This is a genomic window from Leifsonia sp. 115AMFTsu3.1 (assembly GCF_004362795.1).
GTDB lineage: Bacteria > Actinomycetota > Actinomycetes > Actinomycetales > Microbacteriaceae > Leifsonia.
On the sequence record NZ_SNYB01000002.1, the window covers coordinates 665,483 to 719,863 of the forward strand.

Annotated in this window: 58 protein-coding genes and 4 tRNA genes (2 of these 62 only partly in view); 43 read left to right on the forward strand and 19 right to left on the reverse strand. The window is 69.6% G+C overall.

All coding sequences use genetic code 11. The features are described from left to right. Together AXZ95_RS14130 and AXZ95_RS14135 are read left to right on the forward strand one after the other, a co-directional pair. Positions 1-788: the 3' portion of a universal stress protein gene (locus tag AXZ95_RS14130; protein WP_018192152.1), read on the forward strand. 112 nt of this gene lie to the left of the window's left edge; the window shows 788 of its 900 coding nt (coding positions 113-900); its start codon lies beyond the left edge, outside the window; it ends in the stop codon at positions 786-788. 26 nt (positions 789-814) lie between these two features. Then, positions 815-1,279 (forward strand): universal stress protein, encoded by a 465-nt coding sequence (locus AXZ95_RS14135; protein WP_018192151.1) that lies wholly within the window; start codon positions 815-817, stop codon positions 1,277-1,279. Between the two features lie 37 nt (positions 1,280-1,316). On the opposite strand, the gene AXZ95_RS14140 is transcribed toward AXZ95_RS14135, so the two are convergent. Both AXZ95_RS14140 and AXZ95_RS14145 read right to left on the reverse strand, forming a co-directional pair. Then, positions 1,317-1,964 carry a response regulator transcription factor gene (locus tag AXZ95_RS14140; RefSeq protein ID WP_018192150.1) on the reverse strand — a complete coding sequence of 216 codons (648 nt, stop codon included), beginning with the start codon at positions 1,962-1,964 and terminating at the stop codon, positions 1,317-1,319. Continuing rightward, positions 1,961-3,643 (reverse strand): GAF domain-containing protein, encoded by a 1,683-nt coding sequence (locus AXZ95_RS14145; RefSeq protein WP_018192149.1) that lies wholly within the window; start codon positions 3,641-3,643, stop codon positions 1,961-1,963. The genes AXZ95_RS14140 and AXZ95_RS14145 overlap by 4 nt, the downstream gene beginning before the upstream one ends. A 155-nt stretch (positions 3,644-3,798) precedes the next feature. Here AXZ95_RS14145 and AXZ95_RS14150 point away from each other — a divergent pair, with 155 nt between their 5' ends. Genes AXZ95_RS14150 through AXZ95_RS14160 form a run of 3 tightly spaced genes read left to right on the forward strand, consistent with a single transcriptional unit; the run spans position 3,799 to position 5,613 of the window. Further along, positions 3,799-4,698 (forward strand): universal stress protein, encoded by a 900-nt coding sequence (locus tag AXZ95_RS14150; protein WP_018192148.1) that lies wholly within the window; start codon positions 3,799-3,801, stop codon positions 4,696-4,698. Next, positions 4,685-5,104, forward strand: coding sequence for a pyridoxamine 5'-phosphate oxidase family protein (locus tag AXZ95_RS14155; protein ID WP_018192147.1), 420 nt, complete (start codon positions 4,685-4,687; stop codon positions 5,102-5,104). The genes AXZ95_RS14150 and AXZ95_RS14155 overlap by 14 nt, the downstream gene beginning before the upstream one ends. 23 nt (positions 5,105-5,127) lie before the next feature. Further along, positions 5,128-5,613 (forward strand): universal stress protein, encoded by a 486-nt coding sequence (locus AXZ95_RS14160; protein WP_231374468.1) that lies wholly within the window; start codon positions 5,128-5,130, stop codon positions 5,611-5,613. Between the two features lie 15 nt (positions 5,614-5,628). On the opposite strand, the gene AXZ95_RS14165 is transcribed toward AXZ95_RS14160, so the two are convergent. Beyond that, the gene (locus AXZ95_RS14165) at positions 5,629-6,183 is read right to left on the reverse strand and encodes a flavodoxin family protein (protein ID WP_018192145.1); all 555 of its coding nucleotides are present in this window, start codon (positions 6,181-6,183) and stop codon (positions 5,629-5,631) included. Between the two features lie 153 nt (positions 6,184-6,336). On the opposite strand from AXZ95_RS14165, the gene AXZ95_RS14170 reads away from it, so the two are divergent. Further along, on the forward strand, positions 6,337-7,266 hold the full coding sequence (locus AXZ95_RS14170) for a universal stress protein (RefSeq protein ID WP_018192144.1): 930 nt from the start codon (positions 6,337-6,339) through the stop codon (positions 7,264-7,266). Beyond that, positions 7,263-7,430 (forward strand): hypothetical protein, encoded by a 168-nt coding sequence (locus AXZ95_RS19645; RefSeq protein WP_155825392.1) that lies wholly within the window; start codon positions 7,263-7,265, stop codon positions 7,428-7,430. The genes AXZ95_RS14170 and AXZ95_RS19645 overlap by 4 nt, the downstream gene beginning before the upstream one ends. An 18-nt stretch (positions 7,431-7,448) precedes the next feature. On the opposite strand, the gene AXZ95_RS14175 is transcribed toward AXZ95_RS19645, so the two are convergent. Further along, positions 7,449-7,874, reverse strand: a complete 426-nt coding sequence (locus tag AXZ95_RS14175; RefSeq protein WP_018192143.1) for a hypothetical protein — start codon at positions 7,872-7,874, stop codon at positions 7,449-7,451. A 147-nt stretch (positions 7,875-8,021) separates the two neighbouring features. Between AXZ95_RS14175 and AXZ95_RS14180 the strand changes: the two genes are divergently transcribed. Next, positions 8,022-9,092, forward strand: coding sequence for a zinc-dependent alcohol dehydrogenase (locus AXZ95_RS14180; RefSeq protein ID WP_018192142.1), 1,071 nt, complete (start codon positions 8,022-8,024; stop codon positions 9,090-9,092). Further along, the gene (locus AXZ95_RS14185; protein WP_026307289.1) at positions 9,089-10,999 is read left to right on the forward strand and encodes a heavy metal translocating P-type ATPase; all 1,911 of its coding nucleotides are present in this window, start codon (positions 9,089-9,091) and stop codon (positions 10,997-10,999) included. The genes AXZ95_RS14180 and AXZ95_RS14185 overlap by 4 nt, the downstream gene beginning before the upstream one ends. A gap of 27 nt (positions 11,000-11,026) precedes the next feature. On the opposite strand, the gene AXZ95_RS14190 is transcribed toward AXZ95_RS14185, so the two are convergent. Continuing rightward, positions 11,027-11,365, reverse strand: coding sequence for a hypothetical protein (locus tag AXZ95_RS14190; protein WP_018192140.1), 339 nt, complete (start codon positions 11,363-11,365; stop codon positions 11,027-11,029). 172 nt (positions 11,366-11,537) lie between these two features. On the opposite strand from AXZ95_RS14190, the gene AXZ95_RS14195 reads away from it, so the two are divergent. Then, positions 11,538-12,683: a peptidoglycan-binding protein gene (locus AXZ95_RS14195; protein ID WP_018192139.1), complete on the forward strand. Its 1,146-nt coding sequence runs from the start codon at positions 11,538-11,540 to the stop codon at positions 12,681-12,683. Between the two features lie 175 nt (positions 12,684-12,858). After that, positions 12,859-13,701: a CPBP family intramembrane glutamic endopeptidase gene (locus AXZ95_RS14200; RefSeq protein WP_231374467.1), complete on the forward strand. Its 843-nt coding sequence runs from the start codon at positions 12,859-12,861 to the stop codon at positions 13,699-13,701. Here AXZ95_RS14200 and AXZ95_RS14205 read toward each other — a convergent pair. After that, positions 13,626-14,936 carry an MFS transporter gene (locus AXZ95_RS14205; RefSeq protein ID WP_018192137.1) on the reverse strand — a complete coding sequence of 437 codons (1,311 nt, stop codon included), beginning with the start codon at positions 14,934-14,936 and terminating at the stop codon, positions 13,626-13,628. The two genes, AXZ95_RS14200 and AXZ95_RS14205, sit on opposite strands and share 76 nt — an antisense overlap. 185 nt (positions 14,937-15,121) lie before the next feature. Between AXZ95_RS14205 and AXZ95_RS14210 the strand changes: the two genes are divergently transcribed. Then, a complete protein-coding gene (locus AXZ95_RS14210; protein WP_018192136.1) occupies positions 15,122-15,970 on the forward strand; it encodes a ribokinase in 849 nt (282 codons plus the stop codon). Positions 15,971-16,062: 92 nt separating this feature from the next. On the opposite strand, the gene AXZ95_RS14215 is transcribed toward AXZ95_RS14210, so the two are convergent. The 3 genes from AXZ95_RS14215 to AXZ95_RS14225 all read right to left on the reverse strand — a co-directional run bounded on the left by AXZ95_RS14215 (position 16,063) and on the right by AXZ95_RS14225 (position 16,408). Beyond that, positions 16,063-16,138: transfer RNA gene (locus AXZ95_RS14215), tRNA-Phe, on the reverse strand. A gap of 60 nt (positions 16,139-16,198) precedes the next feature. Next, positions 16,199-16,275, reverse strand: a tRNA-Asp gene (locus AXZ95_RS14220). A 60-nt stretch (positions 16,276-16,335) separates the two neighbouring features. Then, a tRNA-Glu gene (locus AXZ95_RS14225) sits at positions 16,336-16,408 on the reverse strand. 351 nt (positions 16,409-16,759) lie between these two features. Between AXZ95_RS14225 and AXZ95_RS14230 the strand changes: the two genes are divergently transcribed. Beyond that, positions 16,760-18,046 (forward strand): peptidoglycan DD-metalloendopeptidase family protein, encoded by a 1,287-nt coding sequence (locus AXZ95_RS14230; protein ID WP_018192135.1) that lies wholly within the window; start codon positions 16,760-16,762, stop codon positions 18,044-18,046. Then, positions 18,039-19,328 (forward strand): C40 family peptidase, encoded by a 1,290-nt coding sequence (locus tag AXZ95_RS14235; RefSeq protein ID WP_018192134.1) that lies wholly within the window; start codon positions 18,039-18,041, stop codon positions 19,326-19,328. Before AXZ95_RS14230 ends, AXZ95_RS14235 begins: the two co-directional genes overlap by 8 nt. Positions 19,329-19,418: 90 nt before the next feature. Here the strand turns inward: AXZ95_RS14235 and AXZ95_RS14240 are convergent, their stop codons facing one another. Further along, positions 19,419-19,910 (reverse strand): inorganic diphosphatase, encoded by a 492-nt coding sequence (locus AXZ95_RS14240; protein WP_018192133.1) that lies wholly within the window; start codon positions 19,908-19,910, stop codon positions 19,419-19,421. A 45-nt stretch (positions 19,911-19,955) separates the two neighbouring features. Here AXZ95_RS14240 and tilS point away from each other — a divergent pair, with 45 nt between their 5' ends. The 15 genes from tilS to cls all read left to right on the forward strand — a co-directional run bounded on the left by tilS (position 19,956) and on the right by cls (position 33,755). Beyond that, entirely contained in the window at positions 19,956-21,047 is a 1,092-nt protein-coding gene (gene tilS, locus AXZ95_RS14245; protein WP_018192132.1) for a tRNA lysidine(34) synthetase TilS, read from the forward strand. A gap of 16 nt (positions 21,048-21,063) precedes the next feature. Further along, positions 21,064-21,615: a hypoxanthine phosphoribosyltransferase gene (gene hpt, locus AXZ95_RS14250; protein WP_018192131.1), complete on the forward strand. Its 552-nt coding sequence runs from the start codon at positions 21,064-21,066 to the stop codon at positions 21,613-21,615. Positions 21,616-21,694: 79 nt separating this feature from the next. Then, positions 21,695-23,698 carry an ATP-dependent zinc metalloprotease FtsH gene (ftsH, locus tag AXZ95_RS14255; protein ID WP_018192130.1) on the forward strand — a complete coding sequence of 668 codons (2,004 nt, stop codon included), beginning with the start codon at positions 21,695-21,697 and terminating at the stop codon, positions 23,696-23,698. Between the two features lie 13 nt (positions 23,699-23,711). Further along, on the forward strand, positions 23,712-24,290 hold the full coding sequence (gene folE / locus AXZ95_RS14260; RefSeq protein WP_018192129.1) for a GTP cyclohydrolase I: 579 nt from the start codon (positions 23,712-23,714) through the stop codon (positions 24,288-24,290). After that, a complete protein-coding gene (folP, locus tag AXZ95_RS14265; protein WP_018192128.1) occupies positions 24,287-25,090 on the forward strand; it encodes a dihydropteroate synthase in 804 nt (267 codons plus the stop codon). The genes folE and folP overlap by 4 nt, the downstream gene beginning before the upstream one ends. Continuing rightward, entirely contained in the window at positions 25,083-25,466 is a 384-nt protein-coding gene (folB, locus tag AXZ95_RS14270; RefSeq protein WP_018192127.1) for a dihydroneopterin aldolase, read from the forward strand. The genes folP and folB overlap by 8 nt, the downstream gene beginning before the upstream one ends. After that, positions 25,463-26,005 carry a 2-amino-4-hydroxy-6-hydroxymethyldihydropteridine diphosphokinase gene (gene folK, locus AXZ95_RS14275; protein ID WP_018192126.1) on the forward strand — a complete coding sequence of 181 codons (543 nt, stop codon included), beginning with the start codon at positions 25,463-25,465 and terminating at the stop codon, positions 26,003-26,005. Before folB ends, folK begins: the two co-directional genes overlap by 4 nt. Further along, positions 26,002-26,481: a DUF3180 domain-containing protein gene (locus AXZ95_RS14280; protein ID WP_018192125.1), complete on the forward strand. Its 480-nt coding sequence runs from the start codon at positions 26,002-26,004 to the stop codon at positions 26,479-26,481. Before folK ends, AXZ95_RS14280 begins: the two co-directional genes overlap by 4 nt. Beyond that, on the forward strand, positions 26,465-26,950 hold the full coding sequence (locus AXZ95_RS14285) for a PH domain-containing protein (RefSeq protein WP_018192124.1): 486 nt from the start codon (positions 26,465-26,467) through the stop codon (positions 26,948-26,950). Before AXZ95_RS14280 ends, AXZ95_RS14285 begins: the two co-directional genes overlap by 17 nt. Then, on the forward strand, positions 26,947-28,626 hold the full coding sequence (locus AXZ95_RS14290) for a PH domain-containing protein (protein WP_018192123.1): 1,680 nt from the start codon (positions 26,947-26,949) through the stop codon (positions 28,624-28,626). The genes AXZ95_RS14285 and AXZ95_RS14290 overlap by 4 nt, the downstream gene beginning before the upstream one ends. After that, positions 28,626-29,459: a Rossmann-like and DUF2520 domain-containing protein gene (locus tag AXZ95_RS14295; protein ID WP_018192122.1), complete on the forward strand. Its 834-nt coding sequence runs from the start codon at positions 28,626-28,628 to the stop codon at positions 29,457-29,459. Before AXZ95_RS14290 ends, AXZ95_RS14295 begins: the two co-directional genes overlap by 1 nt. 34 nt (positions 29,460-29,493) lie before the next feature. Continuing rightward, a complete protein-coding gene (gene panC / locus AXZ95_RS14300; RefSeq protein ID WP_018192121.1) occupies positions 29,494-30,372 on the forward strand; it encodes a pantoate--beta-alanine ligase in 879 nt (292 codons plus the stop codon). Between the two features lie 41 nt (positions 30,373-30,413). Then, the gene (lysS, locus tag AXZ95_RS14305) at positions 30,414-31,943 is read left to right on the forward strand and encodes a lysine--tRNA ligase (protein ID WP_018192120.1); all 1,530 of its coding nucleotides are present in this window, start codon (positions 30,414-30,416) and stop codon (positions 31,941-31,943) included. Between the two features lie 33 nt (positions 31,944-31,976). Then, a complete protein-coding gene (locus AXZ95_RS19650) occupies positions 31,977-32,150 on the forward strand; it encodes a hypothetical protein (protein ID WP_018192119.1) in 174 nt (57 codons plus the stop codon). Positions 32,151-32,291: 141 nt separating this feature from the next. Next, positions 32,292-33,755: a cardiolipin synthase gene (cls, locus tag AXZ95_RS14310; protein ID WP_018192118.1), complete on the forward strand. Its 1,464-nt coding sequence runs from the start codon at positions 32,292-32,294 to the stop codon at positions 33,753-33,755. Between the two features lie 34 nt (positions 33,756-33,789). Here the strand turns inward: cls and AXZ95_RS14315 are convergent, their stop codons facing one another. The 3 genes from AXZ95_RS14315 to AXZ95_RS14325 form a co-directional block, all read right to left on the reverse strand. Next, a complete protein-coding gene (locus AXZ95_RS14315; RefSeq protein ID WP_231374532.1) occupies positions 33,790-34,188 on the reverse strand; it encodes a type II toxin-antitoxin system VapC family toxin in 399 nt (132 codons plus the stop codon). A gap of 11 nt (positions 34,189-34,199) precedes the next feature. Next, positions 34,200-34,478, reverse strand: a complete 279-nt coding sequence (locus AXZ95_RS14320; protein ID WP_018192116.1) for a hypothetical protein — start codon at positions 34,476-34,478, stop codon at positions 34,200-34,202. A 144-nt stretch (positions 34,479-34,622) separates the two neighbouring features. Beyond that, on the reverse strand, positions 34,623-35,597 hold the full coding sequence (locus AXZ95_RS14325; RefSeq protein WP_018192115.1) for a pirin family protein: 975 nt from the start codon (positions 35,595-35,597) through the stop codon (positions 34,623-34,625). 57 nt (positions 35,598-35,654) lie between these two features. On the opposite strand from AXZ95_RS14325, the gene AXZ95_RS14330 reads away from it, so the two are divergent. From AXZ95_RS14330 to AXZ95_RS14345, 4 genes are all read left to right on the forward strand, one after another. Further along, the gene (locus tag AXZ95_RS14330; protein ID WP_018192114.1) at positions 35,655-36,077 is read left to right on the forward strand and encodes a hypothetical protein; all 423 of its coding nucleotides are present in this window, start codon (positions 35,655-35,657) and stop codon (positions 36,075-36,077) included. Between the two features lie 131 nt (positions 36,078-36,208). Further along, positions 36,209-38,731 (forward strand): ATP-dependent Clp protease ATP-binding subunit, encoded by a 2,523-nt coding sequence (locus tag AXZ95_RS14335; RefSeq protein WP_018192113.1) that lies wholly within the window; start codon positions 36,209-36,211, stop codon positions 38,729-38,731. 106 nt (positions 38,732-38,837) lie between these two features. Continuing rightward, positions 38,838-39,356 carry an amino-acid N-acetyltransferase gene (locus tag AXZ95_RS14340; RefSeq protein WP_018192112.1) on the forward strand — a complete coding sequence of 173 codons (519 nt, stop codon included), beginning with the start codon at positions 38,838-38,840 and terminating at the stop codon, positions 39,354-39,356. Positions 39,357-39,452: 96 nt separating this feature from the next. Beyond that, on the forward strand, positions 39,453-40,088 hold the full coding sequence (locus AXZ95_RS14345; RefSeq protein ID WP_018192111.1) for a hypothetical protein: 636 nt from the start codon (positions 39,453-39,455) through the stop codon (positions 40,086-40,088). A gap of 10 nt (positions 40,089-40,098) precedes the next feature. Here AXZ95_RS14345 and AXZ95_RS14350 read toward each other — a convergent pair whose 3' ends face one another. Continuing rightward, entirely contained in the window at positions 40,099-40,449 is a 351-nt protein-coding gene (locus AXZ95_RS14350; protein ID WP_018192110.1) for a YciI family protein, read from the reverse strand. Positions 40,450-40,519: 70 nt separating this feature from the next. Then, on the reverse strand, positions 40,520-41,884 hold the full coding sequence (gene radA / locus AXZ95_RS14355; RefSeq protein WP_018192109.1) for a DNA repair protein RadA: 1,365 nt from the start codon (positions 41,882-41,884) through the stop codon (positions 40,520-40,522). Between the two features lie 171 nt (positions 41,885-42,055). Here radA and AXZ95_RS14360 point away from each other — a divergent pair, with 171 nt between their 5' ends. Then, positions 42,056-42,982: an alpha/beta hydrolase gene (locus AXZ95_RS14360; RefSeq protein ID WP_018192108.1), complete on the forward strand. Its 927-nt coding sequence runs from the start codon at positions 42,056-42,058 to the stop codon at positions 42,980-42,982. A gap of 36 nt (positions 42,983-43,018) precedes the next feature. On the opposite strand, the gene AXZ95_RS14365 is transcribed toward AXZ95_RS14360, so the two are convergent. Beyond that, complete coding sequence (locus AXZ95_RS14365; protein WP_018192107.1) at positions 43,019-43,810, reverse strand: SGNH/GDSL hydrolase family protein; 792 nt, start codon at positions 43,808-43,810, stop codon at positions 43,019-43,021. A gap of 88 nt (positions 43,811-43,898) precedes the next feature. On the opposite strand from AXZ95_RS14365, the gene AXZ95_RS14370 reads away from it, so the two are divergent. Beyond that, a tRNA-Ser gene (locus AXZ95_RS14370) sits at positions 43,899-43,988 on the forward strand. Positions 43,989-44,047: 59 nt separating this feature from the next. Here the strand turns inward: AXZ95_RS14370 and AXZ95_RS14375 are convergent. Beyond that, positions 44,048-44,515, reverse strand: a complete 468-nt coding sequence (locus tag AXZ95_RS14375; RefSeq protein WP_026307287.1) for a hemerythrin domain-containing protein — start codon at positions 44,513-44,515, stop codon at positions 44,048-44,050. 309 nt (positions 44,516-44,824) lie between these two features. Here AXZ95_RS14375 and AXZ95_RS14380 point away from each other — a divergent pair, with 309 nt between their 5' ends. Both AXZ95_RS14380 and AXZ95_RS14385 read left to right on the forward strand, forming a co-directional pair. Further along, the gene (locus tag AXZ95_RS14380; RefSeq protein ID WP_018192104.1) at positions 44,825-45,223 is read left to right on the forward strand and encodes a hypothetical protein; all 399 of its coding nucleotides are present in this window, start codon (positions 44,825-44,827) and stop codon (positions 45,221-45,223) included. A 72-nt stretch (positions 45,224-45,295) separates the two neighbouring features. After that, positions 45,296-45,637 (forward strand): hypothetical protein, encoded by a 342-nt coding sequence (locus tag AXZ95_RS14385; RefSeq protein ID WP_018192103.1) that lies wholly within the window; start codon positions 45,296-45,298, stop codon positions 45,635-45,637. A 24-nt stretch (positions 45,638-45,661) separates the two neighbouring features. On the opposite strand, the gene AXZ95_RS14390 is transcribed toward AXZ95_RS14385, so the two are convergent. Then, the gene (locus tag AXZ95_RS14390; protein WP_026307286.1) at positions 45,662-45,883 is read right to left on the reverse strand and encodes a CsbD family protein; all 222 of its coding nucleotides are present in this window, start codon (positions 45,881-45,883) and stop codon (positions 45,662-45,664) included. Positions 45,884-45,964: 81 nt separating this feature from the next. Between AXZ95_RS14390 and AXZ95_RS14395 the strand changes: the two genes are divergently transcribed. Then, positions 45,965-48,628: a hypothetical protein gene (locus tag AXZ95_RS14395; RefSeq protein WP_018192101.1), complete on the forward strand. Its 2,664-nt coding sequence runs from the start codon at positions 45,965-45,967 to the stop codon at positions 48,626-48,628. Between the two features lies 1 nt (position 48,629). Here AXZ95_RS14395 and AXZ95_RS14400 read toward each other — a convergent pair whose 3' ends face one another. Beyond that, entirely contained in the window at positions 48,630-50,309 is a 1,680-nt protein-coding gene (locus AXZ95_RS14400; protein ID WP_018192100.1) for a PucR family transcriptional regulator, read from the reverse strand. Positions 50,310-50,486: 177 nt separating this feature from the next. Here AXZ95_RS14400 and dnaK point away from each other — a divergent pair, with 177 nt between their 5' ends. The 5 genes in view from dnaK to clpB are tightly spaced (at most 14 nt apart) and all read left to right on the forward strand, a layout consistent with a single transcriptional unit that may run on beyond the window. Beyond that, on the forward strand, positions 50,487-52,367 hold the full coding sequence (gene dnaK, locus AXZ95_RS14405; RefSeq protein WP_018192099.1) for a molecular chaperone DnaK: 1,881 nt from the start codon (positions 50,487-50,489) through the stop codon (positions 52,365-52,367). A gap of 14 nt (positions 52,368-52,381) precedes the next feature. Further along, positions 52,382-52,918, forward strand: a complete 537-nt coding sequence (locus AXZ95_RS14410) for a nucleotide exchange factor GrpE (protein WP_018192098.1) — start codon at positions 52,382-52,384, stop codon at positions 52,916-52,918. Positions 52,919-52,922: 4 nt separating this feature from the next. After that, entirely contained in the window at positions 52,923-53,861 is a 939-nt protein-coding gene (locus tag AXZ95_RS14415) for a DnaJ C-terminal domain-containing protein (RefSeq protein ID WP_018192097.1), read from the forward strand. After that, positions 53,858-54,175 carry a chaperone modulator CbpM gene (locus tag AXZ95_RS14420; RefSeq protein ID WP_018192096.1) on the forward strand — a complete coding sequence of 106 codons (318 nt, stop codon included), beginning with the start codon at positions 53,858-53,860 and terminating at the stop codon, positions 54,173-54,175. Before AXZ95_RS14415 ends, AXZ95_RS14420 begins: the two co-directional genes overlap by 4 nt. Beyond that, on the forward strand, positions 54,166-54,381 hold the start of the coding sequence (gene clpB / locus AXZ95_RS14425; RefSeq protein WP_018192095.1) for an ATP-dependent chaperone ClpB. 2,436 nt of this gene lie beyond the right edge of the window; 216 of the gene's 2,652 nt are visible here — the first part of the coding sequence; it begins with the start codon at positions 54,166-54,168; its stop codon lies off the right edge, out of view. Before AXZ95_RS14420 ends, clpB begins: the two co-directional genes overlap by 10 nt.

A 54,381-nucleotide genomic window follows, 5' to 3' on the forward strand; every position in this document is an offset into this window, starting at 1 on the left:
CCGCCCTCGACACGCGCCTGGGCGCCGCGGTCTTCGGCCCGCACACCGATCTCTCGGAGACTGTCGAAGTCGGGCTCCGAGAGGCCGAGGCCCACGCGACCGCCCTCGCACCCGGCGTGCCGGTGCGCGCCCGCTGGGTGGACGGGCCGCCGTCCGGCGCTCTGATCCGTGCAGCGCGCAACGCCGCATTGCTCGTCGTCGGCACCGACCGGCACACGGACGGTTCCGGCGCGAGGATCGGCTCGCTCCCGCTGCGCCTGGCGGCCAAGGCGGACTGCGCGGTCGCGGTCATCCCGGACCCCGGTCCTCTCGGCGCCGGCCCATCGAAGGGGAACGCCGTGGTGGTCGGGGTCGACCGGTCGCCGTTCGCCCGCTCGGCGCTCGCCCTGGCGGTCGCCGAGGCGAGCTGGCTGGACGGCGAGGTCATCGCGGTCCACGCCTGGGATGTGCCCGAGTCGTTCGAGCGCGCACTCGACGAGGGCCGGGAGGTCGATCCGGAGTTCGCCGCCGCGGAGTCGCGCGTCGTCCCCGACGTCGTCGCCGATGTCCCGATCGCCCACGCAGCTCGGATCCGCCCCGTCCTGGTGCGTCGGAACCCGGCCGCCGCGCTGATCGAGCAGGCGCGGGATGCGGAGCTTCTCGTCGTCGGCACCCGCGGCCGCGGGGCGGTCGCCGCAGCGATGCTCGGGTCCGTCAGCCACGACGTGCTGCTGAATTTGCCGTGCCCGGTCATCGTCACACCCGTCAAGTACACGTACGTGGTGCCCGGCACGGACGACGTGATCTGAACCGGCGACAGCAACGAAGGAGCATCATGCAGGCAGGCACGACCACGACGCCGCCCATCGTCTGCGGCGTGGACGGATCGGACGAGTCACGTCGCGCCCTCCACGAAGCGGCGACGCTCGCCCGGGCGCTCGACACCGGGCTCGACGTCGTCATGGCCTGGCAGCACTCCACCTCCATGTACGACGCCTACTTCCCCGCTCCCGAGCAGTCGCCGAAGGTGGTGGCGTACTCGACGCTGCAGGAATTGGTGGCGGCGGAGTTCGGGCCGACGATCCCGGATTGGGTCCGGCTGCGTGCCGAGTCCGGTCACCCGGGCAGCGTGCTCGTGAAGGCGGCTCGTGATGCCGCGATGCTCGTCGTCGGCAGCCGGGGCCTGAGCGGACTCGCCTCGCCGTTCCTCGGATCGGTGAGCCTCTATTGCGCGACCCAGGCGCCCTGCCCGGTGCTCGTCGTCCGTCCGCCGATGGGGGAGGCCCACGCCCGTCACTGATCGGCGACCGGGACCCGTCGGCGAGGTCGACGGCCGGTCAGTGCCCGGAATGGCGGTGCTCGAGCTGCAGGACGGCCGCTTGCGTCCGCCGTTCGAGCCCCAGTTTCGCCAGCAGAGAGCTGACGTAGTTCTTCACCGTCTTCTCCGCCAGGCCCAGCCGTTCGCCGATCTGCCGGTTGGTGAACCCGTCGGCGATGAGCGCGAGCACCTGGCGCTCGCGCAGGCCGAGGGACGCGAAACGCGGGTCGTCGGCCGGCTCCCGCAGCTGTGAGGCCACGCGGGAGGCGATCCGCGGGTCGATGAGCTTCTTGCCCCGGGCGGCCGCGCGGATGTCGTCGAGGAGCGAGCTGCCACGGATGTCCTTGATGACGTATCCGTCGGCTCCAGCGATCAGCGCGGCGCGCAGGGCGTCCTCGTCGTCGTACGCCGTGAGCATGAGGCAGCGGATGCCGGGGTCCTCCTGCTTGACCCGTCGGCAGACGTCGATGCCGCTCCCGTCGGGGAGTCGCACGTCGAGCACCGCGACATCGGGCCGGACGGCGAGGATGCGCGAGCGCGCCTGCGCAGCAGTCGCCGCCTCACCGACCACCTCCAGGTCGTCCTGGGCGTCGATGAGCGCCGCGAGCCCACGGCGCACGATCTCGTGGTCGTCGGCGAGGAAGACGCGGATCGGCTGAGACGTCATAGGGCTTCCTCCGAGACGGGGAGGCGGAGCCGCAGACGCGTTCCGCGATCGTTCGAGTCGATGTCGAACTCACCGCCGCGCAGGCGAGCTCGTTCGGCGAGATTGCCGAGCCCGCTCCGCCTGGTCGTGTCGCCCAGCCCGGTGCCGTCATCGGCGACGATCGCCGTGATCTCATCCGCCGAGGCCGTCACGGCGACCGACGCGGTCCGGGCGCTCGCGTGACGCACCACATTGGTCAGCCCTTCGCGGACGAACGCGGCGAGGTCGTCGGCCAGCTGCGGCTCGGACACGACATCCACCGGCCCGCTGAAGGAGACGGTGGCCGGCACAGGGAGACCCCCGCCCACCTCGTGGACGATGTCGAGCAGCCGATGACGGAGGCTCCCCGTCGAACCCTGGTTGTGCGAGAGCGCGAAGATCGCGGTGCGGATCTCGGCGATGGCCTGATCGATGGAGGTCACGGCTCCTTCGATCCGGTCGGCGACGGCTCCGGGACCGAGCAGCGACTCGACGCTCTGCAATTCGATTCCGGCGCCGAACAGCTGCTGGATGACGTGGTCGTGGAGGTCGCGCGCGATGCGTGCCCGTTCTTCGAGCAGCAGGGCCCGTTGACGGTCCGCGCGGCCGGCGGCCAGCTCGATCGCCAAGCCCGCTTGGCGGGCGAAGGCGGTGGCGCGCTCGAGGTCGAACGCACTGAAACCGGCGACGCCGGCCTCCCGCACGGCGACCAGCGCCGCCGTCCGGCCGTCCAGGAGCGCGAAGGGCGCCACCAGCACCGGGCCCGCATCCGGAACACCGTCGGAATCGGCGGCGGCGAGGCCTCCGAGACGCGTGGGCTGCATGCCCTCCAGGGCGCTCCGCACCTGCTCCGCACCCGCCACGACCTGGGCGAGGAGCTGATCGGCGCCGTCGGCCGCGCTGATCCGGGGGAGGGAGCCGTCTTCCTGCTGCAGCACGAACGACGCGCGTGCGCCGAGCAGGATGCCCGAACGATCGACCAACTCAACGAACGCGTCAGCGGTCTCACCGCCCAGGATCGACGCCGTCAGTTCCGCTGTCGCCGCCGCCCACGCCTGACGCGAGCGGGATTCCGCGTACAGGCGCGCATTGTCGATCGCGAAGCCGGCGTTCGCCGCCAGCGCCTTGACGAGCTGCTCGTCGTCCTCGGTGAACTCGCCGGACTCCGGGTCGGTGAGGTACAGGTTGCCGTAGACGGTGTCGCGCACGGTGATCGGGACCCCGAGGAACGCCGTCATCGGCGGGTGACCCGCGGGGAAGCCGGCCGAGCGGGAGTCGCCGGCGATGGAGCCGAGCCGGATGGGTCGCGGGTCGTCGATGAGGGCACCGAGCAGACCGTGGCCTTCCGGGAGGTGGCCGATGCGGTGGACGTCCTCCGGCGCCATCCCGACATGGATGAACTGCTCGAGCCCACCGCCCTCGGCGATGACGCCGAGCGCGCCGTAGCGGGCGCCGACGAGATCGACGGCCGCCTCCGCGATCGTCCGCAGCACCACCGGCAGCTCGAGGTGGGACACGACGGCCCGGTTCGCGCGGACGAGAGCACGCAGCCGCCCCTGCGTCTGCAGAACCTTGCCCGCCTGATCCACGAGCTGCGCCAGCGCGTTGTCGAGTTCCCCGCGAGGGGCGTCGGGAAAGGTGATGGGGTCGTCGCCCGACATGTCTTTCACCCGCCCTTCGCGGCATCGAGGCGCCGCGCCCGGCCGGGCGCCTCCCGGGCGATTCTAGCCAGCACGCCGAGACGGGTGCATCCCGCGGGACCAAGGACCCATGGCGGCGGTACCCGGCGCGCGACAGTGGAAGCGGAGGTACCCGAATGGAGATCCGCAGATACATCGTCGGCGTCGACGGTTCATTGCCGTCGAGAGCGGCGATCCGCTGGGCCATCGGCCACGCCCGGCAGGATGGCGCCGAGGTCACTCTGGCGCACGTCGCCGACGACGAATGGGGGGCCGTCGGCGTCGAACTCATCGACGAGGTCGACGCCGGCGCTCGCCGGCTGCTCGACGAGGAGGTCGCGTACGCGCGATCGCTGCAAGGGACCGCGGGCCTGAAGGCCGAATTGGTGAGGGGCAGCCCGATGGCCGTCCTCGCCGCCCTCGGCGACGCCGAGACGATGCTGGTCGTCGGCACGCACAAGACCGGATTCCATTACGGCCGCGCGTTCGGCTCCCGCAGCCTGCAGCTGGCGAACCTGGGCGTCGGCCCTGTCGCGATCGTCCCCGACACCGAGTCGCGCCTGCGTCGTGGCGTCGTGGTCGGCGTCGATGACAGCGCGGCCGGCACCGCCGCGCTCGATGTGGCAGCGGACTTGGCCTGCGATCACAACTGCGAGCTGACCGCGGTGCGGTCCTCCGGGCCGTCCGCCGGCGCCGATCGACGGGATGCGGAAGCCGAGGTGATCACTCACCACGACGACGAGGCGCGCACACTTCTTGCGGGGGCTGTCGAGCGCATCCGTCGTCGTCAGCCGGGCATCACGATCCGCAGCCGGGTGGTGCGACGGCCGCCCGGCGCCGCCCTCAACGACATCGCCCGCAGTGCCGAGGTGCTCGTCGTCGGCGACTCTCGGCGTGAAGAGGCCCAGCCCGGAGGTCTCGGGTCGGTCGCCTACGACGTGCTGCTCAACGTGTCGTCGCCCACCATCGTCGTCCACGCGCCGCCGGCGGTCTCGACGGCGCCGGAACCGGAAGGGGAAGCCCATGTCGTCCGATGAACCCGTCCAGGAACTGGACAGGGCCGAGTGCCGCGAGCTGCTGAAGCAGGGCGTGCTCGGACGTCTCGCCACAGCGGTCGGAGGGGAGGTCGACATCTTCCCCGTCAACTACTACTCGGACGGGGACAGCATCCTCATCCGCACCGCGCCAGGCACCAAGCTCCTCGAACTCACCGTGCACAGCGCCGTCGCGTTCGAGACCGACGGCTACACCGACGAGGAGGCGTGGAGCGTCGTCGCCCACGGTCGCGCCCGGCAACTCGAGCACCAGGCCGAGATCGACGAGGCCGACCGTGCGCCCCTGCAGCCGTGGGTGCCCACGCTCAAGTACCGCTACATCCACATCGACATCACCGCACTGAGCGGTCGGCGTTTCCGCCGTTCGGCGGAGCCCGAGCGCTGGTGACGAACACGGAAGGGAACGCGCACATGTCCGATCGGAACGAATCCGTCGCCACGGAGTCGGAGGATTTCATCCGCCCCGGTGGTCGCATCGTCGTCGGGGTCGACGGGTCGGCGTCCTCGCTCTCCGCGCTGCGCCGCGGGGCGCGGATGGCCGAGCGGCTCGGATGCACGCTGGTCGGAGTAACGGTGTGGGAGTTCCCGCAGTCGTGGCCCGGGTATGTGATGGACGGATGGTCACCGGAGGCGGATGCGCACTCGATCGCCGACCAGGCGGCGGAGGAGGTCTTCGGGTCGACGCCGCCATCCTGGTACTCGAAGGTGATCCGCAACGGCTCGCCCGCGCGGCAGCTGATCGCCGAGTCCGAGGACGCGGAGATGCTGATCGTCGGCAGCCGCGGTCTGGGCGGCTTCACCGGGCTGCTCCTCGGTTCCGTCTCGCGCTCGTGCGTGGAGCACGCCGACTGTCCGGTGCTGGTCATCCACGGGGCCGAAGGGTCCGCGCGGCGCTGACGACCGGTGCTCCGCTCAGCGGAGCGCCGGGGCCTGGAGCTCGGTCGCCAGGGTCCGTCCCCAGTCGCGGGCGAGTTCCAGCTGCCCGGGTTCGAGCACGCTGTCCTTGTCGACGAGGAAGCTCTGTCGTTCCGCGAAGCGCCGCGATCCGAGCTTCTGGAGCCGCTTCTCGATGTTGCGGGCGGCCGAGCCGGAGAACAGCTCCGTCATGTCCGCACGGGTGTCGAAGGCGGCGAAACGGGCTGGGGCGCCGCCGCAGCTGTCCAGCCACTCGCGTACACCGATCCCCTCGGCGTCCGCTTCGAGGGTCAGATGACGCGCGGGGTCGGCGGCCCACGCTCCCGCCTCCGTGCGGGTGGCCGGCCTGCTCAGACCGTGGACGTGGGTCGGCGCCCCGACGACCACCAGGTCGACATCGGGGAACGACTCCGGCGCATCCTTCACGGGGATGACGGTGACGGTCGCTGCCGAGCGCAGCCCATCGGCGATCGCGTCGGCCACCGCACGGGTGCTGCCGAACATGGACTCGTAGATGATGGTCGCCCGGGCGACCGGAGGTGTCTGGTTCATACCGGCAGTCTCGTGCGCCGCTGCGGGCTCGCGCAGGGTCGAAAGTCACGTGGAGCGGGCGGGACCTTCGGCTCTACGGCACGGGTTTCCGCACGGGCATCGTCGGAGGTGTCGTCATCCCGGGGATAGGCCCGGTCGAGAGAAGAGGTCGCGATGCCGTACACGATCATGGTCGCTGTCGACGGGGAGCCGGATCACCGGGCCGCCCTCGACTGGGCGGCGGCGAGGGCCGCGCGCGACGGAGCCCGTCTCGAACTGGTCCACGTGGTCGAGCGCGCCTGGGGCGACAGCACGGAGGAGCCGATCCGACTGCTCGTCCTGGCCGTCGGATCGCTGCTGGAGGCTGAGAAGCAGATCGCCCTGCACCGGGCGCGCGAAGTGAGGGAACGTCGAACGGTCGCCGCGGGAGGTGCCGGCACGCCCGCCGAGGCCGTCGGCGACATCGAGGTGGGCACGCGTTACCGCTACGGCCACATCGGTCCGGAGCTCGCGTCCGTCTCCCGGGAAGCGGACCTCCTCGTGATCGGTACGCCGGCCGAGGAAGACCGCCGTCGCGCCTTCGCCGGCTCGCTGGCGGTGCGTGTGGCGGCCGTGGCGGAGTGTCCCGTTGCGGCCATCCCCCATGGCTGGGTCGACTCCGGACACGGTGTCGTCGTCGGGGTCGACGGCGAACTGCAGACGGAGTCCGCGGTGGAGTTCGCCGCGGCCGAGGCGGAGGTGCTCGACGAGCCGCTGACGGTCGCCTGCGCCGGCTACATCGCGAATCCCCTGCTCGCCGGCCTCGTGCCGGAGATCTCTCTCGGCGACCGCCGGGAGCGCGTCGCGGCCGACGCCGCCGCCCTCGCGAAGGAGCGGCACCCCGGCGTCACCGTCTTCACCGACGTCCTCGACACGGCACCGTCGCGCGGACTCGTCGGCGAGGCCGACGGAGCACGCATGCTGGTCATCGGCACGCACGACCGGCGCGGGATGCAGCGGTTGATGCTGGGATCGGTCGGCCACGACATCCTGCTCAACGTCCGGACCCCCGTCGTCGTCGTGCGCCGTGCGCGCGCCACCGCGGAAGACGCCGGACGCCGGTGAGTCACCCCGCAGCGACGGTCTCCGAGCCGCCGGCCCTGAGTCCGGTCTGGTACTACGCCCGGCTGTCGCGCACTCCCGAGCCGCCGGTGCGTGCCCGTGCGTATCGCCACCGGGTCGCCCGGCGGGCGTCGCTGTTCACGGCGCGGTCGCCGCAGTCGCGCTGACCGTCTCGGCGGAGGCGCTCACGAGGTGACCGGGCGGCGCCGGCCGAACAGGCCGAGGCCGAGGAGGACCAGCCCGAGTTCCGCGAGACCGGCGGTGAAGTAGATCGCCTGCAGGGGGCTGAAGGGGATGAACATCATCTGCACGAAGATCCAGATGAGCAGCCCGAACGCGGCCACCGCGGCCGCGAACGCGCCGGCGTGGGATTGCCGGCCGACCATCACGGAGGCGAGCATGTGCGTGCCTCCCACGATGACCGCGAGGATGACGCCGGGTGCCACATACGAGGTGAACGGGCTCCCGCCGAGGTAGGCGCGGTCGGGCACGGCTCCCGCTCCCGTCGTCGATGTCGCGCCGCCGATGATGAGGGCCAGACCCCCGGCGACGGCGCTCAGGCCGACGGCGGCCGTCAGGACGGTCAGGACGATGCGGATCCAGCGTTTCATGGCTCCTCCGAACTCTCCCTTCCAGCCTGGGCGCGGCCGGGTCGGGCGGTCAGGGTCCAAAGGCCCATGGCGGTCCGGCGGGACCTTCGGCCCACCGCGCGGAGGCGCCCCCGCAGCACACTGGCGGCATACCGAAAGGAGCCGCCCATGCGCGCAGCCGTCGTGAGCCAGTACCGCGAGTCGCTCACCCTCGAAGACCGTCCGATCCCGACCCCGGGTCCCGGCCTGGTCCTGGTCCGCCTGGAGGCGTGCGGACTGTGTCACACCGACATTCACGCCATCGACGGCGACTGGCCGGTCAAGCCTGCCCTCCCCTTCGTTCCCGGCCACGAGGGCGTCGGGATCGTGGAGCGCCTCGGCGACGGCGTCACCACCCGCGAGGTGGGGCAGCGGGTCGCGCTCCCGTGGCTCGGCTACGCGTGCGGCGAGTGCCGCTACTGTGTCGACGGCCGCGAGAACCTGTGCGAGGCACAGCACAACACCGGCTACTCCGTCGACGGAGGATACGCCGAGTACGCCGTCGCCGAGGCGCGGTTCGCTGTGCCGGTGCCGGACGATGTGTCCCCGCTGGATGCCGCCCCGCTCACCTGTGCGGGCGTCACGACCTATGCCGCCGTGAAGGCCGCGCGGGTGGTTCCGGGGGAGCGCGTCGCCGTCTTCGGCATCGGCGGTCTCGGTCACCTCGCCGTGCAGTACGCGCGCCTGGTCGGCGCCCAGGTCTTCGCCGTGGACGTCACAGAGGAGAAGCTGGATCTGGCAGTCCAGTTGGGCGCCGACCACGCCATCAACGCGGCCGAAGTCGATCCGGTGGAGGTCATCCGGCACCTCGGCGGCGTGGACGTCGCCATCGTGCTCGCGGTCGCGCCCCGCGTGTTCGACCAAGCCTTCCAGTCGCTCAATCGCGGCGGACGGCTGGTGCTCGTCTCCCTTCCGGCCGACGGCACCCTGACCATCCCGGTCTTCGACACTGTGCTCAAGGGCATCTCGGTCATCGGTTCCATCGTCGGGACCCGGCAGGATCTGGTCGAGGTGTTCGCCCTCCACGCCGCGGGGCGCACGCGCGTAGTCGCGGCCCGCCGCGACATCGCCGATGTCAACGAGGCGGTCGCGGAGGTGCTCTCCGGCCAGGTGCCGGCGCGGCTCGTCTTCGTCTACGACTCCGGACTCCCGGTCGAGTCGCCCGCAGACGACTCCGCTGCGGCGATCGCGCGGGAATGAGCATCGCTGAGCCTCGGCCCGGCAGCAGGAGGCTGATCCGGGCCGCGCTCCGCTACCGCGTGATCACGCTCACGCTCCTGGTCGGCGTCGTCTCGCTCGCGCTGTTCCTGGCAGGGGCGGTGGCCGCCGCGCAGTGGACCGCCGGCCTGTACGCCATCGCGGTCGCCGTGGGTTACACGGTCCGGATGCTCCGGACCCTGGCTTCCGGCGGGTTGGGCGTTGACCTCCTCGCGGTCGTCGCGATCGTCGCGACGGTCGCCGTGGGGGAGGTGGCGGCTGCGCTCGTCGTCGTCCTCATGCTCAGCGGGGGCGAGGCGCTCGAGGACTACGCGAACCGGCGGGCGAGGCACGAGTTGGATGCGCTGCTGCGCCGGGAGCCCCGGTCGGCCCACCGCTTCGCGGCGGATCAGGCGGAAGGAGAGCGCATAGAGGACGTGCCGGTCGGAGATGTGCGTGTCGGTGACATCCTGCTGGTCCGCCCGGCCGAGGTGGTGCCGGTGGATGGGGTGCTGCTCGATGCCGCCGCGTTCGACCTCTCGTCGCTCACCGGCGAGAGCCTTCCAGTCGACCGCTCGCCGGGCGACGACATCCTCAGCGGCAGCATCAACGGAGCCGAGGCCGTACGGCTGCGCGCGACCGCCGTCGCTTCGGACAGCCAGTACCAGCAGATCGTGGCGCTCGTCGCGCAGGCGTCCGGGAGCAGACCCCGCGTGGTCCGACTCGCCGACCGGTTCGCCGTCCCGTTCACGGTGTTCTCGCTGCTCCTGGCGGGGGTCGCCTGGGCGGTCAGCGGTGACCCGGTGCGGTTCGCGGAGGTGCTCGTCCTGGCGACGCCGTGCCCGCTCCTCATCGCGGCCCCGGTCGCGTTCATCGGCGGGATGAGCCGTGCGGCGCACTCCGGCATGCTGGTCCGCGCCGGGTCGGTGTTCGAGACGCTGGCCCGCGCCCGCACGGTCGTGTTCGACAAGACGGGGACGCTGACGACGGGCCGCCCGGTGCTCCGGGAGGTGCGTCCGGCGCCCGGCGTCGATGCGACCGAGCTGCTCGCTCTGACCGCGAGTGCGGAGCAGTACTCCTCCCACGTGCTCGCGGCGTCCGTGGTCCAGGCGGCCGAGCAGCGCTCGATCGCCCTGCGGGAGGTCGCGTCGGCCGAGGAGCACGCCACCAACGGTGTCCTGGCCGAGGTGGACGGGCGCCGAGTGGCGGTCGGCAAGCTCGCCTTCGCGCGCTCCTTCGCACCGGACACTCCGCGTGCGGAGATCGGCCCGGGCGAGCTGGCCGTCTATGTCACGGTCGACGACGCCTACGCCGGGGTCCTCCTCGAAGCCGATCCGCCGCGACCGAATGCGTCGGCCACTCTGCGTGGACTGCGAGAGCTCGGTGTCACGGACATCGAACTGTTGACCGGCGACGCGGAGGAGACCGCCGCCCACGCCGCTGCGGCGCTGGGGATCAGCCGGTATCGCGCCGAGTGCCTGCCCGCCGACAAGGTGCGCAGGGTCGCCGAGATCACCGAGCGCCCGGTCGTGATGGTGGGCGACGGGGTGAACGACGCCCCTGTGCTCGCCCGCGCGGACGTCGGCGTCGCCATGGGTGCGAAGGGGGCGACCGCGGCGAGCGAATCGGCGGACGTCGTCCTGCTGGTCGACGACATCGGCGGCGTTGTGGATGCGCTCGCCATCTCGCGTCGAACCGTCCGCATCGCGCTGCAGAGCATCTGGCTCGGCATCGCCGCCTCCGTTGCGCTGATGCTGATCGCGGCTTTCGGTGTCATCCCGGCCATCGTCGGTGCTTTGCTTCAGGAGGCCGTCGATCTCGCGACGATCCTGGCCGCGCTGCGTGCGGCGCGGGTGCCCCGGGGTGTGCGGGTGCGCGTCGTCACCGGCGGCGCGCCGGCGCAGGTGTGATCCGGGACGTGAGCGGCCGGCGTCCCCTCACGCTGCGTCAGAACTCGCAGCCGGCACGTGCTCCAGACCCAGCCCGGGCTGACCGTAGGTGCCGACGACCTCGGCGATGACGATGCGGTAGGCGCCGATCCACCGATCGTGCAGCCGCTTGGCCTCGCGGTGCGTGTCCATGCCGATCAGCTGCTGCAGCGCCTCGCGCGTCTCCCAGTAGTAGACCTCCGCGTGCAGGCCGGTCTCCTGGTTGCTCCACGCCTCCTCGCCGAGGAAGCCGGGGATGGCGCGGGCGCGCTCTGCGATCTCGTCGTTCAGCCGATGGAAGTCCTCGTCGTAGGGCTTCGCCTCGAAGATGAACGTCGACGTGTACATGGCAGCTCCCTCGTCGCGACGATGCTAGCAATCACGATCGGCCCGTGGCTCGAACCAGGAACGCCTCTCCGGCCCGCTGTATATCCACGCGTCCTCGGCCGCAGCTACCGTGTGGCTGGCCGCCCACGCCTACGTGGACGGCCGCCGCGAACAGGGAGCAGAGGATCGCGCGATGGTGAACGAGCCGAGGCAGCACAGCGACCGGCGTCCCCTGCGGGTGCGAGTGGCGGTGGGTGCGCTCGTCGCCGTCGCGGCGTTCGCATTTTCGGGATGTTCAGGCGAAGTGAGCCCTGTCGATCGTGCTCAGGCGCAGGTCACCGCGAAAGAGAAGGCGGTGAAGGAAGCGCGGTCGGCGGCGGATGCGGCTTCGCAGGAGTTCTGCCAGGCGAGTAAGACGTACATCGAAGCTCTCGACCGGTACGGCGACATCCTCACGCAGACCGCTCCGACTGTGGGCGACGTGAAGGATGCGGGCTCCGATCTGGCCAAGCCGAGATCCTCCGCGTTCGATGGCGCGGAAGCGGCCGTCGAGGCTCACCAGGAACTCGCGACGGCCGAACAGGAGCTCGTCGCCGCCCGAACCGCCCTCGACCAGGCGCGAGGGGAGTCCTCCGGCACCCCGGAGAGCGATGCGACTCCGCAGCCGACCGCGACCCCGCTCGTCCCCAGCGCGACCGTCGATCGTGTGAAGCAGGCCGACGCGGAGTTCGCCGCCGCTCAGTCCGCCATCACGGACCAGACCACCCTCGCGGCCGCTTCGGAGCAGTTCAACAGTGCGGCGGTCGCTCTCGAGTTCTCCTGGCTGCAGCTGTTCGCGCAGGCCGGCTGCATTCCCGACGATCAGGCCCAGGAGGCATCCGCGGCCGTCAGCCGCTACGTGACCGAACTGCAGCAGAGTCTCGCTGCCGCCGGCTACTACTCGGGCGCGATCGACGGTGTATACGGTCCGCAGACCGTCGCGGCCGTCGAAGAGCTCCAGGCCGTCAGCGGCCTGCCGGTGACGGGCACGGTCGACAAGGCGACTGCCGCAGCGCTGGATGCCACGCTCCTCGCCCTCGGTGGCGCCGCCGCGCAGACGAACACGGCCAGCACCGCCGCCCTCCAGCAGACGCTGAAGCTCGCGGGCTTCTGGAGCGGCCCGATCGACGGCGTCTGGACTCCCGCGCTGACGGAGTCCCTGCAGGCGTTCCAGACGAAGCTCGGAGTCGAGGCGACCGGAACGGTGAATGCCGCAACGATCAGCGCCTTCGACAAGGCGCTCGCGGAGGCGCAGCAGGCGCAACAGGCTCCGAGCGCGACTCCGACGCCGTCTCCCTGACGAAGCCCAGTCACTTCCCCGGGTCGACGGGACCCGCAGCATCCCGAGGATGGCGTTGACAGGCGATTGCTAGCCAAGAAAGATGTCTAACACCCGGGCCGGACATCCGGATCCGCGCGGGGGCTCTTCGCACCACTTTCGGCTGTTCTCATCCCCTGGGGAAAGGTAAGAACGCATGCGAATCCAGCCTCGGCTGTGGATGGGGTTCCTGATCTGGGCCGGCTACGTCGTGGTGGTCTTCGTCGTCAGCGCTCTGATGGGCGTCCCATACACCAGGGTCGGTGCCTCCGCTGGCGAGACATGGAGGGGCGCGGTCGTCGACCTGGCCGTCGCCGCGCTCTTGCTCGCGGTCACCACGTCTCTGCTGGGCTGGTGGCGGCCGGCGCTGTTCGAGCGCAAACGCTCTCGTCACGTCTGGCCCGTCTTCGTCCCGATCCTGATGGCGGTCGTGGCGCTGGTGAACATCCTCACGACGGACTGGTCGAAGTTCGACGCCTCCTTCCTCCTCGCTCTCGTCGCACTCGGTGTCCTGGTGGGCTTCAACGAGGAGCTGATGACACGCGGCCTCGTGCTCACAGCGTTCCGCTCGCGGCTGCGCGAGGGGTGGGCCTGGTTCCTGTCCAGCGTCTTGTTCGGGGTGATGCACCTCGTCGACGCGGCGCTGGGAGCCCCGCTCGGCGGCACGCTCGCGCAGGTCGGTCTCGCCTTCGCCTCCGGCACGGCGTTCTACATCGTGCGGCGAGTGACGGGATCCCTGATCTGGGCCATGCTGCTGCACGGGCTCTGGGATGTGTCGGTGTTCGCGGTCGGGCACGCGCCACTCGGCGTGCCATTCGCGACCTTCCTGACGCCGGTCATCGGCATCCTGTCGCTCGCGGTCGTCTACTGGGTCATCACGGGAGCGGACGAGAAGCAGGATCGCGAGCTGACCGCACGCAGAGCTCAGGATGGCCGCGGGCCGGAGGTGCCAGGATCGGGTGCCGCAGTCCCCGGCTCGACCGGCTCCGGGTCCGTCTGAACCGTCTTGGTGTCCGCCGGGTCGTTCTGGCGCCGGCTGGCGAACAGGAACGGGATTCCGATCAGCTCGACCGCTCCGCCGATGACGAGCGACGTGCCGTAGCCCCAGAGGTCGGCCGCGCGTCCGAGCGCCGGTTGGATGAACACCCCGCCGAGGCTGCCGAACAGCGAGTCGAACGACAGCACGGTCGCGCGCTGCTTCGAGGGGATCATGTCGTTCAGGTAGGCCTGGCGAACCGGGCCGGCCACCGCGAATACGAAACCCCAGATCACCAGCAGGGCGACGGCGAGCCAGAAGAGGCTGGTCACCCCCAGCGCCACGAGGATCACGATGCTCGTCAGAGATGCCCCGATCACCGTCGTCGTGCGCTTCGCGAACAGACGGCGGATGCGCGAGGCGAGCACACCGCCCGCGACCTGCGCCAGCGACAGGATGGCGGCGGCGAGCCCGGCGATCGAGTACGCGGTCTTGTCGCCGTAGAGTTCCAGCAGATACGGCTGCAGCGCGTAGAAGGCGTAGATGCCGACGCCGGAGGCGAACGGCGCCGACAGGATCACCCAGCGCACCGACCGTTTGCGCAGCCCGTGATCGATCGACTGCCTCAGCACGTTCCTGGTCGCCGCGACCGGGCCCATCGAGTGGTCGGGTGTGAAGCCGAGGTCTTTCATCACGATGGCGGCGAACACCAGCATGACGACCAGCACGCCGGCTCGCAGCAGGAACGGCACGCCGAGATTCGTCGCCTGGGCGATGATCCCGCCGAGAACCGACCCGGCGAACATCGAGATCCCCGTGACGACCAGGCCGCGGCCGAACACGGCCTCCAGGCTCCCGGTGTACTTGGCGAACGCCAGGGCGTCGACGAGCCAAGCGTCCACCGCGCCGGAGAAGAACGTGAAGCCGAGACCGAGCAGCGCCGACACGATCGCCCACCAGACGAACGGCGCGTGCCAGAGCCACAGCAACCAGTACAGGCCGGTGGTCACCGACAGGGTGATCGTGCCCAGCAGGTAGGACGCCTTGCGCCCGACCGTGTCGGCGACGACGCCCGTCGGGATCTCGAAGATCACCATCCCGGCGGTGAAGAACGCGTTCGCGGCGAACGCCTCGAAGTTCGTGAGCCCGGCGTCGAGCAGGAAGAGGGTGTTGATCCCCCAGATGAACGACGCCGCCAACGTGTTCCCGAGCATCAAGGTCAGGTAGACGCGCTGCACGCGGCGAGCCGCCGGATTCATGACCCGCGACCGATCGGTTCATCCCGGCTCGTCACCCCGGCATCATGGACCCGATCGGGTGGGCCTGGCTACTCGCCACCTACGGTCTCCGCCCGAAGCCGCCTGGCTCGAGACAGCGGGAGGCGAGATACTCGCTAGCATCCGATCCAGCGCCCCCGTGGCGTGCAGGACGAAAGGCCACCTCTGTGCACGACCTCCGTGATGTTGTCGTCGTCGGCAGTATCAACGTCGACCTCACCGCCATCGCCGACCGCCTCCCCACCGCGGGGGAGACCATCGGAAACGCTGCCCTGCATCGAGACGCGGGAGGAAAAGGGGCGAACCAGGCTGCCGCGGCAAGCCGCCTCGGCGCGCGTGTCCGGATGGTCGGTGCCGTCGGGGATGACGCGGACGGGAGGTGGATGCTGGATGAGCTGCGGACTGCCGGGGTCGATGTGTCCGCCGTACGCATCGTCGACGAGCCGACGGGCACGGCGCTGATCGCTGTCGATCGGCACGGGGAGAACCAGATCGTCGTCTGCCCGGGGGCGAACAGTGAGGTGTCTCTCAACGGTCTCCACATCGCGGATGACGAGGTCGTCCTGACCCAGCTCGAGGTCGACACCGGGCTGGTGTGCGAACTGGCACGTTCGACCGCTGCCTTCTTGGTGGTCAATGCGGCTCCTGCGCAAGCGCTTCCCGCTGAGCTGGTCCGTCGCGCAGATCTCTTCATCGTCAACGAGTCCGAATTCGCGCTCATGCCTGAGCTGGCCGACGCGCAACGCGTGGCCGTCACCTACGGCGGGGACGGCGCCGCGCTCTACGAGAAGGGATCGCTGATGGTTCGCGTACCGGCCGTGCGCGCCGAGCCTGTGAATACAGTCGGGGCCGGTGATGCCTTCTGCGCCGCCCTTGCGCTCTCGTTGACAGCCGGTGTCGACCCGGAACACGCCCTGGGGATAGCGTGCGCGGTGGGAGCGGCAGCGGTGGAGGACGAGAGAAGCCAGCCGGCTTTCGCCAACCTGGCCGACTATGCGGGCGACCTGGCGCGGTAGTCGACGACGCACGCGCGTGATGCGGTCGCGGACGCGACTCCGTCTTATCTAGTGAAAAACCCCGGCATCCTCAACGGATCCGGGGTTTTCTCTGGTGGCTCCGACCGGCATCGATCCGGTGACCTTTCGATTTTCAGTCGAACGCTCTACCAACTGAGCTACAGAGCCAGGGGATGCTGTCGCATCCACCTAGACGGAAGCCCTTCCTAGTGGAAGGGCTTGTCGCCGTGGCGACCCTGACGGGACTTGAACCCGCGACCTCCGCCGTGACAGGGCGGCACGCTAACCAACTGCGCTACAGGGCCTTAGTGTGTTGCTTCTTGAGTTATCTGGTGCTGATTAATACTAGTGGACACCGTTCGGCGTGACCCCAACGGGATTCGAACCCGTGCTACCGCCGTGAAAGGGCGGCGTCCTAGGCCGCTAAACGATGGGGCCGGATTGTCTCGAATTGCTTCCGCTTTCCGATGACCACCGACGCATAAGCATACGGAAGTGCGACAGAGAATGCGAATCGGGTTCGGATCCCGGGCGGGTCGGCGCCCGGCGGCCCGTTGCCGGTTCGCGCAACGCCATTGCGAAATCCGGGGACGGGGCGGAGACGCGACATAGTCTGCGACCCAGGCGGTCCCCCCGGCCGCTCGTGCGGACGCACGCCGACCCCCATCGTTCCGGCCTCCGACCAGGTCGGAAAATCGCCATGTTGATAGAGTGACGCATGTTGACAGTGGGGCACGTGTGACTCGCGTGACGGACGTCGACGCAGAAGTGAGCGGGCCGAGAAACACCATGAGACGCGAAACGACCAGCCGAACGGTTCCCCCGACCACCCGCGGTTCACGCCGCCGGGCGGTCATCGGCGCCCGCGCGACGCGCGCGATCGCCGCCCTGATCGTCGGCGTGGTGGCCTCGGTCGGCGCCGTCTCCGCCCCGGCGTACGCGGACAACTACCCCAGCTGGCAGGACGTCCAGGCCGCGAAGGCCAACGAGTCCGCCGCTTCCGCGCAGGTCAACCGCATCAACGGTCTCATCGCCCAGCTCAAGCAGGAGGTGGCCGACACTCAGGCGGCCGCGGTGAAGCGCGGCGAGGAGCTCGAGGTCGCCCAGGCGAACTTCGATCAGGCGGCCATGAAGGCCCTCGACCTCGAGTCGCAGGCAGCGGCCAGCCAGAAGAAGGCGGATGACGCGAGCGCCCAGGCGGGCAAGCTCGCCGCCCAGCTCTACCGCACCGGTGGCCGGAATCTGACCGCCAACCTGTTCCTCTCCGGCAACAACGCGACCTCCAAGAGCCCGGAGCAGCTCCTCTCCGACCTCGGCAGCATGTCGAAGCTGGTGGAGCAGTCCAACAAGGTCTACGCCGACGCCAAGGCCGCGCAGAACACGGCGAAGTCGCTGTCCGACCAGGCGGTCGTCGCCAAGGCCGACCGCGAGCGTCTCCGCGTCGTCGCCGAGGCGGCGATGCAGGCGGCGATCGAGGCGGCGAAGGCGGCGCAGGACAAGCTCGCCGAGCAACAGAAGCAGATCGTCGTCATGCAGGCGCAGCTCGCGGCGCTGAAGGACGCGACCGCAAAGACCGTCGCCGGCTACGAAGCCGGTGTCGCGGCGGCCGCCGCTGCTGCGGCAGCTCGCGGCTCGGGCGGCCTCCCGGGCGGTTACGTCGGACCCCAGGGCTGGGCCGTGCCCGCCGCCGGCCCGATCACCGACGGATTCGGCGCACGCCCGTCGCCGGGCGGGGTCGGCAGCACCTACCACCTGGGCATCGACATCGGCGCCTCCTGCAACGCGCCCATCTATGCGGCTCACGACGGCACCGTCGTCTACGCCGGACCGAACGGCTCGTACGGCAACTTCGTCCTCATCGACAACGGCGGGGGCATCCAGACGGGCTACGCCCACATCCGCAACGGCGGCATCCTCGTCGGCATCGGCCAGCAGGTCGGCGCCGGCCAGCCCATCGCCCGCGTCGGCACCACCGGCGCCTCCACCGGCTGCCACCTCCACTACGAGGTCCGCGTCGGCGGCGAGAAGATCGATGGGATCCCGTTCATGAGAGATCGGCAGGCACCCCTTGGCTAACGAGAACGAGAAGAGCAGCCGCGTCCGCCCCGGCCTCGCCATCGGCGCGGGGGTCATGGGCGCGGTCACGGCATCCATCGGCATCGTCGCCCCAGCGCAGGCGGTCGACTACCCGTCGTGGAACGACGTCCAGCAGGCCAAGAACAACGTGGCCAACCAGCAGGCGATGATCGACAACATCACGTCGCTGATCGGCAACCTCCAGTCGAGTGTGGATGCGGCCCGCATCGCCTCGGAGAAAGCGGCGGAGGCCTACTTCCAGGCCAAGGACGCCCTGGACGCGGCGACCGCCAAGGCCGCCGACCTGGAGAAGCAGGCGGGAGCCGCGGCCGAGAAGGCCAAGACCTCCAAGATGCGCGCCGGTCTTCTGGCGTCGCACCTGGCGAAGTCCGGCGGCGGCGACGTCACCACGGACCTCATGCTCAAGGGCGGCGGATCCGGCGACGCCGCCGACAAGCTCCTGTTCCAGCTCGGGACGATGAGCAAGCTCACCGAGCAGTCCAAGGCCGTCTACGAGCAGGCGACGAAGGACAAGAACACCGCCGACGCGCTGACCGCGCAGGCGAAGTCTGCCAAGACCGAGCGCGAGTCGCTGGCCGACGAAGCCGACAAGGCTCTGGCTGCGGCTCAGGATGCGCAGGCCAAGGCGCAGGCGGCCCTCGCCACCCAGCAGCAGAAGTCGACCGAGCTCGTCGCCCAGCTCGCGACGCTGAAGAACACCTCGGCGCAGACCGAGGCGGCGTACCTGCAGGGCGAGCAGATCAAGGCTCAGCAGGAGGCCGCTCGGCGGGCTGCTGCCGCTGCCGCCGCGGCGGCAGCGGCAGCGGCGGCAGCGAACCAGCCCTCATCGGGTGGTGCAGCGCCGTCCGGCGGCGGTGGGGGAGCGGCCCCTGCGGCACCGAACGGCAACGTCGTCGACACCGCGATCGCATACGCCCGCGCCCAGCTCGGCAAGCCGTACATCTTCGGCGGCGAAGGCCCCACCGGATACGACTGCTCCGGACTGACGATGAAGGCATATGCCTACGCCGGCGTCTACATCGGCTCCCACTCCGTGAACAACCAGTACTACACGGCCGCCAACAGAGGCCAGCTGGTCTCGTACAGCGCCAAGCAGGCGGGCGACCTGATCTTCTGGGGCGACGGTCCCGGCGACTTCTACCACGTCGGCATCTACATCGGCGGCGGCATGATGATCGCGGCTCCGACCGAGGGCGACGTCGTCAAGGTCCAGTCCGTCTGGGGTTCCCCCTGGCGCCTCGTGGCCCGTCCCAGCGCCTAGCTCCCGAACCCCCACCGTCGAGTACGCAAAAACTGCACGCCATCCGGCCGGATGGCGTGCAGTTTTTGTGTACTCGACGGGGGCCGGAGGTCAGTGGCCCTCGGCGGCGAGCTTGGCGATGGCCTTCTGGATGAGGCCGTCGGCCTCCGCGGCGTCGCCCCAGCCGTCGATGTTCACGAACTTGCCCGGCTCGAGGTCCTTGTAGCGGGCGAAGAAGTGCTCGATCTCCTTGCGGGTCTGCTCCGGGATGTCGTCGACGTCCTGGATGTGCTGCCAGCGCGGGTCCTTGTACGGCACCGCGATGACCTTCGCGTCGCCGCCTGCTTCGTCGCTCATGTTGAGGACGCCCACCGGGCGGACCTTCACGCCGACCCCCGGGAACAGCGGGTACTCGAGCAGCACCAGGGCGTCAAGCGGGTCGCCGTCGTCGCCCAGCGTGTTCTCGAAGAAGCCGTAGTCGGTCGGGTAGACGAAGCTGGTGAACAGCACGCGGTCGAGGTACACGCGACCCGTCTCGTGATCCACCTCGTACTTGTTGCGGCTCCCCTTCGGGATCTCGATGACGACGTCGTATTCGGCCATTCCGTACTCCTTAGCTCTCGGCAAAACCTGCACTAACGTTACTGGATGCACCTCGACGGATCGGAGGCCGGGCAGGCCTCGCCCGCCCCGCAGCGCCGCCCGCGCCTGACCCCGCCGATCGCCGACGCGCGCCGCGCCGTCCGCACCGCGCTCGCCGCGGCTGGGGCCCTGCCGGAGGTCGATCAGCACGACGACCACGGCCCCGAGCGGCCGGCGCCCCTACGACCGGGAGCCCTCGTGCTCGTGGGTCTGAGCGGGGGAGCGGACTCGCTCGCGCTCGCCGCCGCGACCGCCTTCGAGGCGCCGAGGAACGGCTTCCGCGCCGGCGCCGTGATCGTCGACCACGGCCTCCAGCCGGGTTCGGATGCGGTGGCCGCGCGTGCAGCGGAGCAGGCGACGGCCCTCGGCCTCGAGCCGGTGCTGGTCGAACGGGTCGCCGTGGAGCGGGAGGGCGGCCCCGAGGGGGCGGCACGCGCTGCCCGCCACGCCGCGTTCGACCGGGCGATGGCCGCGACCGGCGCTGAGCGCATCCTGCTCGCCCACACTCTTGATGACCAGGCCGAGACGGTCCTGCTCGGTCTCGCGCGCGGTTCTGGTCCGTCGAGCCTGCAGGGGATGCTGCCCGACACCGGCCGCCTGCTGCGCCCGTTCCTCGGTCTCCGCCGCAGCGAGACGCGTGCGTTCTGCGCCGACAGCCGCCTGGAGCCCTGGCTCGACCCGCACAACGACGACCCCTCCTACACGCGCGTGCGCGTACGCGCGGAGGTCCTCCCGATGATGGAGCGGGAGCTCGGCCCCGGCGTCGCCGAAGCCCTGGCGCGGACCGCCGAGCAGCTGCGTGAGGACGACGAGGCGCTCGACGGCCTGGCGCTGGAGTGGGCGCTCGAGCTGGTCAGCCAGACCGACGACGGCGCGGTCGCGCTCGACGTCCGCGGGCTCGCGGCGGACCCGGCGGCGCTCCGCCAGCGGATCATCCGGCTGGTCGTCTCCGCGGAGTTCGGCGTCTCCCTCACACGTGCCCACACCCTCGCGGTCGCGGCCCTCATCACCGACTGGCACGGGCAGGGGCCGGTCGACCTGCCAGGCGTTAGAGTGGTCAGGCAGAACGGGCTGCTCACGTTTCACCCCACCACGTAAGGACAGCGCCTCCCCCATGGAACTCACGGACGTTCAGAACGACCTGACCGAGATTCTGATCACCGAGGAGCAGATCCGCTCCCGCATCGCCGAGCTGGCACGGGAGGTGGAGCGGGACTACGCAGGCAAGGACGTCCTGCTGATCGGCGTCCTGAAGGGCGCGGTCATGGTGATGGCCGACCTGTCCCGTGAGCTCCGCATGCCCGTGACGATGGACTGGATGGCCGTCAGCTCCTACGGCAGCGGTACGCAGTCCAGCGGTGTCGTCCGCATCCTCAAGGACCTCGACACCGACCTGAGCGGCAAGACCGTGCTGATCGTCGAGGACATCATCGACTCGGGCCTCACGCTCTCCTGGCTGCTGTCGAACCTGCGCAGCCGCGGCCCCGAGTCCATCGAGATCTTCACCCTGCTCCGCAAGCCGGAGGCGGCGCGCGTCGAGATCGACGTCAAGTACGTCGGATTCGACATCCCGAACCAGTTCGTGGTCGGCTACGGCCTCGACTACGACGAGCGCTACCGCACCCTGCGCGGCGTCGGCATCCTGGCGCCCGCCGTCTACAGCTGACGGCAGCGGCCCGCGCGCAGACCGCCCAGAGCGAACACGCAGCCGACCCACAGCGCCCAGGCGGTACTGTGGTCGCACCATGAACGTCAAGAAGATCTTCCGCGGCCCGATCCTGTACGTCGTGCTGGCGATCATCATCGTCTGGATCGGCTCGAGCCTGATCACGATGTCGGGCTTCAAGAGCGTGTCGACGCAGAAGGGCCTGGAGTACCTCTCCCAGGACAAGGTGTCCAGCGCGAAGATCGTCGACGGTGAGAACCGTGTCGACCTGACGCTCAAGGAGCCGGACGGCAACCTGGGCAACCAGGTGCAGTTCTACTACGTCACCCCCCGCGGTGAGGATGTCGTGAAGGCGGTCGACGACGCGAACCTCCCCAAGGGCTACGACGACGAGGTCCCGCAGCCGAACTGGTTCGTCAACATCCTCGGCTTCCTCATCCCGGCACTCCTCATCGGCGTGTTCTTCTGGATCATGATCTCCGGCATGCAGGGCGGCGGGAACAAGGTCATGCAGTTCGGCAAGTCGCGGGCGAAGCTCGTGACCAAGGAGACGCCGAAGGTCACCTTCGACGACGTCGCCGGGTCGGACGAGGCCATCGAGGAGCTGCAGGAGATCAAGGACTTCCTGAAGGAGCCGGCCAAGTTCCAGGCCGTCGGCGCCCGCATCCCGAAGGGTGTGCTGCTGTACGGCCCTCCCGGAACGGGAAAGACCCTGCTCGCCCGCGCCGTCGCGGGTGAGGCCGGTGTGCCCTTCTACTCGATCTCCGGTTCGGACTTCGTCGAGATGTTCGTCGGTGTCGGCGCCAGCCGCGTCCGCGACCTGTTCCAGCAGGCGAAGGAGAACTCGCCCGCCATCATCTTCATCGACGAGATCGACGCGGTCGGCCGTCACCGCGGCGCCGGCCTGGGCGGCGGGCACGACGAGCGCGAGCAGACGCTGAACCAGCTCCTGGTGGAGATGGACGGCTTCGACCCGAAGACCAACGTCATCCTGATCGCGGCGACCAACCGTCCCGACATCCTCGACCCCGCGCTCCTGCGTCCGGGCCGCTTCGACCGTCAGATCGGCGTGGATGCGCCCGACATGCTCGGCCGGAAGAAGATCCTCGAGGTGCACGGTCGCGGGAAGCCCCTGGCGGCGTCGGTCGACCTCGAGGTGCTCGCCCGCAAGACGCCGGGCTTCACCGGCGCCGACCTGGCCAACGTCCTCAACGAGGCAGCGCTGCTCACCGCACGCTCGAACGCGCAGCTGATCGACAACCGCGCGCTCGACGAGGCCGTGGACCGCGTCATCGCCGGTCCGCAGAAGCGCACCCGGGTCATGAAAGACCAGGAGAAGCTGATCACGGCGTACCACGAGGGCGGACACGCGCTCGCCGCCGCGGCGATGCGCCACACCGACCCCGTGACGAAGATCACCATCCTGCCCCGCGGCCGCGCCCTCGGCTACACGATGGTGCTCCCCCTGGAGGACAAGTACTCGGTCACCCGCAACGAGCTCCTCGACCAGCTCGCGTACGCCATGGGCGGCCGCGTTGCGGAGGAGATCGTGTTCCACGACCCGACCACCGGCGCCTCGAACGACATCGAGAAGGCGACCTCCATCGCCCGCAAGATGGTCACCGAGTACGGCATGAGCGCCGACATCGGATCGGTCAAGCTGGGCCAGGCGAACGGCGAGATGTTCCTCGGCCGCGACATGGGCCACCAGCGCGACTACTCCGAGCGGATCGCCGAGCGTGTCGACGCCGAGGTGCGCGCCCTCATCGAGAAGGCGCACGACGAGGCGTGGGAAGTGCTCAACGACAACCGCGCGGTCCTCGACCGCCTGGCCGCCGCGCTTCTCGAGCACGAGACCCTCGACCACAACCAGATCGCCGAGATCTTCGCCGACGTGAAGAAGCTGCCCGAGCGCCCGCAGTGGCTCTCCAGCGACAAGCGCCCGATCTCGGACGTCCCGCCCATCCCGTTCCCCAAGGCCCCGATCGACGCGGGCGCCGTGGACGGCGGCGTCGACTCCGAGCCGCCGGCGACGAAGCCGAAGCGTTCGCCCGCGATCAAGCCGCGCCCGGCGACCGCCTAGGGCCGTCGCGCGTATGAGCGGCATCGATCGTCCGCGCATCGAAGCGGCCGTCGCCGAGATCCTCGCCGCCATCGGCGAGGATCCGTCGCGTCCGGGCCTCGAGAGCACGCCGTCGCGCGTTGCGGACTCGTACGCCGAGTTCTTCGCGGGGATCGGCCGGGATGCCGCTGCCGAGCTGGGTGAGCCGGTGCCGCTCGAGCAGGGCCACCAAGCCGACACGGTGCTGCTGCGCGACATCGAGTTCCGCTCCGTCTGCGAGCACCACCTCCTGCCCTTCCTCGGCGTCGCCCACGTCGCGTACCTGCCCGGCGACAGCGTCATCGGACTGGGACGCATCCCGCGCGCGATCGAGACCCTCGCGTCGCGTCCGCAGATCCAGGAGCGCCTGACAGAGCAGATCGCCGACACGATCGAGCAGGGCGCTTCCGCACGCGGCGTGCTCGTCGTGCTCGATGCCGCGCACTCCTGCGTCACGACCCGTGGCGCCCGGCAGTCAGGCAGCACGACCGTGACCGTCGCCGCCCGTGGGGCGTACACCGACCCCGTGGTGCGGGCCGAGCTCATCGCGTTGATCGGACGCGGCGTCAAGTGACCCTCATCATGGGCGTCCTCAACGTGACGCCGGACTCGTTCAGCGACGGCGGGCTCTGGCTGGAGCCCGACGCCGCCATCGCGCACGGCCTCGACCTGGTCGCCCAGGGCGCCGACATGGTCGACGTCGGCGGCGAGTCGACCCGGCCCGGAGCCGCGAGCGTCGACCCGGTCGACGAGCAGGCCCGCGTCGTCCCCGTGATCCGCGAGCTGGCCTCCCGCGGGGTGACGGTCAGCGTCGACACCCTCAACGCGTCCACCGCACGGGCCGCGGTCGAGGCGGGCGCGGCGATCATCAACGACGTCTCCGGCGGCCTCGCCGACGAGCGGATGCCGGACGTCGTGCTCGAGACGGGCGCCCAGTACGTCGCGATGCATTGGCGCGGCCGGCTCGACGCGGCCGACTCGCGGGCCGTCTACGAGCACACGGTGGCGGAGGTCCGGGCGGAGCTCTCCGCGCGCGTCACCGACCTGGTGCGGCGCGGCATCGACCCGGCCAAGCTCATCCTCGACCCCGGTCTCGGCTTCTCGAAGAACGCACGCCACAACTGGCAGGTCCTCGCCGGGCTGCACGAGATCGAGACGCTGGGGTACCCGGTGCTGATCGGTGCATCCCGTAAACGGTTCCTGGGAGCGCTGCTGCCGGAGGGGGCGCCGGCGGAGGCGCGCGACGCCCCGACGGCCGTCATCTCGGCGCTGGCCGCGCAGGCGGGCGCGTGGGCCGTCCGGGTCCACGATGTTCCGTCGACACGGATCGCCCTCGACGTGGTGCGGGCATGGCAAGCTGGACGCGATGAGTAGCATCCAGCCGCGGCCCGCCGACTCGATCATCCTGACCGGTCTGCGCGTCCGCGCCAACCACGGAGTGTTCGACTTCGAGCGCGCCGACGGGCAGGACTTCGTCGTCGACGTCACGGCCTGGCTCGACCTCTCGGTCGCGGCGGCCGGTGACGACCTCGCATCAACCGTCCACTACGGCGAGCTCGCCGAAGAAGTGGTCGCGGCCGTCGAGCGGGACCCCGTCGACCTCATCGAGACGGTCGCTGAGCGAGTCGCCGCGACCGTGCTGGCGCACGAGCCGGTGGATGTCGTCGAGGTGACCGTCCACAAGCCGCAGGCGCCGATCAGCGTGCCGTTCGGGGATGTCGCCGTGCGCATCACGCGGGGGCGCGCGTGAACGCCGCTCCGCTGGGGAAGCCGGTCCGCATGCGGGTCGGCGTTCCGGCCGTGCTCGCGTTCGGGAGCAATCTCGGCGACCGCGCCGGCACCATCCATGCGGCCGTGAATGCGCTGCGTGAGGAGGCCGGGGTCGACGTGCAGGCGGTCTCCCGGCTGTACGAGACGCCCGCGCTGAAGCCCGACGGGATCGACGTGGAGGCGCCCGCCTACCTCAACGCGGTAGCGCTCGTCCGCACCCTCCTCGATCCGCTCGCGCTGCTCGGCGTCGTCAACAGCGTCGAGGACCGTCTGGGCCGCGTCCGCGAAGAGCGGTGGGGCGATCGCACCATCGACATCGACATCGTCGACTACGACGGGATGGTGTCCGACGACGACCTGCGCATCGTGCTGCCGCATCCGCGGGCGCACGAGCGTGCCTTCGTCCTCGTGCCGTGGCTCGACGTCGACCCGGATGCCCGTCTCAGCGGCTTCGGACCGGTCGCCGAGCTCGCCGCTCGCGCCACCGATTCCGTCCGTCTCTGGGAGGGCCGCTCGTGAAGCGCACCCGTCCGAGCTCGCTGATCGGCCTCGGCGTCGCCGGGCTCGTCGTCGGCTTCCTCGCCGAGCTGGCCGCCGCCGGCATGGGCCAGCCCGTGGTCATCCCGCCGCTGACGCTGCCGATCACACTGGTGGCGGTGGCGATCATCGTCATCGCGTTCGCTCTGCCGATCCGCCGTGCCGTGCGCGGGCGGAGCGTTCGCCGCATCGACCCGTTCCAGGCCACCCGGATCGTCGTGCTCGCCAAGGCGTGCGGCCTGAGCGGTGCGCTGCTCACGGGCATCGGCATCGGGATCGGCGCCTACCTGCTCAGCCGCGACGTCCTGCCGGGCGGCAACGCCATCCTGCTCACCGCGCTCACGACGGCCGGAGCGGTGATCCTGCTCGTCGCCGGTCTCGTCGCCGAGCTGTTCTGCACCCTGCCCCCGGGCGACGACGACGACCGCACGGAGACCGCGAATGCCCGATCGGATTGACCTCAACGTCGGCGAGTGGCGCCGCGTCTCGCCCAAATACGTCCTCGTCGTCATCGCGAGCACGGTGATCACCGGGCTCGTGCTCGCGGCGGCTTCGCTGTTCCTCTGGCTGGTGGGCGGTTGGCCGTTCGGCTGGGTGGCGCTCGTCGTCGTGGTTGTGATCTCGGTGATCGCGCTGATCATCGCGCCGCGCCGCGCCCGCTCGATCGGGTACCGGCTGCGCGACGACGACCTGCTGTTCCGCCGCGGCATCATGTTCCAGCGCTTCGTGTCGGTTCCGTACGGGCGCATGCAGCTCATCGACATCAACCGGGGACCGGTCAGCCGGATGCTCGGACTGGCCGACCTCAAGTTCGTCACGGCCGCCGCATCCACCGGCGTGATGGTCCCTGGCCTCCCGGAGCCCGAGGCCGCCGAGCTTCGCGACCGGCTCGTCGAGCTGGCGGAGAGCAGACGGGCGGGACTGTGAGCGCCCCGGATGGCGGCGCGCCGGCGGGTCCGCCCGTCGGCCGGCCCCTGACGCGTGCGGAGCGCGCCGCCGAGCTGTACACCGACGGCGAGTGGCACCGGCTGCATCCCGCGACGCCCCTGCTTCGCGGCGGCATCGTGTTCATCGCCCTGTTCGGATTCGTTCTCTCGAACCTGCGTGAGCGCCTGATCGGCTTCTTCGTCGGTGCACCCGAGTACGGCGGAGACCCGCTGGACGCGATCTACAACCACGGGTGGGAGGGCTGGGCGCTGCTCGGGGTGGCGGTCGTGCTGCTGCTCTGCTTCGGAGCCTTCTACCTCTCGTGGCGCATGCACAGCTTCCGGATCACGGGCGATGCGGTCGAGGTGCGCAGCGGCATCCTGTTCCGCACGCAGCGCAAGGCGCGGCTCGACCGCATTCAGGGCATCAACGTCGTGCGGCCGGTGCTGGCGCGCATCGTCGGAGCGGCCAAGCTGGATGTGTCGGTCGCCGGCCACGACGCGAACGTGCAGCTGGCCTACCTGGGCTCGTCGCTGGCGGACGGCCTCCGAGCGGATGTGCTGCGGCTGGCCTCCGGCGTGCGGGCGGCGGAGGCTGCGGAAGCCGAGGCGGCAGCGTCGGGCGGTGCGGCCGCGGTTGCCGTCAGCGAGAGTGACTCGGGTGCACCGGCAGGCGCACCGACGGCCGGAGGTGCTCCTTCCCGTGCGGCCGCAGTCGGGGACCTCGTCGGCCGTCGTGTGAATGAGTTCCTCGCGCCCGAGCTGGATCCGAACGCCGCGCCGCCGGAGTCGGTCGTGAAGATCCCGCCGCTGCGACTGCTGGGCTCGCTCCTGCTGAGCGGGTTCACGGTGTTCGTGCTGGTCGTGATCGCCTTCCTGATCTGGGGTGCGTCGAGCGGCGAGCTGTGGCTCCTCATCGTCGTGCTGCCCGGTCTGATCGGGTCCGCCAGCTTCTACATCAACCGCTTCACGAAGTCGTTGCGGTACTCGATCGCCGGGACCCCGGACGGAGTGCGCGTCGGCTTCGGTCTGCTGAGCACGAGCAACGAGACGCTGCCGCCCGGGCGCATCCATGCCGTCGAGGTGCTGCAGCCGCTGCTGTGGCGGCCGTTCGGCTGGTGGCAGATCCGCATCGACACCGCAGGTCATTCGCGCGAGAAGGGCGCGGCCGGACAGCCGAACACGACGATGCTTCCTGTCGGCGACGCGGCTGACGTCTTCCGTGTGCTGTCGCTGGTGCTGCCGGGCTTCGCAACGGACGAGCACCGGGAGCTGATCGAATCCGGGATGACGTCTGCCGGGCGGGACGCGTTCGTCGGCAGTCCGCGCCGGGCGGTGTGGATCCGTCCGTTCTCCTGGCAGCGCACCGGCTACCGCGTGGTCGATGACGCGATCCTGCTGCGCCGTGGGTTCGTCTGGCGGAGTCTCGCGATCGTGCCGCTCGCGCGTCTGCAGAGCCTGGAGCTTCAGCAGGGTCCTCTGGATGCGGCCCTCGGGCTCGCCGAGGTGCGGTTCCACACCGTGTCCGGCCCGGTTCACCCGCGGCTGGCGGCGATCGACGCACCGAACGGTGTCCGGCTGTTCGAGGAGGTCTCGACGCGGGCCGTCGCCGCGGCGGCCGCGGACAGGAGCCACCGATGGGGGCAGGCCACGAAACATACCGAGAAGGAGCACTGATGTTGCCGTCCGCCCGTCCGCCTTCGCAGCGTTCCGGCCGGCTGGGGTTGGGCATCATCGGCGCCGGTCGCGTCGGCCCGGTGCTCGGGCTCGCCCTGGCCGGCGCGGGACACGCGATCGTCGGGGTCTCGGCCGTGTCGGAGCAGAGCCGGGAGCGCGCGGAGGCGATGCTGCCCGGAGTTCCGGTGCTCGACATCCCGACCGTGGTGGAGCGCAGCGAGCTTGTGATCCTGGCCGTGCCCGCGGCCGAGCTCCCGAGCCTGGTCGCGGGTCTCGCAGCGACGGGAACGTGGCAGCCCGGCCAGATCGTGCTGCACACCGCCCCCGGGTTCGGAATCGACGTGCTGCAGCCCGCAGCGGCGGCTGGCGCCATCCCGCTGGCCGTCCACCCGGCCCTGGAGTTCACGGGCACGAGTTTGGACCTCGCCCGGCTCGGCGAGAGCTACTTCGCCGTGACGGCTCCGGCCCCGGTCCTTCCGATCGCGCAGGCGCTGGTGGTGGAGATGGGCGGCGAGCCGGTGGTCGTCGATGAAACGGACCGGCCGGCTTACGCCGAGGCGATCGCGACGGCGACGGCGTTCTCCCGGTCGATCGTGGAGCAGTCGACGGGGCTGCTGCGGAGCATCGGTGTCGAGAAGCCCGGCTCCTTCCTCAGTTCGCTCATCCGCTCCGCGGTGGACAACGCGCTCACCCGCGCCGGCGCTCCGACGCGGCTGGATCTCGACGTGATCGGCGCTCTGCAGGACGACGCAGCAGGCGGTGTCGCGGGAGGTGCCGGCCCCGAGGGCGATCCCGGTGACGACGGGCGCGGCTGGTTCCTGCGCGGCGAGTAGCCTGGTTCCGGCCGGTTTCGAGCCGGCCGAAGGGATGCGCATGCCAGAGATCATCACCACCATCGCCGAGCTGCGGGCCCGGATCGCGGCCGCGCGCCGTGTCGCACGCCAGGACGGCCCGGCGGACGCGCCCACCGGCCGCGTGGTGCTCGTGCCGACCATGGGGGCGCTGCACGAGGGACACCTCCGCCTGGTGTCGCAGGCGCGCGACCTCGGGGGTCTCGTCGTGGTGTCGATCTTCGTGAACCCGCTGCAGTTCGGCCCCGGAGAGGATCTGGATCGCTACCCTCGCACGCTGGACGCGGACGTCACCGCCCTCGAGGGCCTCGCCGACGTCGTGTTCGCTCCCTCCGCCTCGGAGATGTATCCGAACGGCCCTTCGGAGACCCGGGTGACCGCGGGGGAGTCCGGAACCGTGTTCGAGGGAGCCTCCCGCCCCGGACACTTCGACGGTGTCCTGACCGTCGTCAGCAAGCTCTTCAACATCGTGCAGCCGGACGTCGCCGTCTTCGGTCAGAAGGACGCCCAGCAGGTGCATGTCATCGGCCGCATGGTCGATGACCTCAACCTGCCGGTCTCGATCGCCGTCGTGGACACCGTCCGCGAGTCGGACGGCCTCGCCCTTTCCAGCCGCAACCGCTACCTGGATGAGGACCAGCGCCTCGCAGCGGTCACCCTGTCCCGCGCCCTGTCCGCCGGCTCGGAGGCCGCTCGCGATGGCGTGGAGGCCGCCCTCGGAGCCGCCCGCGCGCACGTCGAGGCGGACCCAGCCGTTAAGCTTGACTATCTCGCGATCGTCGACCCGGATACCTTCCGCGAAGCGTCGCCTGACCACCACGGTCCCGCCCTGATGCTGATCGCCGCTCGCGTCGGAACGACCCGGCTGATCGACAACCAGCGCCTCACGACGTGACCACCGCACCACCGCCCGCCCCCTCGAACGGAAAGACAGCGATGACCGACGCGCAGACCACCGCGGCCGACCTCGGCGACGACCAGCTCGGCGAAGACGAGATCAGCGAGCAGAAGGCGGTCCGGCTCGGCAAGCGCGACCGTCTGCTTGCCGAGGCGGAGGGCCCCGGCGGCGGCGCGTACCCGGTGCAGGTTCCGGTCACCACGACCATCCCGGCCGTCCGCGCGAAGTGGGATCACCTGCAGTCGGACGAGGGCTCCGGCGAGATCGTGGGCATCGCCGGCCGGGTCGTGCACCTGCGCAACACCGGCAAGCTGTGCTTCGCGGTGCTGCAGGCCGGCGATGGCTCGCGCATCCAGGTGATGGTGTCGCTCGCCGAGGTGGGCGAGGAGTCGCTGGGCGCGTGGAAGGAGCTCGTCGACCTCGGCGATCACGTGTTCGTTTCCGGCGAGGTCGTGTCGAGCCGCCGCGGCGAGCTCTCGGTCATGGCGCGCGAGTGGCGGATCGCCGCCAAGGCGCTGCTTCCCCTGCCGAATCTGCACAGCGAGCTGAGCGAGGAGACCCGCGTCCGCGCCCGCTACCTGGACCTGATCGCGCGCGACCAGGCGCGGAAGACGGTCCTCGATCGCGCGGCGGCCGTCGCGAGCCTGCGCCGCACGTTCGCGGACCGCGGCTTCGTCGAGGTCGAGACGCCGATGCTGCAGGTCATCCACGGTGGTGCGTCCGCTCGCCCGTTCGTCACGCACTCGAACGCCTTCGACACGGAGCTGTACCTCCGCATCGCGCCCGAGCTCTACCTGAAGCGCGCCGTGGTCGGCGGCATCGACCACGTGTTCGAGATCAACCGCAACTTCCGCAATGAGGGCGCGGACTCGACGCACTCTCCGGAGTTCGCGATGCTGGAGGCCTACCAGGCCTACGGCGACTACAACTCGATCGCCGACCTCACCCAGACGCTCATCCAGGACGCTGCCGTCGCGGTCTCCGGATCGCACGTCGTCACGTGGGCGGACGGCACCGAGTACGACCTCGGCGGCGAGTGGGACCGCATCCGCATGTACGACAGCCTGTCCGACGCGATCGGCGAGGAGATCACGCCGGAGACTCCCATCGAGCGCCTCCGCGAGCTCGCCGCTCTCGCCGGGATCGAGATCGAGCACCCGCTGCCGGGCAAGTACGTCGAGGAGCTGTGGGAGCACTACGTCAAGGCCGACCTCGTGCGTCCGACCTTCGTCATGGACTTCCCCGTCGACACCAGCCCTCTGGTGCGCGCGCACCGCTCGCGGGATGGGGTCGTCGAGAAGTGGGATCTGTACACGCGGGGCTTCGAACTCGCGACCGGCTACTCCGAGCTCGTCGATCCGGTCGTGCAGCGGGAGCGCTTCGTCGAGCAGGCGAAGCTGGCAGCCGCGGGCGACAACGAGGCGATGCGTCTCGACGAGGAGTTCCTCCGGGCTCTCGAGTTCGGCATGCCACCGACGGGTGGCATGGGCATGGGCATCGACCGCCTGCTGATGGCCCTCACCGGCCTGGGCATCCGTGAGACGATCCTCTTCCCGCTGGTCAAGTAGGCTCCCAGGACCCGGCGGTACGATGGAGACGCTATGAACGACGTCATCAGCGGTATCGTCTGGGCCCTCGCGCCGACCGTCCTGGTCGGTCTGCTGTTCTGGGCGATCATGCGCGCGATCGTGCGCGCCGACCGCAACGAGCGGAAGGCCTACTCGCGCTTGGAAGCCGAGGAGCGGGCTCGCCGCGGCCTCGCCCCCAAGGCCTGACTCCTTCCCACCCAGCGCCGTCGGCCGCGTGACCTTCGCCGCCCTCGTGCGGAGGGCCTCGCCGCTCGACGTTCGCGTTCCCGCTACGGTATGTCTGGGGGCGCATGGGCGTCTTTCTGGGATCGACCGAGGGATGCGTGCATGGAGACGGGGTTCTGGGTCTCGTTCTTCATCGTCCTGGCACTTCTGATCGACTTCGTCATCCGCGTCCTCGCCATCATCATCGTCCCGCGCAACCGCAAGCCGACGTCGGCTACCGCGTGGTTGCTCGCGATCTTCCTGATCCCCTACATCGGCATCCTCTTCTTCCTCCTGATCGGCAGTTACAAGCTGCCCAAGAGCCGCCGCCAGAAGCAGGACGAGATCAACCGCTTCATCATCGACAGCACCGAGGGCATCGAGCGGGTGCGCCGTGACCACCCGTGGCCGCCGTGGCTCGAAGGGGTCGTCGAGCTGAACCGCAAGCTCGGGGCCATGCCACTCGTCGGCGGCAACCGGGCGACACTCAACGGCGACTACCAGGGGTCGCTTGACGCGATGGCCGAGGAGATCGGCAAGGCGAAGCGATACGTCCACGTCGAGTTCTACATCTTGACGCTCGACAAGACGACCGCCCCGTTCTTCGATGCCCTGGAGGCCGCCGTGGAGCGCGGCGTGACCGTACGCGTGCTCCTCGACCACATCGCCTCGCTGCGGACGCCCGACTACAAGCGCACTCTCGAGAGACTCACGGCGATGGGCGCCCGGTGGCAGCTCATGCTCCCGGTCCAGCCCTTCAAGGGGAAGTATCAGCGCCCCGACCTCCGGAACCACCGCAAGCTGCTCGTGGTCGATGGTCGCGTGGCGTTCATGGGTTCCCAGAACGTCATCGACCGGAGCTACAACAAGAAGTCGAACATCCGGCGCGGGCTCAAGTGGAAGGAGCTCATCGTCCGGCTCGAGGGCCCCATCGTCGCCGGTCTGAACGCCATCTTCATCACCGACTGGTACAGCGAGACGGACGAGCTGCTCCGCCGCGAGACCGAGCCCATCACCGACGAGATCGAGGCCAACGAGCTCGACGCCCAGGTGGTGCCCTCCGGACCGGGATTCGCCGGTGAGAACAACCTGCGCCTCTTCCTCGCCCTCCTCTACTACGCGCAGGAACGCATCGTCATCACGTCCCCGTACTTCGTGCCGGACGAGTCGATGCTCATGGCTGTCACCTCGGCCGTGCAGCGTGGGATCCGCGTCGACCTGTTCGTCTCCGAGATCGGTGACCAGGCCCTCGTCTATCACGCTCAGCGCTCCTACTACGAAGCGCTCCTGCGCGCAGGGGTCCGGATCTGGATGTACAAGGCGCCCTACATCCTTCATGCGAAGCACTTCACCATCGACGACGACGTCGCCGTCATCGGTTCGAGCAACATGGACATGCGTTCCTTCCAGCTCAACATGGAGGTCTCCCTCATGGTGCGCGGGCGTTCGTTCGTGGATGAGATGCGGAGGGTCGAGGACGGCTATCGCCAGGACAGCCGCGAGCTCACGCTGGACGAGTGGATGAAGCAGCCACTCCGCTCCACTGTTTTGGACAACCTGGCCCGGCTGACCTCCGCACTGCAGTGACCCGCCGGACCTAGCGGAGCCGTGTGCGCGACGGTCAGGCCGGCTGAAGCTCGCTCAATCGCCTGACCTCGCACCACCGCTCGGCCGCCGCGGCGAGGCGGTCGTCCGCCGTCACGAGGGGCAGCTCCATGAGACGGGCGAGCGCGACGTACATGGCGTCGTAGGCGCTCAGGTTCTCTCGCCAGCGCCAGGCGTCAGGCCAGAGCGGCTCGTGCTCCACACGCATGATCTCGAGTCGGAAGAAGTCGATGATCACCTGCTCGGCGAGCTGAGCGTCGTCCGGGCGCCGGAGGGCGTGCTTGCGCATCGCGCTCACGAACTCCGGGTCGATCAAGTGGGGCGCCACCAGGATGCACTCGGCCAGCTCGTCGTTCTCCTCGAACGCGGCGAGTCCCTCGCGCGAGAGCAGTGCGACGAGAGCGCTGCAGTCCATCACCGCCGCGATCATCGGCTTCCCCGGTCGTCGCGGATGCCCTGGACGATCTCCTCCGTGGTGATATTCAACGGTCGTCGACCGCTGGCGCTCGGAGGCTGACGCTGCGCCAGCACACGCTGCTCGACCGTCACCTCCGCCCAACGCTCCTCGATACGCAGCCTCTCGGCGATGCGGGTGAGTTGTCTGCGGAGGTACTCCGAGTAGGACAGCCCTTTCGCTGCTGCTGCCGCCTTCAGGCGATCGTTGACGGCCGGATCCAGATCTCGCACTTGCACGGTGACTCCCATGGGTTCAGTTTAGGGTGGGGTGCATGCAGATGCAATCAATTTGCATGCAGTGAGACCATCCTGACGTGCCAGAGGGCGGGAGGGGCCGAGGGAGCTCGAAATGTGGAGAAGTGCCGCGGTCGCGGAGATGTGGACGGATATGAGTCAGCCGCGCGGCCGCAGGCGGACCGACGGTAATTCCGGCGCAGGCAACGGGGTTCCGTCGTAGCCCTCGACGGTCCCGAAACGTCCGTGCGGATCGGCTCCGGCGATGACCTCGCCCTGCCACTGCGCCCGGTAGGCGACCACGTCCTCATGGCTCCGGCCGATGAAGTTCCACCACATCACGATCTGCTCGCCCAGCGGCTCTCCGCCGAGGAGCACGATCCGGGCGTCTGCTCCCGAGCTCACCGAAAGGCTCGTGCGACCGGGATTCAGGTAGGCCAGATGAGAGACCGGAACAGGTGTGCCGTCGATGGTGACGTCGCCCGCATCGACGAGCACGCCGTGCTCGAATCCCTCCTCGAGGGGGACCTCGATCGTGGTGTCGGCCGGCATGACGATCTCGGCGCCGACCAGCGGGGAGAACACCGTTGCGGACGTGCCGCTTCCGGCGAGCGATCCGACGAAGGTCCGCACGGAGGCCGGGCCGATGCTGCCCGCCACGGGAGTGTGGTGCTCGAAGAACGGTTCGACATCGCGCGAGGCGTTCGGCAGGGCCACCCAGAGCTGGACGCCGTGCAGTCGCCGCGTCCCCGGCGTGGACACCTCCGAATGGCTGATCCCGCGACCTGCGGTCATCAGATTGAGCTCTCCCGGTCGGACGAGAGCGTGACTGCCCACGCTGTCGCGATGGTCGATCTCGCCCTCGAAGAGCCAACTGACCGTCTGCAGTCCCGTGTGCGGATGCGGCGGGACGCGCATCCCGCCGGTCGCCGAGACATCGTCGGGACCGTAGTGGTCGATGAAGCACCAGCCGCCGATCAGCGAACGGCGACGCTGCGGGAGCGTCCGGCGGACGGTCATCGCGCGCGGGCCGCCGAGCGGAACATCCCGCGGTTCGAGGATCTCCACGTCGGCATCCGTGAGCACGGCCGACGTCGCGACGAGCTCGGCCGGATCGCGCTCCAAGTTGCTCATAGCGGCATCCTAGGCGTCGGGCAGGACAGCCGGAGCCCGGGTTCCTAGAATGGTCACGTGCCCCGGACCACGACCAGACTCCTCCCCGCCGTCGCGGCGATCCTGGTGGTCGCCGCGCTCGCCGGATGCAGCACAGCACCGGGCAAACCGGTCGACGATTACGCGGGCGAGCCGAAGGGGGTCGACGCGCCGGCGAGCAGCGCGGGCGGAGCATCCTGGGCCGCCTGGCTCGACGGCGGCGAGCGGTTCGCGATCGTCCTCTACGGGAGCTCGACCTGCCCACCGAAGGTCGCCACCGTGTCCGCCACCGCGAACGACTCGATCACTGCCACACTCGCGCCCGCCCCCGGCGGGGTCTGCACCCACGACTTCGTGCCCCACACCACGGTCTTCACCACGCCCGACCGCATTGCGAAAAGCGGCGAGGTGAGTGTCGTCCTGCCCGACTCGACGCTCACGCTGCCCGCCGATCGGGGCTGATCGGCCGCAATCCGCTCGGTCGCCGACGGCACGTCACGCCCACGGCGAACAGGGCCACGTGACAGGGCGAGCGGTGGTTACTCTCTTTGTATCGACGCCGAACCTGCAACGGTGTCGTACGAGGAGTAGACATGTTCGAGAGATTCACCGACCGCGCCCGCCGTGTCGTCGTCTTGGCCCAGGAAGAGGCCAAGATGCTGAACCACAACTACATCGGGACGGAGCACATCCTGCTCGGCCTGATCCACGAGGGTGAGGGCGTCGCCGCCAAGGCGCTCGAGTCGCTCGGCATCTCGCTGGACGCGGTCCGCGAGCAGGTCCAGGACATCATCGGCCAGGGCCAGCAGCAGCCGACCGGGCACATCCCGTTCACGCCGCGCGCCAAGAAGGTGCTGGAGCTCAGCCTCCGCGAGGCGCTGCAGCTCGGCCACAACTACATCGGCACGGAGCACATCCTGCTCGGCCTGATCCGCGAGGGAGAGGGCGTCGCCGCCCAGGTCCTCGTGAAGCTCGGCGCCGACCTCAACCGAGTGCGTCAGCAGGTCATCCAGCTCCTCTCCGGCTACCAGGGCAAGGAGCAGGTCCAGGTCGGGGGCAACGATCAGAACACCGCGCAGGCCGGTAGCCAGATCCTCGACCAGTTCGGCCGCAACCTCACGCAGGCCGCGCGCGACAACAAGCTCGACCCGGTGATCGGGCGCGAGAAGGAGATCGAGCGTGTGATGCAGATCCTGTCGCGCCGCTCGAAGAACAACCCGGTGCTGATCGGTGAGCCCGGCGTCGGCAAGACCGCCGTCGTCGAGGGTCTCGCGCAGGCCATCGTCCGCGGCGACGTGCCGGAGACGCTGAAGGACAAGCAGCTCTACACGCTCGACCTCGGCTCGCTCATCGCCGGTTCCCGCTACCGCGGTGACTTCGAGGAGCGCCTGAAGAAGGTCACGAAGGAGATCCGCACCCGCGGCGATATCATCACCTTCATCGACGAGATCCACACCCTCGTCGGCGCAGGTGCCGCGGAGGGCGCGATCGACGCCGCCAGCATCCTCAAGCCGCTGCTGGCCCGCGGTGAGCTGCAGACCATCGGTGCGACCACACTCGACGAGTACCGCAAGCACTTCGAGAAGGATGCCGCGCTCGAGCGCCGCTTCCAGCCCATCCAGGTGGCCGAGCCGTCGCTGCCCCACGCGATCAACATCCTGAAGGGTCTGCGCGACCGCTACGAGGCGCACCACAAGGTGTCCATCACCGACGGCGCGATCGTGGCCGCGGCGAACCTCGCCGACCGCTACATCCAGGACCGCTTCCTCCCGGACAAGGCCATCGACCTGATCGACGAGGCAGGCGCCCGCCTGCGTCTGTCGATCCTGTCGGCTCCGCCGGAGCTGCGCGAGTTCGACGACAAGATCGCCGCCGTCCGCTCCCAGAAGGAGGGCGCGATCGAGGACCAGGACTTCGAGAAGGCCGCCAGCCTCCGCGACGAGGAGAAGAACCTCCTCGGCGAGCGGCTGCGCCTCGAGAAGCAGTGGCGTTCGGGCGAGGTCAAGACCACGGCCGAGGTCGACGAGGGCCTCATCGCCGAGGTGCTGGCCCAGGCGACCGGCATCCCGGTGTTCAAGCTCACCGAGGAGGAGTCGGCCCGGCTCGTCTACATGGAGAAGGCGCTGCACGAGCGCGTCATCGGCCAGGAGGAGGCCATCGCGGCCCTTTCGAAGACGATCCGCCGCACCCGCGCCGGCCTCAAGGACCCGAAGCGTCCGTCCGGCTCGTTCATCTTCGCCGGTCCCACCGGTGTCGGTAAGACCGAGCTGGCCAAGGCGCTCGCCGAGTTCCTGTTCGACGACGAGTCGGCCATGATCTCCCTCGACATGTCGGAGTACGGCGAGAAGCACACCGTCTCCCGTCTGTTCGGTGCCCCTCCCGGGTTCGTCGGATTTGAGGAGGGCGGACAGCTCACCGAGAAGGTCCGCCGCAAGCCGTTCAGCGTCGTGCTGTTCGACGAGATCGAGAAGGCGCACCCCGACATCTTCAACTCGCTGCTCCAGATTCTGGAGGAGGGACGTCTGACAGATGGTCAGGGACGCGTGGTCGACTTCAAGAACACCGTCATCATCATGACCACGAACCTCGGCACGAAGGACATCTCCGGCGGCCCCGTCGGGTTCCAGATCGAGGGCGACCCGCAGACCGGCTACGACCGGATGCGCGGCAAGGTCTACGAGGAGCTGAAGAAGAACTTCAAGCCCGAGTTCCTGAACCGTGTCGACGAGATCATCGTCTTCCCGCAGCTGGACAAGAGCGAGCTCCTGCAGATCGTCGACCTGTTCATCAAGCGGCTGTCGACCCGTCTGCTCGACCGCGACATGACCATCGAGCTGACCGTCCCGGCGAAGGAGCGGCTGATCGAGGTCGGCTTCGACCCGACGCTCGGCGCCCGTCCGCTCCGCCGCGCGGTGCAGCACGAGATCGAGGACCGGCTGAGCGAGCGGATCCTGCACGGCGAGCTGAACGCGGGCGACCACGTCCACGTCGACTTCGCCGACGGGGAGTTCGTCTTCACGACGACCGCCCGCAAGGAGCCCATCGGGGCCGGCATCAACGCCACCGCCGCGATCGGCACCGGCCCGGCGACCCCGGACCTCGCAGCGAACGAGTGATCGTCGTCGCGACTGCGTGACCCACGACAAGGGCCGGCCTCTTCGGAGGCCGGCCCTTGTGGCGTCTCTGCCCGTGTGACATCTCGGGGCTCGGTAGGGTGGAACGGTGAGCGGTGAGAACGGTCCAGGGTTCAGCATCCGGCGGGCGCGGACGGGCGACGTCAAGCGCATCCAGGAACTGGTGGAACCGCTGGTGCAGCGACGCATCCTTCTCGGCAAGGAGACCGTCACGTTCTACGAGTCGGTGCAGGAGTTCCGGGTGGCGGAAGACGCCGACGGCCGCCTGATCGGCTGCGGTGCACTGCACGTGATGTGGAGCGACCTCGGGGAGGTGCGCACTCTCGCGGTCGCCGACGAATGGCTCGGCCGCGGCGTCGGCAGGGCGCTGCTCAGGCGGCTGGAGTCGGATGCGCGCGAGCTGGGCCTCGACCGGCTGTTCTGCCTGACGTTCGAGGTCGACTTCTTCGGGCGCAATGGGTTCGAGGACATGGGGGAGTCGACGGTCGACCCGCAGCTGTATGCCGAGCTGGTGCGCTCCAATGACGAGGGCGTCGCGGAGTTCCTGGACCTGGCGCGGGTGAAGCCGAACACCCTCGGCAACACGCGGATGCTGAAGCGGCTCTGAGCCGCCGCATCCGGCGTCGGCGGGGCTCGCTGAACGCTCACGGAACCTCGGGCGCGCCTGCCCGTCGCGCCGTCGGGCGCTGGCTATAGTGCGGGCATGTCGACGTTCAAGAACCCGGTCGGCCCCCAGCCCAGCGGCGTCTACTGGCGCCGCAGGCTCATCGTCCTCCTCGGCGTGATCGCCGTCGTCGTCATCATCGTCCTGATCGTCGTGCGCCCGGGCGCGTCCAACGGGGAGCCCGCGGACAAGAAGCCCGCGCCGGGGAGCACCGGGACTCCGGCCGCGGTGGCGACGAGCATCCCGACCTCCAGTGCGACGGCCGACGGCCAGCCGTGCAAGCCGGGCGACGTGAAGGTGGAGGCCGTGACCGACAAGGACGTCTATGCCGCGGGCGAGCTCCCGCAGTTGTCGGTCGCGCTGACCAACACGGGTTCGAAGGCGTGCACGATCGACGCCGGCACGGCGCAGCAGGTGTTCACGATCACCAGCGGCTCGGAGGTGTACTGGAAGTCGACGGACTGCCAGACCGACAAGGTGGATGCGGAGGTGCTGCTGGAGCCGGCGAAGACGATCTCATCGAAGGCGCCGATCACCTGGGACCGCACGCGCTCTGACCCGTCGACCTGTCAGGCGAGCCGCGAGCAGGTGCCTGCCGGCGGAGCCTCGTACCACCTGGAGACGACCGTCTCGGGCGTCAAGAGCTCGGAGACCAAGCAGTTCATCCTGCAGTAGGTCGGGCCGTTCAGTCGGTGGTGTCGGCCTCGCGCACGTAGGAGCCTTCGATCTCGCGCACTTCGACGCCTGATCCGTGTCGCGTGGCCGGGTTGCGGCGCGCGATAGCGAGTGCGGCGTCGAGGTCGGGAGCGTCGATGATGCCGATGCCGGCGATCAGCTCTTTGCTCTCGGTGTAGGGACCGTCGGTGATGCCGTCGCCTCGGACGGCGCGTGCCGCCGTGTGCGGGGCGAGGGCGTAGGCAGCCGTGAGCGCACCGGACTGGATGAGGTCGGCGGAGTGGGCGTCGTGCTCGGCGAGTTCGGCGGCGTCGTGCTCGGCGGTCGGGTCGGAGTAGATGAGGATGGCGTACTGCGGCATGGTCGTTCCTTCCGTATGACGGATGTCGTCACCAGGACGTCGTTCGGCGGCGCGCGATTTCGACCGGCGTTCAGAACGCCGCGTCGAGTTCGCGCTCCCGATCGGTGCTGGCGGCCATGAACGCGAGGCGGAGCGCCTCGCGGACGGTGGCGCTGCGGTCGTCCACGCGCGTCGTGAAGCCGAGGCGTGCGGCCTCGGCCGTACGCTGTTTGCCGCTCACGACCGGTCGGATCTCGCCGGCCAGGCTGATCTCGCCGAAGGCTGCGAGCGTGTGGGGGATCGCGCGTTCGGTCGCCGCCGAGGCGATGGCGAGCGCGATGGCCAGGTCGGCGCCCGGCTCGGTCAGGCGGACTCCTCCGACCGTGGACACGTAGACGTCTTTGTCGCCCAGCCGGATGCCGGCGCGGCGCTCGAGGACGGCCAGGAGCATGGCGACGCGGGACGCATCCACCCCATTGGTGACCCGGCGCGGGTTGGGCGCCGTGGTGCCGACGACGAGCGCCTGGACCTCGACGGGGAGCGGTCTGCGCCCTTCCATCGCGACGGTGACGCAGGTGCCAGAGACCGGGGTCGTGTTCCGGCTGAGGAAGAGGCCGCTGGGATCGGTGACCTCTGCGATGCCGTCGCCGGCCATCTCGAAGCAGCCGACCTCGTCGGTGGGCCCGAACCGGTTCTTGAGCGCGCGGATGAAGCGGAGCGCCGTCTGACGGTCGCCCTCGAACTGGCAGACCACATCTACCAGGTGCTCGAGCAGGCGCGGACCGGCGATCGAGCCGTCTTTCGTCACGTGACCGACGATGAGGATGGGGAGATCGCGTTCTTTCGCGATGCGGATCAGCGCGCTGGCGACCTCGCGCACCTGGCTGGGCCCACCCGCGATGCCTTCGGCCGAGCTGCTGGACACGGTCTGGACCGAGTCGACGATGACGAGTGTGGGGTCGACGGCGTCGATCTGCGCCACGATCGTGGACAGATCGGTCTCGGACGCGAGGTAGAGCTCGTCGTGGACGGCTCCGGTGCGCTCGGCGCGCATCCGCACCTGGCTCACCGACTCCTCGGCGCTGACGTACAGCACACGGTTGCGGGCTCGTGCGGCGCGGGAGGCGACCTCGAGCAGCAGGGTGGACTTGCCGACGCCGGGCTCGCCGCTCAGCAGGATGGCCGCCCCGGGGACGATGCCGCCGCCGAGCACGCGATCGAACTCCCCGATGCCGCTCGGCCGGCGGTTCGCGCCGTCGACGGGCGCGATGTCGGTGATCGCCCGCGCTTCGCGGCCGGCGGCGATGGTCACGGGCTTCAGGGCGCGGAGCACGCCGGTCGCCTGGGCCGTCTCGGCCACCGTGCCCCACGCCTGGCACTCCGGGCAGCGGCCCACCCACTTGGCTGTGGTCCACCCGCAGTCGGAGCAGCGGTAGTTGACAGACGCCTTCGGCACGGCACCTCCTCGATCGGGGTCAACACTACGGTGAGCCACCGTCATCGGAGGGAGGATCGCGGAGGCCGTGGACAAGTCGGAGGTCGGGGCGGGTGTGAGCACATCCGTCGATGCGAGCCGACCGTCCACTGCCCCTTCTGCGTGTCGGTGCTCGCGTGCACAATGGGCCGCATGGCTGATCGTACGTTCTCCCTCCGCTCCGGCCGCGTGCTCGGGCTGACCGGCTTCGGCGACTCCGACGCCGAGCGGCTCGTGATCTTCTGCCACCCCGCCCCGGGGTCGTCCGTGTTCGATCCGGATCCGGACGCGTCGGCCGAGCGCCGCGCGCACATCGTCGCGCTCGACAGGCCCGGCTACGGATCGAGCGATCGGTGGCCGTTCGGGAGCTGGCCCAGCATCGTCCAGGCCGCCGACGACATCGCCGAGTACGTGCGCTCCGTCGTCGTCGCCGAGTCGGTGATCGGCGTCACCCGCCCGCGCACGGTCGGCGTGGTGGGCTGGTCGGCCGGCGGGCGGGTCGCGCTCGCGTTCGCGGCGCGTCATCCCCAGCTCGTCGACCGGGTCGCGATCGTCGGGACGCCCGCTCCGAATGAAGCAGTTCCCTGGATCGACCCGAAGCTGCAGCAGATGTCCGACCAGCTCGCCACACTCACGCCCGACGAGGCGATGAGCCGCCTGTCCGCCATGCTCCAGCCTCAGGCCGACGCCGTCGCAACGGCCGCCGAGCCGGCGGAGGTGCCGCTGGACGCGCTCGGCATCGGCGCCGTGGACGAGCAGGCGCTGGCGCGCCCAGGAGTCCGCGACCGACTGGGCCGGATGCTGATCGACGCGTACCGCCAGGGTCCGCGCGGCGTCGCCGGCGACATCCTGAGCTACACCGCCCGTCCCTGGGGCTTCGACCTCGCGGACGTCACCGCGAAGACGCTCGTGATCGCCGGCCAGGCCGATGCGCTGACCGGACACGCGCATGCGGCCTGGTACCAGCGGTCGCTGCCCGACGCGCGTATGGAGATGGTGCCGGGAGCGGGGCATCTGGCCATCGTCCCGACATGGGGACGCATCCTCTCGCACGTCGCCCCTGCACACGTGACGCACTGAGCTGCGGCGTGCCGGGCGTCGGCGGCGTGCCGGGGGTCAGGCGCTGAGGGCTTCCTGCTGCTCGGTCTCGCCGTGGCGCGGGTACAGCTCGCGGGCGCGGGCGGTGACCGCCGGGAGGAACGCGGACGCCCACACGCGGTAGCCGTGGTCGTTGGGATGGAAGAGATCTTCGGCGAACTGGGTGAACGCTCCACGCAACCCCTGCCGCCGCATGGTCGCGTGGAGAGGGACCACCGTGAGTCCGCGGGCGGAGGCCTCCTCGCGCAGGATGCGGTTGCCCTCGGCGACAAGCCGCTCGTTCCAGGGCAGATAGAAGTAGGGCAGGTCGGCCACGATCGCGTGCGGCGGCAGCGCGGCGAACACTGCGCGCATCCCCTCGCGGAACCGATCCGGATCGAATGCCGCGATGTCGTTGGCGCCGATCGACACCGTGACGATGTCGGGCTCGAGGCTCGCGAAGCGCGGCAGCTGGTCGGCAACGGCCAGGGCGACCGTCGCGCCGGAGACCGAGAGGTTGACGATCCGCACAGACCGACCCGTGACGGCACGCAGGTGGTCGGCGATCACACCGACGTAGCTGTTCTTCGGGGCGGAGGCGCCGATCCCCTGGGCGGCACTGTCGCCGATGGCCACGTAGAGCAACTCGCCCGGGTCTTTCGCGGCATCCCGCCACCACTTCGAGTGGATGGGCAGCATCTCGTTGAGCCGCACCCGCCCTTCGGCGACGGCGGCACGCTTCGCCTGGACACGCTGCCACCCGACGGCGGTGAGAACGGCCCCGGCCACCAGTCCGGCCGCGGCCGCGAGGATGCGACGGAGAGCTTTCATGGACGGAACAGTACCCCGGACCGCTGACCCCGCGATGCCCACTCCGCCCGATTGGAGACGACCGCGGGAATCGCGTACGATAGTCCGCGGTACCGTGTCCGAGCGGCCGAAGGTGCAACTCTCGAAAAGTTGTGTGGGTGAAAGCCCACCGTGGGTTCAAATCCCACCGGTACCGCCACGAAGACCCCCGCGATCCCGGTTTTTACAAGGGATCCGGGGGTTTTCTCGTGCCGGTCATTATGGGCCGAGCACGTCGGTCACCGCGGCGTCCAGTTCGAGGCGTTCGAGGACCGTGAGGAGTTGCTGTTCCTCGTAACGGAAGTGGCTTTCCATGATCGCGGTGATGCCGGCCAGGTGGCGGTCAAGCTCGTCGGTGGAGACCGGGCCGGCGAGCGCTGCCCGCAGCTCTGTGAGGAGATGCGAGATCATCGAGTGGTCCTGTTCGAGCGCGCGAAGCACGGGAGCCAGATCCGGGTGGGCTTCCTCGATCGCCGGGAAGAGGGCCCGGTCTTCGCCTCGGTGGTGTCCGTCGAGCGCAGCGCAGAACCCGTGGCAGTACAGGAGCAGGTCGCGACCGACGTGCTCGACGTCGCCGCCACTGCTGAGTGCCTCCTGCGTGACGCGCACGGCTTCGCGGAGGCGTCGGTGAACGCGTCGTAGTTCGCTGCTCCAGACGATGAGCCTGGTCGTCTCGCGGTCAGTCACGCGAGGGGGAAAGGAGTGATGAAATCATCGACAGTCCTTGGGTCCGACGCCTCCATGCCTGGCACAGACTGCCACCGGCACGCGACGCTACAACGATTGTAGGGGGGCGCCGGGAGTGCCCTGGATGACGAAGCCGAACCGCCGCGTTGTCGACAGCGACCCTCGGGACGGGCAGAAGCGGCTGCGAGGGTGCCTGCCCGTCCTCGCAGGTGAAGTCGCGGCACGTCTTTGGGCCGGACAGGACGTAGTTCCTGGTCAGGGCGCCGCATAGCGTGCAGCGATATCAACCGACGCAACGAAGGAGTCATCATGGCCACAGAGACGGACGAAGAGGACAGGACACCCGCGCAGGACGACTTCGTCCTTGCGATCGAAGGGGGCCCGCTCGCCGAAGTCGACATCGTCGCGACGGACGACGGACCGCACGTCGACATCTCGATCAATGCGGTCTCCGTCGACCCGGACACAGGGGCGGCTGTGCCCGTGGCCATCACCCTGAACGGGGACGACTCCGCCTACGTCGTCACGGTGGCCGACGAGGAGTTCGTCGTGCCGCTGGAGGAGACGAGTGAAGAGTCGAGCCACCGGAAGGCGCCGGCCATCCGTTCGCTGCGCAGGCTTCAACAGCTGGCACAACGCGTGGAGGACGAGACCGCGGGCATAGCCAAGCGACTGGCGGAGAAGTTCAAGCGGGGGCGCGACGCGTGAGATGAGGGCGTCCCGCCGGCGTCGGAGGGACTACCTCTGGTCGCGAGCAACCGACGCGCGTACCGTCAAGCCATGACGAACCTCATCGAGAGACTGGCTGACTACGTGCCCTCCTGGGGCGCGCGGCTCGCGTACGGCGAGAAGACCACGCTCGACGGACACGACATCCTCCCCGTCGCGATCGTCGTCTTCGGATTCGGAGGCGGGGAGGGGTCTGGTGACGATCCGAACAGCGCCATGCGAGGCGAGGGAAGCGGCGGCGGTGGAGGCGGCTACGCGATACCGATCGGCGCCTACATCGGCGGGCCCCACGGGCCGACGTTCCGCCCGAATCCGGTCGCGCTGGTGATCGCATCGGCTCCGCTGGTGTCAGCGGCCGGGCTGGCGCTGGCGCGGCTGCTGCGGTCCAGCTGATCCGGGCGGGTTCGAATCGCCGCCCTAGAGCGTGTCCGCGTCGTCCCGGTGATCGTCGTCCGACTTCTCGGCGCTGTCCTTCAGGTGGGCTTTCACGTCGGCGACCGTGTCCTTCACGCTCCCCTCCGCCTGCTCCATCTTGCCTTTCACCACGCGAGACTCGTCGTCGGTGACCTTGCCGATGACCTCGTCGACCTTGCCCTTCAGCTTGTCGCCCTTCGCGTCGACCTTGTCGTCGATGCCCATGATGTCCTCCTCGTCGATCCGTTCTGCTCTGTGGTTGCCGGTCACCGTACGCGGATTCGGGCGAGTGAGTAGTGTCGCGTCATGTCCGAAAAACATCGCGCTCCGCCGGCACCCGCCGAGGTCAGGCGGCGCGAGGTCATCATCTCGGTGGGTGGCGTCCTGGTCGCTGCCGTGCTCATCGGCGTCGCGCACTATGCCGGTGACCCGTTGTGGGTTCGCCAGCACCTTCGCCCCACGGCGGGATCGGATGTGGCGATCTGGCAGGTGCAGACGACGTTCCTGTCGGTCGGATTCGCGGGGCTGGCGATCGCGGCGCAACTCTTCGCGGAGGCTCCCCTTGCGATCGGGGCGTCTCGAGGACGGGTTCTGGCGTATATCGGGGCGGGATGGTTCGTCGGCGTGGGCCTGGCGGCGAACATCGTCATGGCCCTCGAGGCCATCTGGCTGCCGAGCGCGACAGGCGTTGTGATCGCGTTCGCGTGGTTCGTCGCCACCGCCGTGCTGCTTCTGGTGTCGACGTCTCGGCTCACCCGGCTCTTCGGCCAGCCTTCGCGGCTCGATGAGGTGGTGCGGTCGTCGCTGGTCGAGACGCTCTCGGATCGCCTCGACCTGATGGCGCAACGGTATTCGGGCGCGACGAAGGGGCTGGACGAACTCCTGGCACCGGATTCGATCGTGCGCACATCTCCAGAATCTGTCTCGACGCTCGAGGTGCCGGTGCCCGACGCCGGGCGCGTTGTCAAAGGCATCAGAGCCAAGGTCGTCCGGCAGGCGATCGCGTCGCTCGGCATCCCGGCCCGTCACCGTCGATCGGACGTTCGCAGTAATGCTGAGGAGTACGTCCCGCCCCGAATCGTGCTCGACATCAACCCGGGGGAGCGCACGCGGCTCGGGGACACGGCGTTCCGGGTGATCACCGCATCGCCCGTCGAGGCGGCAACAGCGGGCCGGATCGTCCGACTGCTGCAGTCGAGCATCGAGCTGGAGCCACCGGGCGCGGTCACACCGTATGAGGAGACCGAACACGAGATCGCCACGCTGAAGGATGCGATCGGGACCAACCTGCGCTCTGGGGCGCTGGCCACAGCAGAGCGCGCCCTCGACGTTCTCGGACATGTGGTTCGAGGAGTGTGGGTGGCGCAATCCGATCACATCGAGCTGTCTCGAAAGGAATCGTCGATCCGGGGAAGTGGGCTCAGCCGGAGTCTGCGAGAGGTTGAACAGGACGTCGTGCTGTCGCCGCAGGTGGCCCATGTCCTCATAGACGCGGCGACGGTTCGGGCTCTGGAAGCGCCGGCCACGGGATCGTCCGAGTACGTCGACGAATGCCTCCGCAGTTTCACGAGGCAGTGGTCCGACATCCTCCGCCAAGGTGGACCGGAATTCGACGGGATGCCGCGTCGCATCGTCACTCGCATCCGCGATCTCGCGGTGAAGTCCCGTGCGGCGGACGAGCCCGATCTCCTGCGGTCGCACGGGGTCTGGGCGATGGTCGAGCTGGTCAAGCTCGCGCTCGACGCCGAGCGGCCGGAGGACGCCACGGTCGCGGCGGATGAGCTCCGGCGACTGTTCGCGGTGGATGAGGAGGGCTCCGCCCGCACCGAGGTCCGGGCGGGGCTCCTCGTCCTATCTGCGTGGCTCCGGTACCTCGCCGACACGAAGGACCACCGCTATCCGGCCGACCCCGGTCTCGAGACGACATTGCTTCCCGACGGCTCCTGGCGCGATATCTTCGCGGCGCGAGATGTGATCGACAGGGGCACGCCCTTCAGCCGATGGGACAGCTGGGAGACCGAGAGCAGGGTGACGGGTTCCACGGAGGGTTCGCGACTGCCGGGCTTCCTCGATCGCGCTCAGCTGTCGGCGCTCCTCGGCGCGTCCGGAGCCCTGCCGGACGCAGCGGACGACGAGACGGCTTCCGAGTACGAGCGTCTGCTCCGCTTGATCCCGGACGCCACTCACGCGACCGGGGCGGAGGAAGGCCACCTCAAACAGAGGCTCGAGGAGGAGATCGGCGAATGGGATGCCGGGGAGCCTGAGCGCCTCGCTCGCCAACCGTTGTCGTCGGCGCGGATCGAGGCGCTCGCCGTGGGCCTCCGCCGGGTCCTCGACGAACGGGAGCGCCTCTCGGACGCCCTCTCCGATCGGCCGGAGGCGCAGGGAGCTGCCGACGAGTCCGAGCAGATCCTCGGTATGAACTTCCGCGTCGCCCGTCACTATTTCGTCGATACCGCTGTCTCCGACAGCCCCGACCACATCGAATCGCTGGCCGGAATGATCGCCAGCGCATTCACGGAGGCCGAAGATCGGCAACTCGTCACCGCGCTCGCGGCGGTGGAGGGCACCCGGGTCGATCCCTCAGCGTCCTCGCTGCCCGCGGTGGTGGAGATCCTTCGAGCAGAGGCCGAGCACTTCGTCCTGCTCACGGCCGATGACGGACTCGCAGAAGCGGTTCGCGGATATCCGGCGGCCTTCACGGAGGAGCTGGATCGCGTCCGCCTCATCGAGACAGGCGCCATCGAGGAGGGGGCGATCCTCTTCGATCGGCGGACGACGCTTCGCTGCCACCGCGGGCCCGAGCAGAGAGACGGGCTTTCGCCTGTGGAGGGGACGTCGCTGGCGCTCGGCGTGCACGACGACGTTCGCGACCTCGACGGGTCCCAGGTCCGCGTGGAGCTCGGTGAGCGTTTCTCGGTCTGGCCCGGGGAGGCTCCGCGCGTCTTCCGTCTCGAGCGCGGTCGCTGAGTCAGCGGAGGTTGTCGCGCAGTGCCGTCCGTGCGCGGATGGCGATGTGCAGATTCAGCCGGGATTCGGGGTCGTTGATATCGCGGCCGCTCACTTGGCGGATCCGGCTGAGGCGATAGCGGAGCGTGCTCCGGTGGATGATGAGGGCCGACGAGGCCCGGTCGTAGTTGCCACCGGAGTCGAGGTAGACGGCGAGGGTGCGGACGAGGTCGGAGTGATGCTGCCGATCGTGCGTGATGAGGGGTCCGAGCCATTCGTCGACGTAGCGCTCCAGCCTGGCCCCGTCGTTCGAGGTGTCGAGAATGCGGAGCAGACCGAGGTCATCGTGATTGGAGAGGCCGAGCGGCTGCCGGGATTCCGTCCGGATGCGCATGGCGCGAGCCGCCTCGGCGAACGAGCGAGGGAGGTCGTGGGCGGCGCACCGTCCGCCGATGCCGATCGTGCCCCGCACGCTGGTGAGCGCGGCGGAGACCCTCTCGTAGAGACTCGAGAGGTCGTGGCCGTCTGCGACCACCGCGAGCGTCGCCTCCGGCCGCCGTGAGATCAGGGCGGGCGCGTGCATGGAGGCGAGCGCGTAGCGGACCGCGGCGCTGACCTCGACCCCGTTGGGCGTGGGAGTCTCCCAGGCGACAAGCACCACCCGCTGGAAGCCGCCGAGGTCGTAGTGGAGCGCTTCGGCTCGCGCGAGGGCGTCCCCGACCCTGGCGCCGGCGACGAGGTCCTCCGCCAGGTCCCGGCCGAGCCGCAGCTCGACCTCGGCGAGGTTCCGGCGATGAGCGAGTTCGACCGCGATGGTCGCACTCGCGTACTCGACGGCGAATCGGTCGTCGTCGCTCCGGCTGTTCTCCGGGTCGTAGATGCCCATGAAACCGAGGGTCTCCCCGCGCGAGCGGATCGGCGTCGATCGCCAGCCGGTGTCCGAGCGCCCGCCTGCTGAGAGATTTCCGGCGCTCACGAACATCGCGGAGGAGTCAGACGAGTCGGTGATGTCGGCGAGCGCCAGTTCGTTGCCGAAGGAGTCCTGCAAGACGGTCGATCGCTGCGTGATGTCGCTCACCGTCTCGACGATCTGCGCCTCGCCCTTCCCCGACCCCGCGGCCGAGACGATCGCGTCGCGGATCTGCTGCTGTGCGTTCAACTGGACGATCGTGGCGGCCATCGTGCGGTTGAAGGCCACTTGCGCCTTGCCGAGCCGGCGTAGCTCGCGGGCCTGGCGGCGCTCACGGGCGATCAGCTCCGCCGCCGCCAACGCGGCTCCGGTCGGCTCCGCCAACGCGAGGAGGAGGAACATCTCCGCACTCGACGGCTCCGCCGTCGCCTGGAGCACGAAGGCTCCCTTCACCTTCCCTGTCCCGCGGAAGAAGAGCGCGTAGCGCCACGCGTCATCGTCCGCGGGGGTGAGAACGCCGCTGACTCCTGCTCGCGCCTCCACGAGCAGGTCGAGCCGGCGGTCCTCCTTGCCCGAGTATCGGACGAGATGCCCCTGCGGCGCGACGAACACCGCGGGAACGGTGCACCCGGCGATGCCCCTCGCCGACGCCTCGGCGAGGCGAAGCGTCTCGCGAGTGGACGGATGCTCGAACATCCGGGAGCCCGTCCTGAAGATGTCGTACAACCCAGGCCGCACCTCGGGGTCGGGATCGAGGTGTGCGAGGTGGTCCGGATCGTTGGATGCGTTCATGGTGTGAACTCCGCGGCCCTAACGGTACCCTCATCGGTTCGACCCGGCAGTGCAGTCGCCCGGGTTTCTTTCGCCCTCGCGGGCCGAAGAGAACGGGCACCCGGCGGCCCACACTCGCGATCGGGTGCGGCGTGCGCGGGCGCGTGACCCGCCGGCACCACGAACAAGGAGCGTTCCATGGCCAAAGCAGTCGGCATCGACCTCGGCACCACCAACTCGGTGATCGCGGTATGGGAGGGAGGCGAGGCGAAAGTCATCCCGAACGCGGAAGGAGCCCGCACGACTCCGTCTGTCGTCGCGTTCACCGACACCGGTGAGCGACTCGTCGGGCAGCTCGCCCGGCGGCAGGCGATCCTGAACCCCAAAGGCACGATCTCCTCGGCCAAGCGCTTCATCGGGCGCTCCTTCGACGAGATCCAAGAAGAGGCCAAAGCGGTCGGATTCGACATTGCGGCCGGTCCGAACGGCGAAGCCAGGTTCAACGTGCGGGGCAAACTGTATGCGCCGGAGGAGATCAGCGCGCTCGTCCTGCGCAAGCTGGCCGACGATGCCGGGAAGTTCCTCGGCGAGAAGGTGACGGAAGCTGTCATCACGGTCCCGGCGTACTTCAACGATGCCCAGCGCACGGCGACGAAGGATGCCGGGCGCATCGCCGGTCTGGATGTGCTCCGCATCATCAACGAGCCGACGGCGGCGGCGCTCGCGTACGGGCTGGATAAGAAGGAGCACGAGACCGTTCTGGTCTTCGACCTCGGCGGCGGCACCTTCGACGTGAGCCTGCTCGATGTCGGGGACGGCGTCGTGGAGGTGCGGTCGACGGCGGGTGACACGCACCTCGGCGGAGACGACTTCGACCGCCGCATCGTCGACTACCTCGCGGACGAGTTCCAGAAGGAGAACGGCATCGATCTCCGGCAGGACCCCCAGGCGCTCCAGCGACTGTTCGAGGCGGCCGAGAAGGCGAAGGTCGAACTCAGCACGGTGAGCCAGACACAGGTCAGCCTGCCGTTCATCACGGCGGACGCCGCAGGTCCGAAGCATCTGACGACCACGCTCAAGCGCGCCACGTTCGACAACATCACCGCCGATCTGGTCGAGCGCTGCCTCGGCCCCGTGCGTCAGGCGATGGAGGACGCGAAGGTCACCGAGAACGACATCGACGAAGTCATCCTCGTCGGCGGTTCGACGAGGATTCCCGCGGTGCAGAACCTGGTCAAGCGGCTCACCGGGGGCAAGGACCCCAACATGACCGTGAACCCGGACGAGGTCGTCGCCATCGGCGCGGCCATCCAGGCGGGAGTCTTGAAGGGGGAGGTCAGCGACGTCCTCCTGCTCGACGTGACGCCGCTCTCGCTCGGGGTCGAAACGCGTGGTGGGGTGATGACGACGATCATCGAACGCAACACCACGATCCCCGCCCGCCGGAGCGAGGTGTTCTCCACCGCCCAAGACGACCAGGACTCGGTCGAGATCGTGGTGCTCCAGGGCGAGCGCGAGCGCGCAGCGGACAACCGCGTCCTCGGTCGGTTCCAGCTCACCGGCATCCGGCCCGCTCCCCGCGGCGAGCCCCAGATCGAGGTCACGTTCGACATCGATGCGAACGGCATCCTCAACGTCACCGCCCGTGACAAGGACACTGGAGCGGAGCAGGGCATCACGATCAGCGGCACCACGACGCTCGACCAGGCCGAGATCGAGCGGATGGTCCGCGAAGCTGAGGAGCACCGTGCGGAGGATCAGCAGTTGCGCGAAGACATCGACGCCCGGAACGAGTTGGATGCTGCCGCATACCGGGTCGAACGGGCCCTCGCGGAGCACGGCGAGGCGGTTCCGGCGCACGAGCGGTCGCGCGCCGAGATGCTGATCGGGAAGGCGAGGGACGCCGTCGGGCGCGAGGTCCGCGCGTCCGAAGCGCGAGAGTTGACGAGCGAACTGCAGCAGATGGACGCCGCCCTGTCCGTCGCCCGACCGCCCCAGGGAACGTCCTCGTCCGGCGGCGCAGCCGAAACCGACGACAGCGACGACGACGTCGTCGACGCCGACTTCGATCGGAACTGAAGGGCCCCGCGGAGATGGAGACCTCGGATGCGCGCAGCGCAGAGGGCGACGCGGAGCTCGCGGCTGCCGGCCGGCCCGACGAGGCGGACAGTCCGCCCCTGGAGCCCAAGGACGAACGGGATGCTCGCCTCGCGGAGCTCGACGATCGGTGGCGCCGCGCGGCCGCGGATCTGGACAACACCCGTAAGCGAGCCGCCCGCGAACTCGCCGTGGCCCGCGACGCCGAGCGCGCTCGCGCCGCGTCCGTCTTCCTCCCCGTCGTGGACGGGCTGTCGGATGCGGTCAGCTACGCGAAGCAGGTGAGCGATCCGCTCGCCGAAGGCATCGAGTCGATCCGCGAACAGGCGGTCGTCGCCCTCGAGCGTCTCGGCTACCCGCGCATCGATGCGGTCGACGTGCCGTTCGACCCGCGCATCCACGAGGTCGTGTCGGTCATCGACAGCGAAGACCTCCCGCCGCGGACAGTGGTGGCCGTCACCCGACTCGGATTCGGCGCTCCCGAACGACTGCTGCGGCCCGCCGGCGTGGTCGTCACCGCAGCGCGGGAGTGACGCCGTGGCCGACGACTACTACCAGCTCCTCGGCGTCCCGCGGTCGGCCGACGCCAAGGAGATCCAGCGGGCCTACCGCAAGCTGGCGCGCACGTACCATCCGGACGTCAACAAGCAGCCGGGCGCCGAGGACAGGTTCAAGCAGATCAGCGAGGCCTATCACGTGCTCAGCGACCCCGAGTCGCGGGCCCAGTACGACCGGTTCGGACCGGACTTCCGCCACTACGCGGGGGCGGAGCGCGAGTACGCCTCGCAGGGCGCCGGTGGTGCACGCGGCGGAGGCAGCACCAGGGCCCGGCCGGGGGCATCAGGGTTCAGCTGGTCGAGCGCGCAGGCGGGAGCCGGCCCGGGCGGCGCGTCAGTGGACTGGGACGACCTGTTCGGCGACGTCTTCGGGTCGATGCGCGGGATGGACTCCGAGGCCGAGCTCGAACTGAGCGTCGACGAGGCCTTCCGCGGCGGCCCGCGGACGATCATCCTGTCCGGGCCGGACGGCGATCGCCAGACGTTCGAGATCCAGATCCCGCCGGGCACCCTCGACGGCCAGCGCATCCGGGTATCCGGCGGTGGACGATCAGGAAGGCAGGACGGCGGGGCCGGAGACCTGGTCATCACGGTGAGGGTCAGATCCGACAAGCGCCTCCGCCTCGACGGCAAGAACATCGAGATGGACCTGCCGATCTCCCCCTGGGAGGCCGCGCTCGGGGCGAACGTCTCCACCCGCGCCCCGGGAGGCCCCATCACCGTCCGTGTTCCGGCCGGCTCGTCGAGCGGCCGACGGCTGCGGCTGAAGGGCCAAGGCATGCCTCAGCCCGGAGGGAAGCCGGGCGACCTGTTCGCGAGGGTCAAGATCATGGTGCCGCCACGGCTCAACGACCGCGAACGCGAACTGTTCGAGCAGTTGAAGCGCGAATCCTCCTTCGATCCGAGGTCGTCATCATGAGTTCCCCGTTCCTTCCGGTGATCCCACCCCGTCTGGACCTCGGGATGGTTGCGATCGCCGCCGGCGTCCATCCCGACCTGGTGAGGCGGTTCTACGAACTCGGGCTGGTCCCCGCCCGAGCCGACGGGTCGGGTCGGCTGTGGTTCGCGCCCGACGCGCCGGAACAGGTACGACGCGTCGTCCGGCTGCACGCCGACCTGTCGCTCAACTACGCCGCCATCGCCCTCGTCGTCGACCTCCTCGGTCGGATCGACGTGCTCGAGGGACGGCGATCGGTGATCCGCTCCGGAAAGGAGACTCCGCCATGGACATGAACAAGCTCACCCAGAAGTCGCAGGAGGCCCTGCAGGAGGCGCAGAGCATCGCGAGCCGCAACGGGCAGACGGAGACCGAGAACGAGCATCTCCTGCTCGCGCTGCTCACGCAGGAAGGCGGTCTGATCCCACGCCTGCTCGAAGCAGCCGGTGTCGACCTGAGCGTCCTCCTCACCGAGGTGCAGCGTTCGATCGAGCGCAAGCCC

Coding starts and splice junctions, on each gene's coding strand:
- AXZ95_RS14135 (WP_018192151.1), top strand. CDS start 815: ATGCAGGCAGGCACGACCACGACGCCGCCCATCGTCTGCGGCGTGGAC.
- AXZ95_RS14140 (WP_018192150.1), bottom strand. CDS start 1,964: ATGACGTCTCAGCCGATCCGCGTCTTCCTCGCCGACGACCACGAGATC.
- AXZ95_RS14145 (WP_018192149.1), bottom strand. CDS start 3,643: ATGTCGGGCGACGACCCCATCACCTTTCCCGACGCCCCTCGCGGGGAA.
- AXZ95_RS14150 (WP_018192148.1), top strand. CDS start 3,799: ATGGAGATCCGCAGATACATCGTCGGCGTCGACGGTTCATTGCCGTCG.
- AXZ95_RS14155 (WP_018192147.1), top strand. CDS start 4,685: ATGTCGTCCGATGAACCCGTCCAGGAACTGGACAGGGCCGAGTGCCGC.
- AXZ95_RS14160 (WP_231374468.1), top strand. CDS start 5,128: ATGTCCGATCGGAACGAATCCGTCGCCACGGAGTCGGAGGATTTCATC.
- AXZ95_RS14165 (WP_018192145.1), bottom strand. CDS start 6,183: ATGAACCAGACACCTCCGGTCGCCCGGGCGACCATCATCTACGAGTCC.
- AXZ95_RS14170 (WP_018192144.1), top strand. CDS start 6,337: ATGCCGTACACGATCATGGTCGCTGTCGACGGGGAGCCGGATCACCGG.
- AXZ95_RS14175 (WP_018192143.1), bottom strand. CDS start 7,874: ATGAAACGCTGGATCCGCATCGTCCTGACCGTCCTGACGGCCGCCGTC.
- AXZ95_RS14180 (WP_018192142.1), top strand. CDS start 8,022: ATGCGCGCAGCCGTCGTGAGCCAGTACCGCGAGTCGCTCACCCTCGAA.
- AXZ95_RS14185 (WP_026307289.1), top strand. CDS start 9,089: ATGAGCATCGCTGAGCCTCGGCCCGGCAGCAGGAGGCTGATCCGGGCC.
- AXZ95_RS14190 (WP_018192140.1), bottom strand. CDS start 11,365: ATGTACACGTCGACGTTCATCTTCGAGGCGAAGCCCTACGACGAGGAC.
- AXZ95_RS14195 (WP_018192139.1), top strand. CDS start 11,538: ATGGTGAACGAGCCGAGGCAGCACAGCGACCGGCGTCCCCTGCGGGTG.
- AXZ95_RS14200 (WP_231374467.1), top strand. CDS start 12,859: ATGCGAATCCAGCCTCGGCTGTGGATGGGGTTCCTGATCTGGGCCGGC.
- AXZ95_RS14205 (WP_018192137.1), bottom strand. CDS start 14,936: ATGAATCCGGCGGCTCGCCGCGTGCAGCGCGTCTACCTGACCTTGATG.
- AXZ95_RS14230 (WP_018192135.1), top strand. CDS start 16,760: ATGAGACGCGAAACGACCAGCCGAACGGTTCCCCCGACCACCCGCGGT.
- AXZ95_RS14240 (WP_018192133.1), bottom strand. CDS start 19,910: ATGGCCGAATACGACGTCGTCATCGAGATCCCGAAGGGGAGCCGCAAC.
- tilS (WP_018192132.1), top strand. CDS start 19,956: ATGCACCTCGACGGATCGGAGGCCGGGCAGGCCTCGCCCGCCCCGCAG.
- hpt (WP_018192131.1), top strand. CDS start 21,064: ATGGAACTCACGGACGTTCAGAACGACCTGACCGAGATTCTGATCACC.
- ftsH (WP_018192130.1), top strand. CDS start 21,695: ATGAACGTCAAGAAGATCTTCCGCGGCCCGATCCTGTACGTCGTGCTG.
- folE (WP_018192129.1), top strand. CDS start 23,712: ATGAGCGGCATCGATCGTCCGCGCATCGAAGCGGCCGTCGCCGAGATC.
- folB (WP_018192127.1), top strand. CDS start 25,083: ATGAGTAGCATCCAGCCGCGGCCCGCCGACTCGATCATCCTGACCGGT.
- AXZ95_RS14285 (WP_018192124.1), top strand. CDS start 26,465: ATGCCCGATCGGATTGACCTCAACGTCGGCGAGTGGCGCCGCGTCTCG.
- AXZ95_RS14295 (WP_018192122.1), top strand. CDS start 28,626: ATGTTGCCGTCCGCCCGTCCGCCTTCGCAGCGTTCCGGCCGGCTGGGG.
- panC (WP_018192121.1), top strand. CDS start 29,494: ATGCGCATGCCAGAGATCATCACCACCATCGCCGAGCTGCGGGCCCGG.
- lysS (WP_018192120.1), top strand. CDS start 30,414: ATGACCGACGCGCAGACCACCGCGGCCGACCTCGGCGACGACCAGCTC.
- AXZ95_RS19650 (WP_018192119.1), top strand. CDS start 31,977: ATGAACGACGTCATCAGCGGTATCGTCTGGGCCCTCGCGCCGACCGTC.
- cls (WP_018192118.1), top strand. CDS start 32,292: ATGGAGACGGGGTTCTGGGTCTCGTTCTTCATCGTCCTGGCACTTCTG.
- AXZ95_RS14315 (WP_231374532.1), bottom strand. CDS start 34,188: ATGGACTGCAGCGCTCTCGTCGCACTGCTCTCGCGCGAGGGACTCGCC.
- AXZ95_RS14320 (WP_018192116.1), bottom strand. CDS start 34,478: ATGGGAGTCACCGTGCAAGTGCGAGATCTGGATCCGGCCGTCAACGAT.
- AXZ95_RS14325 (WP_018192115.1), bottom strand. CDS start 35,597: ATGAGCAACTTGGAGCGCGATCCGGCCGAGCTCGTCGCGACGTCGGCC.
- AXZ95_RS14335 (WP_018192113.1), top strand. CDS start 36,209: ATGTTCGAGAGATTCACCGACCGCGCCCGCCGTGTCGTCGTCTTGGCC.
- AXZ95_RS14345 (WP_018192111.1), top strand. CDS start 39,453: ATGTCGACGTTCAAGAACCCGGTCGGCCCCCAGCCCAGCGGCGTCTAC.
- AXZ95_RS14350 (WP_018192110.1), bottom strand. CDS start 40,449: ATGCCGCAGTACGCCATCCTCATCTACTCCGACCCGACCGCCGAGCAC.
- AXZ95_RS14360 (WP_018192108.1), top strand. CDS start 42,056: ATGGCTGATCGTACGTTCTCCCTCCGCTCCGGCCGCGTGCTCGGGCTG.
- AXZ95_RS14365 (WP_018192107.1), bottom strand. CDS start 43,810: ATGAAAGCTCTCCGTCGCATCCTCGCGGCCGCGGCCGGACTGGTGGCC.
- AXZ95_RS14380 (WP_018192104.1), top strand. CDS start 44,825: ATGGCCACAGAGACGGACGAAGAGGACAGGACACCCGCGCAGGACGAC.
- AXZ95_RS14385 (WP_018192103.1), top strand. CDS start 45,296: ATGACGAACCTCATCGAGAGACTGGCTGACTACGTGCCCTCCTGGGGC.
- AXZ95_RS14390 (WP_026307286.1), bottom strand. CDS start 45,883: ATGGGCATCGACGACAAGGTCGACGCGAAGGGCGACAAGCTGAAGGGC.
- AXZ95_RS14395 (WP_018192101.1), top strand. CDS start 45,965: ATGTCCGAAAAACATCGCGCTCCGCCGGCACCCGCCGAGGTCAGGCGG.
- AXZ95_RS14400 (WP_018192100.1), bottom strand. CDS start 50,309: ATGAACGCATCCAACGATCCGGACCACCTCGCACACCTCGATCCCGAC.
- dnaK (WP_018192099.1), top strand. CDS start 50,487: ATGGCCAAAGCAGTCGGCATCGACCTCGGCACCACCAACTCGGTGATC.
- AXZ95_RS14410 (WP_018192098.1), top strand. CDS start 52,382: ATGGAGACCTCGGATGCGCGCAGCGCAGAGGGCGACGCGGAGCTCGCG.
- AXZ95_RS14420 (WP_018192096.1), top strand. CDS start 53,858: ATGAGTTCCCCGTTCCTTCCGGTGATCCCACCCCGTCTGGACCTCGGG.